Source organism: Armatimonas sp., from assembly GCF_043757465.1.
Classification (GTDB): Bacteria; Armatimonadota; Armatimonadia; order Armatimonadales; family Armatimonadaceae; genus Armatimonas.
Map to the genome: position 1 here is coordinate 1 of NZ_JAYVPL010000128.1, position 47,907 is coordinate 47,907.

General features: G+C 59.0%; 49 protein-coding genes and 2 pseudogenes. 41 read left to right on the forward strand and 10 right to left on the reverse strand.

Features of this window, described 5'->3' with window-relative positions; translation table 11 throughout:
* Positions 1 to 100: 100 nt before the first annotated feature.
* The 15 genes and pseudogenes from ACH2ED_RS17640 to hemL all read left to right on the forward strand — a co-directional run bounded on the left by ACH2ED_RS17640 (position 101) and on the right by hemL (position 15,674).
* Positions 101 to 559, forward strand: coding sequence for a VOC family protein (locus tag ACH2ED_RS17640; RefSeq protein WP_395093949.1), 459 nt, complete (start codon positions 101 to 103; stop codon positions 557 to 559).
* Positions 560 to 568: 9 nt separating this feature from the next.
* A pseudogene (locus tag ACH2ED_RS17645) lies at positions 569 to 637 on the forward strand (hypothetical protein); the annotation flags it as partial.
* A gap of 283 nt (positions 638 to 920) precedes the next feature.
* Complete coding sequence (locus ACH2ED_RS17650; RefSeq protein WP_395093951.1) at positions 921 to 2,324, forward strand: alginate export family protein; 1,404 nt, start codon at positions 921 to 923, stop codon at positions 2,322 to 2,324.
* A 170-nt stretch (positions 2,325 to 2,494) separates the two neighbouring features.
* Positions 2,495 to 3,724 (forward strand): nitrate/nitrite transporter, encoded by a 1,230-nt coding sequence (locus ACH2ED_RS17655; RefSeq protein WP_395093953.1) that lies wholly within the window; start codon positions 2,495 to 2,497, stop codon positions 3,722 to 3,724.
* Complete coding sequence (nirB, locus tag ACH2ED_RS17660) at positions 3,721 to 6,171, forward strand: nitrite reductase large subunit NirB (protein WP_395093954.1); 2,451 nt, start codon at positions 3,721 to 3,723, stop codon at positions 6,169 to 6,171. The genes ACH2ED_RS17655 and nirB overlap by 4 nt, the downstream gene beginning before the upstream one ends.
* Positions 6,168 to 6,476 carry a Rieske (2Fe-2S) protein gene (locus ACH2ED_RS17665; RefSeq protein ID WP_395093956.1) on the forward strand — a complete coding sequence of 103 codons (309 nt, stop codon included), beginning with the start codon at positions 6,168 to 6,170 and terminating at the stop codon, positions 6,474 to 6,476. The genes nirB and ACH2ED_RS17665 overlap by 4 nt, the downstream gene beginning before the upstream one ends.
* Before the next feature lie 49 nt (positions 6,477 to 6,525).
* Entirely contained in the window at positions 6,526 to 7,242 is a 717-nt protein-coding gene (locus ACH2ED_RS17670; RefSeq protein ID WP_395093958.1) for a bifunctional precorrin-2 dehydrogenase/sirohydrochlorin ferrochelatase, read from the forward strand.
* The gene (gene cobA, locus ACH2ED_RS17675) at positions 7,196 to 7,927 is read left to right on the forward strand and encodes a uroporphyrinogen-III C-methyltransferase (protein ID WP_395093960.1); all 732 of its coding nucleotides are present in this window, start codon (positions 7,196 to 7,198) and stop codon (positions 7,925 to 7,927) included. The genes ACH2ED_RS17670 and cobA overlap by 47 nt, the downstream gene beginning before the upstream one ends.
* 113 nt (positions 7,928 to 8,040) lie before the next feature.
* Entirely contained in the window at positions 8,041 to 9,327 is a 1,287-nt protein-coding gene (hemA, locus tag ACH2ED_RS17680; protein ID WP_395093962.1) for a glutamyl-tRNA reductase, read from the forward strand.
* Between the two features lie 3 nt (positions 9,328 to 9,330).
* Positions 9,331 to 10,221: a hydroxymethylbilane synthase gene (gene hemC, locus ACH2ED_RS17685; RefSeq protein WP_395093964.1), complete on the forward strand. Its 891-nt coding sequence runs from the start codon at positions 9,331 to 9,333 to the stop codon at positions 10,219 to 10,221.
* On the forward strand, positions 10,218 to 10,961 hold the full coding sequence (locus ACH2ED_RS17690; protein ID WP_395093965.1) for a uroporphyrinogen-III synthase: 744 nt from the start codon (positions 10,218 to 10,220) through the stop codon (positions 10,959 to 10,961). Before hemC ends, ACH2ED_RS17690 begins: the two co-directional genes overlap by 4 nt.
* Entirely contained in the window at positions 10,958 to 11,938 is a 981-nt protein-coding gene (hemB, locus tag ACH2ED_RS17695; RefSeq protein WP_395093966.1) for a porphobilinogen synthase, read from the forward strand. The genes ACH2ED_RS17690 and hemB overlap by 4 nt, the downstream gene beginning before the upstream one ends.
* A 12-nt stretch (positions 11,939 to 11,950) precedes the next feature.
* Positions 11,951 to 12,991: a uroporphyrinogen decarboxylase gene (hemE, locus tag ACH2ED_RS17700; protein WP_395093968.1), complete on the forward strand. Its 1,041-nt coding sequence runs from the start codon at positions 11,951 to 11,953 to the stop codon at positions 12,989 to 12,991.
* Positions 12,988 to 14,373, forward strand: a complete 1,386-nt coding sequence (hemG, locus tag ACH2ED_RS17705) for a protoporphyrinogen oxidase (RefSeq protein WP_395093970.1) — start codon at positions 12,988 to 12,990, stop codon at positions 14,371 to 14,373. Before hemE ends, hemG begins: the two co-directional genes overlap by 4 nt.
* Positions 14,374 to 14,378: 5 nt before the next feature.
* Positions 14,379 to 15,674, forward strand: a complete 1,296-nt coding sequence (gene hemL, locus ACH2ED_RS17710) for a glutamate-1-semialdehyde 2,1-aminomutase (RefSeq protein ID WP_395093972.1) — start codon at positions 14,379 to 14,381, stop codon at positions 15,672 to 15,674.
* Between the two features lie 14 nt (positions 15,675 to 15,688).
* Here hemL and ACH2ED_RS17715 read toward each other — a convergent pair whose 3' ends face one another.
* Positions 15,689 to 16,192 carry a Uma2 family endonuclease gene (locus tag ACH2ED_RS17715; protein ID WP_395093974.1) on the reverse strand — a complete coding sequence of 168 codons (504 nt, stop codon included), beginning with the start codon at positions 16,190 to 16,192 and terminating at the stop codon, positions 15,689 to 15,691.
* Positions 16,193 to 16,240: 48 nt separating this feature from the next.
* Between ACH2ED_RS17715 and ACH2ED_RS17720 the strand changes: the two genes are divergently transcribed.
* The 6 genes from ACH2ED_RS17720 (at position 16,241) to ACH2ED_RS17745 (ending at position 20,993) form a co-directional block, all read left to right on the forward strand.
* Positions 16,241 to 17,044 carry a PGN_0703 family putative restriction endonuclease gene (locus ACH2ED_RS17720; protein ID WP_395093976.1) on the forward strand — a complete coding sequence of 268 codons (804 nt, stop codon included), beginning with the start codon at positions 16,241 to 16,243 and terminating at the stop codon, positions 17,042 to 17,044.
* A 258-nt stretch (positions 17,045 to 17,302) separates the two neighbouring features.
* Positions 17,303 to 17,617: a hypothetical protein gene (locus ACH2ED_RS17725; protein ID WP_395093977.1), complete on the forward strand. Its 315-nt coding sequence runs from the start codon at positions 17,303 to 17,305 to the stop codon at positions 17,615 to 17,617.
* Positions 17,607 to 18,050: a type II toxin-antitoxin system VapC family toxin gene (locus tag ACH2ED_RS17730; protein ID WP_395093979.1), complete on the forward strand. Its 444-nt coding sequence runs from the start codon at positions 17,607 to 17,609 to the stop codon at positions 18,048 to 18,050. Before ACH2ED_RS17725 ends, ACH2ED_RS17730 begins: the two co-directional genes overlap by 11 nt.
* A 26-nt stretch (positions 18,051 to 18,076) precedes the next feature.
* On the forward strand, positions 18,077 to 19,195 hold the full coding sequence (locus ACH2ED_RS17735; RefSeq protein WP_395093981.1) for a chlorite dismutase family protein: 1,119 nt from the start codon (positions 18,077 to 18,079) through the stop codon (positions 19,193 to 19,195).
* Positions 19,196 to 19,205: 10 nt separating this feature from the next.
* Positions 19,206 to 20,261 (forward strand): ferrochelatase, encoded by a 1,056-nt coding sequence (locus ACH2ED_RS17740; protein ID WP_395093983.1) that lies wholly within the window; start codon positions 19,206 to 19,208, stop codon positions 20,259 to 20,261.
* Between the two features lie 12 nt (positions 20,262 to 20,273).
* On the forward strand, positions 20,274 to 20,993 hold the full coding sequence (locus tag ACH2ED_RS17745) for a DUF1080 domain-containing protein (RefSeq protein WP_395093984.1): 720 nt from the start codon (positions 20,274 to 20,276) through the stop codon (positions 20,991 to 20,993).
* A 24-nt stretch (positions 20,994 to 21,017) separates the two neighbouring features.
* Here ACH2ED_RS17745 and ACH2ED_RS17750 read toward each other — a convergent pair whose 3' ends face one another.
* Positions 21,018 to 22,787 (reverse strand): polysaccharide deacetylase family protein, encoded by a 1,770-nt coding sequence (locus ACH2ED_RS17750; protein ID WP_395093986.1) that lies wholly within the window; start codon positions 22,785 to 22,787, stop codon positions 21,018 to 21,020.
* Between the two features lie 24 nt (positions 22,788 to 22,811).
* A complete protein-coding gene (gene nrdR / locus ACH2ED_RS17755) occupies positions 22,812 to 23,264 on the reverse strand; it encodes a transcriptional regulator NrdR (protein WP_395093987.1) in 453 nt (150 codons plus the stop codon).
* A gap of 163 nt (positions 23,265 to 23,427) precedes the next feature.
* On the opposite strand from nrdR, the gene ACH2ED_RS17760 reads away from it, so the two are divergent.
* From ACH2ED_RS17760 to ACH2ED_RS17770, 3 genes are all read left to right on the forward strand, one after another.
* Positions 23,428 to 24,717, forward strand: coding sequence for a PASTA domain-containing protein (locus ACH2ED_RS17760; RefSeq protein ID WP_395093989.1), 1,290 nt, complete (start codon positions 23,428 to 23,430; stop codon positions 24,715 to 24,717).
* Positions 24,718 to 24,723: 6 nt separating this feature from the next.
* On the forward strand, positions 24,724 to 25,404 hold the full coding sequence (locus ACH2ED_RS17765) for a Crp/Fnr family transcriptional regulator (protein WP_395093991.1): 681 nt from the start codon (positions 24,724 to 24,726) through the stop codon (positions 25,402 to 25,404).
* A gap of 83 nt (positions 25,405 to 25,487) precedes the next feature.
* The gene (locus tag ACH2ED_RS17770) at positions 25,488 to 26,942 is read left to right on the forward strand and encodes a DUF4153 domain-containing protein (protein ID WP_395093993.1); all 1,455 of its coding nucleotides are present in this window, start codon (positions 25,488 to 25,490) and stop codon (positions 26,940 to 26,942) included.
* On the opposite strand, the gene ACH2ED_RS17775 is transcribed toward ACH2ED_RS17770, so the two are convergent.
* Genes ACH2ED_RS17775 through ACH2ED_RS17785 form a run of 3 tightly spaced genes read right to left on the reverse strand, consistent with a single transcriptional unit; the run spans position 26,926 to position 30,671 of the window.
* Positions 26,926 to 27,675 (reverse strand): SDR family oxidoreductase, encoded by a 750-nt coding sequence (locus ACH2ED_RS17775; RefSeq protein WP_395093995.1) that lies wholly within the window; start codon positions 27,673 to 27,675, stop codon positions 26,926 to 26,928. The genes ACH2ED_RS17770 and ACH2ED_RS17775 overlap by 17 nt on opposite strands.
* Positions 27,676 to 27,711: 36 nt before the next feature.
* Positions 27,712 to 28,632: a carbohydrate kinase family protein gene (locus ACH2ED_RS17780; RefSeq protein WP_395093997.1), complete on the reverse strand. Its 921-nt coding sequence runs from the start codon at positions 28,630 to 28,632 to the stop codon at positions 27,712 to 27,714.
* A complete protein-coding gene (locus tag ACH2ED_RS17785) occupies positions 28,629 to 30,671 on the reverse strand; it encodes a glycoside hydrolase family 127 protein (RefSeq protein WP_395093999.1) in 2,043 nt (680 codons plus the stop codon). Before ACH2ED_RS17785 ends, ACH2ED_RS17780 begins: the two co-directional genes overlap by 4 nt.
* A 38-nt stretch (positions 30,672 to 30,709) precedes the next feature.
* Between ACH2ED_RS17785 and pyrE the strand changes: the two genes are divergently transcribed.
* The gene (gene pyrE / locus ACH2ED_RS17790) at positions 30,710 to 31,288 is read left to right on the forward strand and encodes an orotate phosphoribosyltransferase (RefSeq protein ID WP_395094001.1); all 579 of its coding nucleotides are present in this window, start codon (positions 30,710 to 30,712) and stop codon (positions 31,286 to 31,288) included.
* On the opposite strand, the gene ACH2ED_RS17795 is transcribed toward pyrE, so the two are convergent.
* Entirely contained in the window at positions 31,257 to 32,270 is a 1,014-nt protein-coding gene (locus ACH2ED_RS17795) for a Gfo/Idh/MocA family protein (protein ID WP_395094003.1), read from the reverse strand. The two genes, pyrE and ACH2ED_RS17795, sit on opposite strands and share 32 nt — an antisense overlap.
* An 87-nt stretch (positions 32,271 to 32,357) precedes the next feature.
* Between ACH2ED_RS17795 and ACH2ED_RS17800 the strand changes: the two genes are divergently transcribed.
* The gene (locus ACH2ED_RS17800; protein ID WP_395094004.1) at positions 32,358 to 32,900 is read left to right on the forward strand and encodes a YceI family protein; all 543 of its coding nucleotides are present in this window, start codon (positions 32,358 to 32,360) and stop codon (positions 32,898 to 32,900) included.
* A 46-nt stretch (positions 32,901 to 32,946) separates the two neighbouring features.
* On the opposite strand, the gene ACH2ED_RS17805 is transcribed toward ACH2ED_RS17800, so the two are convergent.
* The gene (locus ACH2ED_RS17805) at positions 32,947 to 33,324 is read right to left on the reverse strand and encodes a hypothetical protein (protein ID WP_395094005.1); all 378 of its coding nucleotides are present in this window, start codon (positions 33,322 to 33,324) and stop codon (positions 32,947 to 32,949) included.
* A gap of 134 nt (positions 33,325 to 33,458) precedes the next feature.
* On the opposite strand from ACH2ED_RS17805, the gene ACH2ED_RS17810 reads away from it, so the two are divergent.
* From ACH2ED_RS17810 to ACH2ED_RS17845, 8 genes and pseudogenes are all read left to right on the forward strand, one after another.
* Complete coding sequence (locus ACH2ED_RS17810) at positions 33,459 to 33,779, forward strand: element excision factor XisH family protein (RefSeq protein WP_395094007.1); 321 nt, start codon at positions 33,459 to 33,461, stop codon at positions 33,777 to 33,779.
* The gene (locus ACH2ED_RS17815; protein ID WP_395094008.1) at positions 33,767 to 34,102 is read left to right on the forward strand and encodes a XisI protein; all 336 of its coding nucleotides are present in this window, start codon (positions 33,767 to 33,769) and stop codon (positions 34,100 to 34,102) included. The genes ACH2ED_RS17810 and ACH2ED_RS17815 overlap by 13 nt, the downstream gene beginning before the upstream one ends.
* Positions 34,099 to 34,491: a response regulator gene (locus ACH2ED_RS17820; protein WP_395094009.1), complete on the forward strand. Its 393-nt coding sequence runs from the start codon at positions 34,099 to 34,101 to the stop codon at positions 34,489 to 34,491. Before ACH2ED_RS17815 ends, ACH2ED_RS17820 begins: the two co-directional genes overlap by 4 nt.
* 6 nt (positions 34,492 to 34,497) lie before the next feature.
* Positions 34,498 to 36,309 (forward strand): annotated as a pseudogene (gene lepA, locus ACH2ED_RS17825) (translation elongation factor 4).
* Positions 36,310 to 36,390: 81 nt separating this feature from the next.
* Positions 36,391 to 36,744, forward strand: coding sequence for a hypothetical protein (locus ACH2ED_RS17830; protein WP_395094011.1), 354 nt, complete (start codon positions 36,391 to 36,393; stop codon positions 36,742 to 36,744).
* Complete coding sequence (locus ACH2ED_RS17835) at positions 36,745 to 36,927, forward strand: hypothetical protein (protein WP_395094013.1); 183 nt, start codon at positions 36,745 to 36,747, stop codon at positions 36,925 to 36,927.
* A complete protein-coding gene (locus ACH2ED_RS17840) occupies positions 36,928 to 37,326 on the forward strand; it encodes an HAD family hydrolase (protein ID WP_395094014.1) in 399 nt (132 codons plus the stop codon).
* A 23-nt stretch (positions 37,327 to 37,349) separates the two neighbouring features.
* Positions 37,350 to 37,931 carry a Uma2 family endonuclease gene (locus ACH2ED_RS17845; RefSeq protein ID WP_395094016.1) on the forward strand — a complete coding sequence of 194 codons (582 nt, stop codon included), beginning with the start codon at positions 37,350 to 37,352 and terminating at the stop codon, positions 37,929 to 37,931.
* Between the two features lie 9 nt (positions 37,932 to 37,940).
* Here ACH2ED_RS17845 and ACH2ED_RS17850 read toward each other — a convergent pair whose 3' ends face one another.
* Entirely contained in the window at positions 37,941 to 38,597 is a 657-nt protein-coding gene (locus tag ACH2ED_RS17850) for a peroxiredoxin (RefSeq protein WP_395094017.1), read from the reverse strand.
* Between the two features lie 123 nt (positions 38,598 to 38,720).
* Here ACH2ED_RS17850 and ACH2ED_RS17855 point away from each other — a divergent pair, with 123 nt between their 5' ends.
* A complete protein-coding gene (locus tag ACH2ED_RS17855; protein WP_395094019.1) occupies positions 38,721 to 39,605 on the forward strand; it encodes an ankyrin repeat domain-containing protein in 885 nt (294 codons plus the stop codon).
* Positions 39,606 to 39,614: 9 nt separating this feature from the next.
* Here ACH2ED_RS17855 and ACH2ED_RS17860 read toward each other — a convergent pair whose 3' ends face one another.
* Positions 39,615 to 40,463 carry a helix-turn-helix domain-containing protein gene (locus ACH2ED_RS17860; protein WP_395094021.1) on the reverse strand — a complete coding sequence of 283 codons (849 nt, stop codon included), beginning with the start codon at positions 40,461 to 40,463 and terminating at the stop codon, positions 39,615 to 39,617.
* 68 nt (positions 40,464 to 40,531) lie between these two features.
* Between ACH2ED_RS17860 and ACH2ED_RS17865 the strand changes: the two genes are divergently transcribed.
* From ACH2ED_RS17865 to ACH2ED_RS17890, 6 genes are all read left to right on the forward strand, one after another.
* Positions 40,532 to 41,608, forward strand: a complete 1,077-nt coding sequence (locus ACH2ED_RS17865; protein ID WP_395094022.1) for a Gfo/Idh/MocA family protein — start codon at positions 40,532 to 40,534, stop codon at positions 41,606 to 41,608.
* Between the two features lie 58 nt (positions 41,609 to 41,666).
* The gene (locus ACH2ED_RS17870; protein ID WP_395094023.1) at positions 41,667 to 43,046 is read left to right on the forward strand and encodes a sulfatase; all 1,380 of its coding nucleotides are present in this window, start codon (positions 41,667 to 41,669) and stop codon (positions 43,044 to 43,046) included.
* A gap of 2 nt (positions 43,047 to 43,048) precedes the next feature.
* Positions 43,049 to 44,059, forward strand: coding sequence for a Gfo/Idh/MocA family protein (locus ACH2ED_RS17875; protein ID WP_395094024.1), 1,011 nt, complete (start codon positions 43,049 to 43,051; stop codon positions 44,057 to 44,059).
* Positions 44,060 to 44,209: 150 nt separating this feature from the next.
* A complete protein-coding gene (locus ACH2ED_RS17880; RefSeq protein WP_395094026.1) occupies positions 44,210 to 45,199 on the forward strand; it encodes a Gfo/Idh/MocA family protein in 990 nt (329 codons plus the stop codon).
* 94 nt (positions 45,200 to 45,293) lie between these two features.
* On the forward strand, positions 45,294 to 46,091 hold the full coding sequence (locus ACH2ED_RS17885; protein ID WP_395094027.1) for a sugar phosphate isomerase/epimerase family protein: 798 nt from the start codon (positions 45,294 to 45,296) through the stop codon (positions 46,089 to 46,091).
* A 211-nt stretch (positions 46,092 to 46,302) separates the two neighbouring features.
* The gene (locus ACH2ED_RS17890; RefSeq protein ID WP_395094029.1) at positions 46,303 to 47,754 is read left to right on the forward strand and encodes a sulfatase; all 1,452 of its coding nucleotides are present in this window, start codon (positions 46,303 to 46,305) and stop codon (positions 47,752 to 47,754) included.
* The last annotated feature ends 153 nt before the right edge of the window (positions 47,755 to 47,907 follow it).

Consider the following 47,907-nt stretch of genomic DNA (forward strand, 5'->3'; position numbering starts at 1 on the left):
GCGATCATAATGCCTCTCTAAACATTCTCAGACTGGGATTAGAGTCTGTTGGTATCCAATCCATAGAAGCCGCCGGGTTTACCCGTGCGGAGTAGTCACCATGATACAAGGCGCACGCTATGTCCACACGAACCTCATCGCCCGCGATTGGCGCAGGCTCGCCGAGTTTTACCAGTCACTCTTCGCTTGTGTCCCCGTCCCCCCCGAGCGCAACTACTCAGGTGTCACTCTTGAAGCGGGAACGGGTGTGCCAAGGGCAACCTTGCGCGGTGTTCACCTGCGTCTGCCCGGCTACGACGGCAGCTCTGGGCCAACTTTAGAGATCTACAGCTACACGCCGGACGAAGACGGTCCCGCTCCAAAAGTGAACCGTCCCGGCTTTGGGCACATCGCTTTTGAAGTTGACTCTGTAACCAATGCCCAGCGCGACGTGCTCACGGCAGGCGGCTCTGCAGTCGGGGAGATCGTGACACTGACAACGGCTACGGGAGCGCGTGTCACCTGGTGCTATGTCACCGACCCGGAGGGAAATATCATCGAGCTCCAGTCCTGGGGGTAAACTGAGGGCATGTCTTTTGATGTCACGGTAATTGGGGCGGGGATGGCGGGGAGCGAGGCGGCGGGGCAGGCAGCGCAGCGGGAAGTGCTCGCCGGAGGAGACACTCCCGTCGGGGATACCGTCACACTGACCAACCCCGCTCTCGATCCCATCTCAAAAATGCCCGAATTTAAAGTCTGCGCCGCACGCATCAAGCCCGTTTTTCAGTTAAATGTAACCCATCCGACACAATCACGAAATATTCACGAAATATTTCTCCTGTAACCTATTTATTATCGGGCAAACAAAGCTGTAGTCCTGATAATCGTTCGTTTATTTTCGGCGAAGATGCCCCTGACATTCGTGTTTGGAGGGGTTTCGTATGAGGTTTTCACCTTACTTGGGTGCACTAGTCTTATTATTACTCCCTGGAGTTGTCCAGGCGCAGACAAAAACGACCTACTCAGGCTCGCTTCGCCTTCGGCAAGAGGCGTGGGACTGGTTCAAGCCCGGCACAGGCAGCTACCAGAATGCCTACACGTTCACGGGGTTTCAATTCCGCTACGGTGTCACACAGACCACCAAGACAGGCGAGAGCAAGCTAGAGCTGCAATCCACGCAGCTTCTCGGACTCCCAACCCGCGCTGCCTCCCCGGCTCCCCTAGGTGCACTGGGCCTAGGCGCGACCTATAAAGCGGCCAATGGTAACCAAACGGGCAGCTTATTTATCAAGCAAGCCTACTTTCTGGACAAGAAGCAAGGCATTCGCGCCGGGCGCTTTGAGTTTGCGGAGGGCAATGAGAGCATTCCAGAAACCCCCAGCTTGGCCTGGGTAAAAAAGCAGCGCGTCTCCGAGCGGCTGATCGCGGGCTTTGGCTGGACTCATGTCGGGCGCGCCTTCGACGGTATCCAGTACAGCAAGACCAGCAAGACCAGAACGAATTTAACGGGCCTGCTCGCCTACCCTACCGCAGGTGTCTTTGATTTAGACGGAGCAAAGACGCTCACCGATGTTCGGGTGGCCTATCTGAGCACAACCAAAGCAACCAAGACCGAGGACAAGCGCCTCTTTGCGATTGCCTACGAAGACGTCCGCAAGGGAATCACTAAGTCTGAGAACTCAACGACAGCGGAGATGGGCGCACTCAAGCTCTACACGCTCGGCGGCCACTATCTTGCCACCAAGCCAACTAAGAGCGGAGCCTGGGACTTTATGGGCTGGGCCGCGCTCCAGGGCGGCGACTGGGGCACGAAGACACAAAACGCGAGCGCCTACTCGCTCGAAGTGGGCTACAAGCCCAAGAAAGCCATGTGGGGCGCGTGGTACCGGCTCGGCTACGATGTTACCAGCGGCGACGGCAACCCCGCCGACAAGACGCACGGGACGTTCTACGCGATGCTCAACACGCCGCGCATCTACGCACGAACCCCGTTCTACACCGAGGCCAACGCCAAGGATATCTTCTTTCAGGTGATGGCAAAGCCGAGTCCCAAGCTCGCGCTCCGTGCCGACTACCACTCGGTCTCACTCGCCAGCGGAAAAGACCTCTGGTATGTCGCCGGGGGGCCGTTCCAGAGCAAGCCCGCCTTCGGGCTGGTCGGACGAAAGACCAACGGGAGTAGTGCGCTCGGGGATTTACTGGATATCTCGGCGGACTACACGCTGAGCAAGTCCGCCACGGCCACACTCTATCTGGGGCAGATGCTGGGCAAGTCCGTGATTCAGGGAATCTACGGCGACAAAAACGGCCTGCTGGGCTACGGCGAGCTGACGTATAAGTTCTGACGAAATACTCTCGAAACAATCTGGTCATGTGAACGAAACAAAGCGCACGTAGACTAAATTTAGTAGCGAAAGAGTACTCCACGCAGAGCGTTCTCTCGAATCTCGACACTCTCGGCACCGCCGCCACCGACTGGGCAGAACGCCCACGCACACTGGAAAGGCGAACGACTGTGACACTCAGCGATCTAAAAAAAGGGGGACATACCCCCTCGCTCCTGGCAGCATTTCTCTACTTTGATATCTCATTCATGGTGTGGGTGATTTTAGGGGCACTCATGCCCTTCATCTCCAAAGACCTCCACCTGTCGGACGCGACCAAGCTCACGCTGGTGGGCATCCCCCTTCTCTCCGCTGGGGCCTGGCGCATCCTACTAGGCGTCCTGGCGGATCGCTTCGGCTCGCGAATCGTCGGAATAGCAGCGCTCTTTGCGACCCTGGTGCCACTGGTGCTCGGCTGGCAGCTCGGGCACTCGTACGGCGGGCTGGTCTGTGTGGGGATCCTGCTGGGAGTCGCTGGGGCCTCGTTTGCCGTCGCGCTCCCCCTAGCGTCGCGCTGGTACCCGCCACACCTCCAGGGAATCGTGATGGGAATCGCGGGTGCGGGTAACTCAGGAACGGTACTGGCGACTCTGCTGGCTCCGCTCTTTGCACGCTCCTTTGGATGGCAAGCGGTCTTCGGGGTAATGATGGTGCCCGTTATCTTAGTGCTGGCGCTCTTTGCCCTTCTTGCCAAAGACCCCCCTCGTGCCGCCAAACCCGCCCCCCTCGCACACTATCTCGCGGCGGCGAAGGAGCCCGATGCATGGTGGTTCTGCCTGCTGTATTTCGTCACGTTCGGTGGATTTGTCGGACTCTCGAGCTTTATCAATACGTTCTTTGTGGATCAGTTTCACTTCCAGAAAGCAACGGTAGGGCTGGCTACCTGGCCCTTTATTGTCGCGGGTTCGTTCCTACGGCCCGTCGGCGGGGCTCTCGCAGACAAGCTGGGGGGCGTAAAAATGCTGACGGTGGTCTACGCAACCGTTGTCGGAGCCGCACTCCTGGTCGCCTTTTCGTCACAGAGCTTTCTTCCGACGGCCTTCGCGCTCTTTCTGCTCATGGGAACTCTGGGAATGGGTAATGGCTCGGTGTTCCAACTGGTGCCGCAGCGCTTTGCGGATCGGATCGGAGCAATGACGGGGCTGGTCGGTGCAGCGGGAGGTGTCGGTGGCTACTACCTTAATTTTGCTCTGGGACACCTCAAGGAGGCGACCGGAACCTACGCGAGCGGCTTTATCGCCTTTGCCCTGATCGCGGGCGCCGCCCTCGCTGTCCTGCGCGGCATCTCCCCTCGCTGGGTTCGGGAGTGGCTGGGCACAAATGGTGTGGTTCGCAGCACGAAAGGCACCGTGAAAGCATGAAAGAAAAACTGGTGGTGATTGGCAACGGGATGGCGGGTGCCCGCACTGTCGAGGAGATTCTGGCACGCGGCGGTGGTGAGCGCTTCGAGATCACGATGATCGGCGACGAGCCCTACGGCAACTACAACCGTATCTTGCTCTCCAATGTGCTCAATGGTGCCCAAGAGGCCAACGAGATATTTCTGAACCCGCTGGCCTGGTACACAGATAATGGAGTTGAGCTGATCGCCGGGGTTCGCGCGGCAGCAATTGACCGAGAGAGCCGCTCGGTGGCGCTGGCGGATGGCCAGAGCATTGCGTATGACCAGCTGATTATCGCCACCGGGAGCCGCCCGTTTGTGCCCCGCATGGAAGGGCTCTACACCGAAGAGGCGGATAGCGTGATGCGCTCTGGGGTCTTTGTCTTTCGCACGATTGACGACTGCTCCAAGATCGCGGGAACGGCGGCGAAGGCACGAAAAGCGGCGGTGATCGGGGGCGGACTGCTCGGGCTGGAGGCGGCGCGAGGGCTGCTGCGCTTTGGCTGTGAAGTCCACGTGATCCATCTCTCGACCAGCCTCATGGAAAACCAGCTCGACGCAACAGCGGGGCGGATCTTAAAAGCCACGATGCAGAAGATGGGTGTCCATGTGCACCTAGAAAAAGCCACGACAAGCATTCTGGGCGACTCCGAGGTGACGGGTCTTGCCTTCAAAGATGGCACGACGCTCGACTGCGATATGGTGGTGATCTCGTGCGGCATCACGCCCAACACGGAGATCGCTAAAGCGTGCGGTTTGAGTGTCGAGCGTGGCATTGTAGTCACCGACGCGATGCAGTCCGTTGACGATGAAAAAATATGGGTGGTGGGCGAGTGCGCCCAGCACCGCGGGCGTGTCTATGGCCTCGTCGCGCCGCTCTGGGATCAGGGCGTGGTCCTCGCGGACCGCTTAACGGCAAGGAAGCCCGAGGCAGTTTATGGAGGCTCGAAGCTGGCGACCAAGCTCAAGGTCATGGGTGTGGAGCTTGCGTCTATGGGCGTGACGGGCGCACAAGAGGACGACGATGAGGAAATTGTCTACTCCGAGCCAAAGACGGGCATCTACAAGAAGCTCATTATCCGCAACGGTCAGCTTATTGGTGCAATCCTGCTGGGCGATGCCGATCGAGCGGGCTATCTCATCCAAAACTTTGATCGTGGCAACGCCCTCCCCGACGAGCGTGCCCTCATGCTCTTCGATATTGGTGAGGCTCCCGCGCTGGGCGCGACCATGATCGAGATGCCCGAGGCGGCGCAGGTGTGCAACTGCAACGGCGTGACCAAGGGCGCCATTGTTAAGTGTGTGGGGAACGGCGCACGAAGCCTGAAGATGGTGATGGAACAGACCCGGGCGGGCACGGGCTGCGGAAGCTGCAAGAAACTGGTCGGGGAGATTGTGGACTGGGCCTGCGATGGTCAGACCGAGGAAGATCCCAGTGTGCACTACTACGTCCCTGGCGTGCCGCTCAAGAAAACCGAGCTGGTCGAGGCGATTAAAGCCCAAAGTCTCAAGTCCGTTAGCGCCGTCTTCAACGCGCTAGCTGAGGGGCGAGAAGATGCCGGGAGCAAGATGGGCCTGGCCTCACTGCTGCGCAGCCTCTGGGGAGCGCAGTACGAGGACGAGCGCGATGCGCGCTACATCAATGACCGCGTCCATGCCAATATCCAGAAAGACCGGACCTTTAGTGTCATTCCCCGAATCTACGGTGGGATTACGACCGCCGACGACTTGATTAAGATCGGACAAGTTGCCAAGAAATACGATGTCCCGATGGTAAAGTTCACCGGCGGCCAGCGCATTGACTTGCTCGGCATTAAGAAAGAAGACCTGCCGGGGGTTTGGCAGGATCTCGGGATGCCGTCGGGCCATGCCTACGCAAAAGCCTTTCGCACCGTCAAAACCTGCGTCGGCACCGACTTCTGCCGTTACGGCTTAGGAGACTCCACCACGCTCGGGATCACTTTAGAAAAACGCTACCAGGGCTTAGAGACGCCCGGAAAAGTCAAGATGGCAACGGCGGGTTGCCCGAGAAACTGCTCTGAAGCCTATGTCAAAGATGTCGGTTACGTGGCAATAGGCGATGGCAAGTGGGAGATCTATATCGGCGGGGCCGCCGGTGCCCATATCCGCAAAGGCGACTTGCTGGCCGTGGTAGGGTCTCATGAAGCGGCCATCACGCTCACGGATCGTTTTTTACAGTACTACATCGAGAACGCCCGCTACCTGGAGCGCACCTACGGCTTTGTCGAGCGCCTCGGAATCGCCCCCCTTCGCGCCCTTCTCGTAGATGACAGCGAGGGGCTGGCTTTACAGCTGGAGGCGGCACTGAAAATCCAGCTTGATGCCTACGTGGATCCGTGGGAAGAGGCGCTGGTCAATAAAAACCCCAACCAGTTCCGCTCCGAGCTGAGGGTAGTAAACGCATGAGCGATTATAAACTGGGCAGTATTGACCAAATCCCCCCTGGTGAGGGCCGCGAGTTTCTGGTCAGGAACATCAAGCTCGCCGTCTTTCACCTGCGAGACGGCAGTGTCTACGCCACACAGGCCGAGTGTCCACACCGGCAAGGCCCGCTTGCCGATGGGCTGACGGGCAATGGGATTGTGGTGTGTCCGTTCCACGCCTGGAAATTCGCACTCGCCACTGGGCTACCTGTCTTTGGCGAGTGCTCGATCCAGACCTATCCGGCACGCCTCGAGGGTACAGAGCTTCTGGTCAGCATTTCCGAGTAATTTAATTATCCCTATCGAAATAGTAATATTTATGATACAGTAATTTTCTATGGCGAGTTCGTCTCACTACCAGCCTGTCTACCTCGACCTGCACGGCAAGCAAGTGGTTGTGATTGGCGGCGGCTATGTCGCGGGCGAGAAGCTCTCGGTGCTGTTTGAGAGCGGTGCAAGAATCCGTGTTGTCTCTCCCGAGCTCTCCGAAGAATTGCAGCACTGGCACCAGGAGAAACGCTTTGAGTGGCGGCAGAAGCGCTGGGAGCCGAGCGATCAGACCGATGCTTTTGTAGCCATTGGAGCCACCAACAATAAAACCGTCAATCGTGCGGTTTTTGCGGAGGCCGACCAAAACGGCAAGCTGGGCAACTCCGTGGACGACCCGACGTTCTGTAATTTTATCCTCTCCGCGGTTGCACGCTCTGGCCCGATGCAGGTCGCGATCTCTTCGGCGGGTTGCAGCCCGGCGCTAGCACAAAGAGTCCGAAAGCGCATCCTGGAGGAGATTCTCACGCCGGAGCTGGGCGAGCTGGCAGCGTTTCTGGGGAGCTGGCGGCCCCGCGTAAAAACGGCACTCCCGACCTTTGAGACCAAGCGGAAGTTCTGGGAGGCCGTGCTAGACTCCGAGATTCCTGAGCTTCTGGCGGCGGGAGATATGGCAGAAGCCAGAGCACGGATGGAGCTGCGCGTCTGCTGCCCCCTGCAACAAGAGAGAGGAGCGTGTGATGAGCGGTTTTGTCTATCTAGTGGGTGCCGGGCCGGGCGATCCTGAGCTCATCACGCTCAAGGGGCTCAAGGCGCTCCAGAGCGCCGATGTCGTGCTCTACGACCGACTGGCGGCTCCTGAGCTACTCGAACACGCCCCGAGTCAAGCCGAGCGCATCTACGCGGGGAAAGATCTGGGGACGCCGTCGCAGCCACGCCAGGATGCGATCCACGAGGCGCTCGTGCACCATGCGAAGCTCGGAAAAACCGTCGTGCGGCTTAAAGGCGGCGATCCGTTTGTCTTTGGACGTGGCAGTGAAGAAGCGGCCTACCTCACCGAGCATGGCATCTCCTACGCGGTGATTCCGGGGATTTCGTCGGCGATTGCGGGGCCTGGCGCGGCGGGGATTCCGGTCACGCACCGGGGAGTCTCAGCGGGTTTTTGCGTGTTTGCGGGGCAAGAGGGCGAGGCGAATCACCTCCCCGAAACCCACTGGCAGGCTGCGGCACTCATCGGGACAGCCGTCTTTCTAATGGGGGTCTCGCGGCTTTCCAAAATTCTGGAGAAGCAACGCCAGTACGGCAGACCGGAAAATACTCCCGTCGCTCTTATTGCCTCCGCCACCTACCCGGGGCAGAAAGTTGTCACCGGCACGCTCGCCACTATTGAGAGCCTTGTCACAGAAATCCTCCCCCCGGCGATTATTGTCATTGGAGAGGTTGTGGATGTCCGTGGGCAACTTGGGTGGTAAAAACTCACACCCTAAACCTTCACGTCTTCTTCACGTCAAAAAGCTACGATAAAAATCAGGCGTCGGGAACGGATGCCAAACCGGGCGGTATACTAGCCAGGAGAACTTAGAACGTGTCTGTTGTTTTGCTAGGAGTTAATCACCACACTGCCTCGGTCGCACTGCGCGAGCGCCTCTCTCTCTCAGGTTGCGCACTACGCACGGCACTCGAAGAGCTACGAGCTACAGAGGTAGTCTCTGAGGTAGCGTTGCTCTCGACGTGTAACCGTCTGGAGCTCTATGCCACGCTAAATCCAAAGGCCAACACGGACTGCCTGATTGCGGCGCTCAGCGCTCTCTACTTACTCCCTGAGGATGAGCTGCGCCCCCATCTCGACGTCAAGACTGGCGATGAAGTCACGCAGCACTTACTGCGAGTCGCCTGTGGGCTGGAGTCCATGATTCTGGGGGAAGATCAGATTCTCGGCCAGGTCGGGCTAGCGTTTCAAGAGGCGCAGAACGCCGGTAGCAGCGGGCCGATTCTCTCCCGGCTCTTCGCGCAGGCCACGCAAGCCGGTAAGCGTGCCCGCACCGAGACCGAGATCAGCCGCTACACCACCTCGGTGAGCCATGCGGGAGCGCAGCTTGTGCTCCAGACTCGCCAACCAGGTCAGAGCCGTGTGCTGATTGTCGGTGTTGGCGAGATGGCGACACTGGCGGCGCAAGCACTGCGTAGCAGCTCCGAGCTGGAGCTTGCGATCATCAATCGGACACTGATCCATGCCGAAGACCTCGCGCAAAAACTCAATGCCCGTGCGCTCAGTTGGTGCCAGCTCGATGAGGCGCTTGCTTGGGCGGATGCGGTGATCTGCGCGACGGGCGCTCCCCATACCGTGATCTACTACAGCGAGGTCGCGGCTGTGCAAAAAGCACGCGAAGGCCGCCCTCTCACGCTTGTTGACCTTGCCGTACCCCGCGATATCGAAGAGACGGTCGCCACACTGGAGTCCGTCGCCTACCACGACATTGACGCGCTCCAGCAAGTGATAGATGCCAACTTCGAGCTGCGCCGCGCCGCCATTCCCGCCGTAGAAAATATCATCACGCAAGAGACCGCACGCTTCACCGAGTGGCTCCAGACCCGTGCAGTGACCCCGGTAATAAAAGACCTGCGCGACTGGGCCCAGGGGCTGGCGCAGAGCGAAGTGGAGAAAGCTCTCAGCCGCTTGCCAGGCGCCGATGAAGCCACGCAACGTGCGATTGAGATCCTGGCACACAGCCTGGTCAATCGCCTGATGCACGAGCCCACTCTACGTCTGCGTAGCAATGCCATCGAGGGCAATGGGATTAACTACGCCGACACGGTACGCGATATCTTTGGGCTGGAAGCGGCCCGCTGCCCCTTCGCCGAGAAGCAATAAGTCATGCTGCACTTTGGCACACGTGGCTCCAAGCTCGCCCGCTGGCAGACCGAACATGTCCTACTGATGCTTTCTCTAGGCGGCGGGATGGTCGTGATCCAGACCAAGGGCGACCAAGTACTAGACACGCCCCTGCCGCTTATTGGTGGCAAGGGCCTCTTCACTGCCGAGCTAGAAACTGCACTCCATGCCAATACGATCCAGTGCGCCGTCCATAGCCTCAAGGATCTCCCCACCGAGCAGCCCGACGGCCTGGTTCTGGGCGCGATTTTAGCCCGCGCCCCCGTCGGTGATGCCCTGATCAGCCGCAGCGGAAAGACACTTGCAGAGCTTCCTCAAAACGCCACTGTCGGCACCAGTAGCCGCCGCCGCGCCGCCCAGCTCTTGCGCGCGCGCCCGGACTTGCAGCTTCTGGATATCCGTGGCAACGTGGACACGCGCATTCAAAAAGCGCTCGCGCCCGACGGCCCCTACGACGCCATTCTGCTCGCGCACGCCGGGCTAGAGCGCTTGGGCTACGATAACGTCATCACGGAAGTGCTCCCCTTCGAGATCATGCTCCCCGCCCCCGGCCAGGGAGCGATTGCCGTGCAGTGCCGCGACGAAGCCTGGATTAGAGAAAAACTCTCTCTGATTCACCATGAGCCCACCGCGCAAGCCGTCACCGCCGAGCGTGCCTTCCTCGCCGCTCTGGGCAGTGGCTGCTCGCTCCCGCTGGCCGCCTACGCCAGCATCGAGAACAGTACGCTGACTCTCACGGCACGCATCCTCTCAACAGATGGCACGCGCTGCATCGAAGTGACTGGCACCGCCTCTCCCACCGATGCTGACTCCCTCGGTTCCCAGCTCGCCGACGAGGCAAAAGCCCAGGGAGCCACGGAGCTCCTGGGGTGACGGGCAAGCGCATCGTCAATACCCGCGCCACGCACCAGAACTCCCGCTTCACTTCTCTACTTCGGAGCCAAGGCGCGGAGGTGATCGAGTACCCCTGCATCGCCATCGTCCCGCCCGAGGATGACCGTCCGCTACGCGAGGCACTGGCAAATCTAGCGTACTTTGACTGGCTCCTGCTCACCAGCGCGAACACCGTTCTCGCTCTGGCTGAGTCCCCCCCCCTCCCCCCCGCCCGGCGGGGGAACGCAGCGATTGGCCCAGCGACTGCCAGAGCCGCGCAAGCCTATCTAGGTCTAGAAGCGGTGCTCCTGCCCGAGACATTCACCGCCGAGGCACTGGGCGAAGCGCTACAGATCCAGCCTGGAGAGCGCGTCTTAATCCCGGCGTCGGCAATTGCGCGGACGACACTGGCAGATGTTCTGAGGGCACAGGGGGCGGAAGTGACGGTGGTTGAGGCATACCGAACCGTACCCGGCACGGGCGGCGCGAATGTCCCGGTGCTACTGGCTCAAAAGCAGGTGGATGCGGTAACCTTTACCAGTGCCTCGACTGTGGAGAATTTTATGGATCGCCTAAGCGCCGAGGGCGGCAATCGCACCGACTTAGCATCGGTCTGCGTTGCCTGCATCGGGCCACAAACGGCGGCGATGGCGGAGGCACACGGGCTGCAAGTAGATGTGATATCCACCACGCACACCCTCGACGGACTTATAGAAGCACTGGCAGAATACTTCCTATGAATGAATTGATCTTTCGTCCGCGCCGTTTGCGACGCACGCCGCTCTTGCGCCAGCTAGTGCAGGAGACTAAGCTCGATGCGGCGGACTTTATCTACCCGCTTTTTGTGCGCCACGGCAGCGGCCTGCAAATCCCCATCCGCTCGATGCCCGGGCAGTTTCAGTGGTCGCCGGACACGCTGGTGGAGGAGACGAGCCGCGCTTTTGATGAGGGAATTCCCGCAGTGATTCTCTTTGGCATCCCGGAGATCAAAGATGCCTGTGGGAGTGAGAACGGGAACCCAAATGGAATTGTTCCCAGCACGATCCGCGCCCTCAAAAAAGCCCGCCCGGAGCTGCTAGTGATCTCCGACATGTGCTTTTGCGAGTACACGGATCACGGGCACTGCGGGGTTTTAGACGAGAGCGGCTACCTGCTCAACGATGCCACTCTGGAGCTTTTAGGAAAAGCGTCGGTGGTGCATGCCGAGGCGGGTGCGGATATGATCGCACCGTCGGGGATGATGGACGGGATGATCGGCGCGATCCGCGAGGCGCTGGACGCGAGCGGCCTTGTGAACACTATCACCATGAGCTACGCCGCGAAATACGCCAGCGGCTTCTACGGACCGTTTCGCGATGCCGCCGAGAGCCCACCCCAGTTCGGGGATCGGGGACAGTACCAGATGGACCCGGCAAATCGAAGAGAGGCGCTCCGCGAAGTAGCGCTGGATGTGGAGCAGGGCGCGGATATTCTCATGGTCAAGCCCGCAGGGGCGTACTTAGACATTATCCGAGAAGTGCGCGACACCTACGACTTGCCACTGGCCGCCTACCAGGTGAGCGGCGAGTACGCCATGCTCCACGCCGCCGCGCAGAACGGCTGGATTGATTTGCGGCGCTGCGCCCTGGAGAGCCTGGTGAGCATCAAGCGCGCCGGTGCGGACATGATCCTCACCTACTTCGCCCGCGATGCCGTTCAGTGGCTCGCGGCAGGGTAAACTGGAACGAACATGCAAAATAGCCGATTTTTACGCGCTTGCCGCCGCGAGCCTGTTGATGCCACACCCGTCTGGCTGATGCGCCAGGCGGGACGCTACATGTCCGAGTACCGCGAGCTCCGCACAAGGTACAGTATCCTGGAGCTCATCAAGAGCCCAGAGCTGGCCTGCGAAGTGACAATGCAGCCGATCCATGCTTTTGACCTCGACGCCGCGATTATCTTCGCCGATATTCTTCCGCCGCTAGAGGGCATGGGCCTGGAGCTGGAGTTTCTGAAGGGCGAGGGGCCGATTATACACAACCCGGTGCGCACGGCAAAGCAGATCGGGCTCCTGAAAGTCCCCGAGCCGCGCAAGGCCCTGAGCTTCACCCTGGAGGCGATCCGGCTGGTACGAAAAGAGCTGGAGCCGCGCGGTATCCCGTTGATCGGGTTTAGCGGTGCCCCGTTCACCCTCGCCAGCTACGCCGTGGAGGGTGGGGCGAGCAAGAACCGTATCGAGGTGAAGAAGCTGATGTGGAACGAACCGGTAGCCTGGCATGTTCTCATGAACAAGCTGGCGACCCTTGCTGGGGAGTATCTGCTGGCGCAGGCCGAGGCGGGTGCACAGGCGCTCCAGCTCTTCGATAGCTGGGTAGGTGAGCTAAGCCCGGCGGACTACAAGCAGTTTGTGCTACCCTACAGCCGCAAGGCGCTCCAGATTGCGAGCAAGGCGGGGGTGCCGCTGATCCACTTTGGCACCGGCACCAGTGGGATGCTCCCGCTGATCCACGAGGCGGGCGGGGATGTGATCGGGGTGGACTGGCGCACGGATCTGGCGACGGCATGGGACCAGCTCGGCGAGGGCGTGGCTGTGCAGGGAAACCTCGACCCGGTCGCCCTCTTTGCGGACTGGGATGCATTGGAGCCACGAGTAAAGGCGATCCTGGAGAGCGTGAAGGGCCGCCCCGGCCATATCTTCAACTTAGGACATGGGATCTTGCCCGAGACCCCCGTGGAGACCGTCCGCAAGCTCGTGGATTTTGTCCACGAGTACACCCAGACCCGCGCATGATCGCAATTATCGGGGGAGGCATCTCCGGGCTGAGCGCGGCGTGGTTTGCCCAGAAGCGCGGGCTAGAGTACGCGCTTTTCGAGGCGTCGGGGCGCTGGGGTGGAAAACTACAGACCGAGACCCTCGTGCTCGAAAACGGTGAGAAATTTACTGTCGAGGGCGGCGCGGACTCGTTTCTGGCGACAAAACCGTGGGCGGCGCAGCTTGCGAGAGAGCTAGGCCTGGGGGAGCGGCTGATGGGCACCAATGATCAGCTCCGCACGATCTATGTGCTGCACAAAGGCAAGCCCGTCGCGCTCCCCGAGGGCTTTCAGCTCATTGTCCCCACCAAGCTCTGGCCGTTTCTCAAGACCCCCCTGCTCTCACTTCCAGGCAAGCTGCGCATGGGCCTAGACTGGCTGATTCCTCCGCGCACCGGTCCCACAAATGCAGATGAGACCGTGGGCAGCTTCGTCCGGCGGCGATTCGGGCAAGAAGCGCTCACACAGCTCGGGGAGCCTCTGCTCTCGGGCATCTACAGCGGAGAGTCGGAGCGCCAGAGCCTGCTCAGCACATTCCCGCGCTACCGCCAGCTAGAGACCGAGTTTGGGAGCATTATTCGTGGGACGCTGGCCCAAAAAGCCAAGCAGGCGCAGGAAAATAAAAATGGCAAGCGCCCCCCGATGTTCCAGTCATTTCCCGGCGGCACACAGGAGCTCGTGGACGCTCTGGTGGTAAAGCTAACGGGGGGGCTACGGCTGAATACATCCGTCACAAGGCTCATTTCCCTGCCTGACGGCAGCTACCAACTGGCGCTGAGCGATGGCACGCTCCTGACTGCCACGCAGGTGATTCTCACCACGCCCGCCTCGGTGGCGGCCAGGCTCATTCAGCCCTTCGCCCCGCGCGTCGCGGAACAGTTAGACCTCATCCGAACTGTGAGCACGGGGACACTCTCCCTGGGCTTTCGCACTGAAGACATCAAGCGCCCCTTAAATGGCTTCGGCATGGTGATCCCGCGCCAGGAGAAGCGCCCGATCAACGCCCTGACGATCTCCTCCATCAAGTTCCCTTCGCGCGCGCCCGACGGCCACGCGCTCGTCCGGGTCTTCTTTGGTGGCTCGCGCTCTCCGGAGACGCTGGAGAAATCCGACCCAGAGATTCTGGCGATGGCCAAGGCGCAGCTCTTGGATATTCTCGGAATCACCGCCGCGCCACTCTTTCACCGCATCTTCCGCTGGCAAAACGCCAACCCGCAGTACGATGTCGGGCATCTCGACCGGATAGATATCCTCGAAAAATCCCTCCCACCCGGCCTGCACCTCACCGGCTGTGCGTATCGCGGTGTCGGCATCCCCGATTGTATCCACCAAGCAGAGGAAGCAGTCAAGCGGGTATCTTAATACCGATGAACACACAAGAATCAGAGCGACTCTTTGCCCGTGCGCAGGAGCTTATTCCCGGCGGCGTCAATAGCCCCGTCCGTGCCTTTCGCGGGGTCGGCGGCACGCCCCGGTTTATCGAGCGCGGCCAAGGCGCATTTATCTGGGATGCCGATGGCAACCGCTACACCGATTATGTTCTGTCTTGGGGACCGCTGGTTCTGGGCCATGCGCCCGAAGTGGTTCTGCAAGCCATCACCGAGACTGCCGCCAAGGGTACGAGCTACGGTGCACCTACTGCCTTAGAGAACCAGCTTGCTGAAAAAGTAATCGAGATCGTGCCGAGTATCGAGCAGATTCGCTTTGTTAACAGCGGTACCGAGGCGTGCATGAGTGCCCTGCGCCTCGCTCGCGCGGTGACCGGGCGCGAGAAGATCGTCAAGTTCTCCGGCTGCTACCACGGCCACGCCGATATGCTCTTAGTGCAGGCGGGCAGTGGCGTGGCGACCCTAGGTCTGCCGGACTCGCCGGGCGTCCCCAAGGCCACGGCGGCGAGCACGCTGACACTTTCCTACAACGACTTAGACGGTGCAAAGGCACTTTTCTCTCAGCTTGGCTCGGAGATCGCGGCGGTGATTGTGGAGCCGATTGCGGCCAATATGGGCTTTGTCACGCCCACAGAGGGCTACTTACTGGGGCTCCAAGTGCTCTGCCGCGAGTACGGGGCGCTGTTTATTCTGGACGAAGTCATGACGGGCTTTCGCGTCTCTCCAGGCGGGGCGCAGGCGCTCTGGGGCCTCGATCCCGATATCACCTGCCTCGGAAAAGTGATCGGTGGGGGCCTGCCGGTGGGGGCGTATGCGGGTAAGAAAGCCATTATGCAGCACGTCGCGCCTGCCGGGACGATGTACCAGGCGGGGACACTCTCGGGCAACCCACTGGCAATGGCGGCGGGGCTGGCGACTCTGACCGAAATTCAGAAGTCCCGCGTCTTTGAGGGAGTTGTCGCAGCAACTAAGCAGCTCACCGAGGGGATTGTCTCCGCTGCCGCGCAGGCAAATCTCCCGATCCAGGTAGGTTGTGTGGGCACGATGTTCGGATTTTATTTGCTCAAAGAACCCGGCGTGCAGATCACGGACTACGCCACCGCGAAGCAATTCGTCCACACCGAGCGCTACGCCCTCCTCTTTCACAAGCTCCTGGAGCGCGGCGTGTATCTGGCTCCCAGTGCGTTTGAGGCAGGCTTTGTCAGCGCCGCGCACACGCCGGAGGTTATCCAGAGCACTCTGGACGCGATTCAAGAAAGCATGAGCGAGCTCTAAGCGTTCCCTGCTCCCTAGATTGTTGCCTCGCAGCCGCACGCGAAGGCGAGCGTCACGGGGGAAGCGTGGACTTGCTCAGGCTGGCCGGGACGAAAGTGCGTGACGGTGCCCGTCGCCATGTCCAGCGTCACGACATCAGCAATTCCCTGGCTCAGATAAAACGGCACGCCCACCTTGAGGTCTTTATCCTCGTAGTGCTTGCTGATGATCTCGATAATCGCCTCAGGAAGTAATGTCACCGCGCCGTCTTGCTCGTCTTCGTCGGGTTCGCGGCAGAAAATCGCAATATCGGGCCGCTTGATCGAGCCATCGGGGAACTTGACATAGGCATCGGAGACATGGGAACAGGCGCAGTCGTAGATCGCATCGGCGCGACGGCGGATAGCCTGCTGGATTTTGTAGATGCGATCCTGGTGTTTGTAGGAAGGAAACGCCTCCCAGGTGGTCATGCCACCTGCCCTTTCTAGCTTGACCCCGGAAAGCTCCTCCACCTGCTGGGCGAGTTCGAAGAAATCCATGCCGCTATTTTATCGTGAGCCTGAGTTGCCTATGATACAGTGGCATCCATGTCCTATCAAGATGATTTAAAGCTCCATCTGAGTTACTATAAAAAATTAGTTTTGCGAGTCTCAGCTCCAGGTTTCTTTCGGAGCAAACCATATAGTCATATTCTCGCCAAGGCAGATGCAGATTTAAACCTATTACCACTTGCTTTACCCCTGGAGAAAGCTGTAGGCTTATCTCGACATGTGTACTTCCATCATCTGAATTCATCGCAGGCATTTGCGTTCAATCTTTTTCTTCCTTTCTTCAGTGCGGGTGGAGCCGAGGCAGAGGTACTTTTAGCGGCTCTTGGACAGACAGCTAAACTTAAGACATCGAAGCTTGAGGCGGTGCCGTGCAAGGAGGAGGGAACCAATCTGGATGCGCTCTGGATTACAGACGATGAGGTTACGACGCTGTGTGAGATCAAGCTCTCTGAGGCCGATTTTGGAAAAGCCAAAGACGATGCCAAACATAGGGACAAACTAACGCATATTTATCTTCCCACCCTGACGGGGTATGTGGATAGCACCCTGCTGAAAGCTCCTGAGTTTTTTGGGGCGTATCAGATTCTTCGGAACGTATGGCATCTGTGTCGCCTTCACCAGGATGAGAAAAAAGGTCGTCTGGTGTTCCTACTGCCTCGGGCAAATAAGCCCCTGTGGAGCGAGCTGACAGGTTTGCTGGCGAAGGTTGATCCCGCAATCCGTGCCTGCATTTTCCCGATTGCAATGGAAGATGTTATTGATAGTCTGATCACAAACCCGAACTGCCCCCCGGACTTACTGGCTCATGCGAAAGAGCTGAAGGTCAAGTACGTTATTTAGACGAGGGGCAAGGTTTAGCGTCTGACGGCTCTGGGGAGCACTCTGAGCAGTTTGGAGAGTTCTCTCCGCCCCCTGGAGATTTCTCGACGAAGGCGGGAGAGTGCTCTATAATGAGGGGTGAAGGCTCGGCAGATACCGGCGAGCCTTCACCAGAATTTTGCGAAAACTCGACCAAGGGAGGAGAGCACTCGACAGATGCTGTCGGGAGTCCGCGCCTATGGGGAGAGGGGGTCGCACACCCTTGGAGAAAACAAAACGATGGTAACTTTAGAAGAGCGTGTACAGGCGCTGGAGTCCGAAGTGACACGCATTAAACAACAGCTTGTTCTCCCCGCACACCCCACTCCCCTCGATATTGCTGAGGCTCCTCTTCTCACCTCGGAGGCACTTCTCACCGAGATCGAGCGCATACGCCACGAAGCCCCCGTCCCCCCCCGCCCGAAGCCCACGGCAGGGGACTTCCTGGAGCGTACCACGGGCATCTTCGCCAACGATCCCACCTTTGAGAGCGTCGTGCACTACAGTGAGCAGAAACGAGAGCAGGAACGCCAGGAAGCAAGCCGTGGCCGATAATCCAGAGACACTATTGCTGCTTGACACCGACCACCTAAGCCTCCTACAGCGAGGCGGCTCAGAAAGTGAGACTCTACGCGAGCGTCTGAAATTAGTGGCCCCCGACGACTACGGAGTCACCATTATCACGTACATGGAGCAGGTTGAGGGCCGTCTTGCGGAGATTAACAAAGCCCAAACTCCTGCCGCTCAGACGGCTGCTTTTCTTGGACTACATGAGACACTGACTCTCTATCAGACCATTGCCGTTTGGGACTTCACACCACAAGCAGCGGCGCTCTTCTTCCTGCTTCGCTCTCAAAAAATTCGTGTCGGAACACAAGACCTTCGTATCGCCTGTATTGCGCTCGCCAACAATGCCACGCTCCTGACTCGCAATCAGCGTGACTTTGAGCGTATACCGGGTCTCACCTTCGAGGACTGGACTCGCTAGCGGTCGGGCAGGGTATCATCTAGGGCATGAGACCACGCACCACCGACTCCCCCGCACCGCCTCCCGCCGGACGGCAGCTCAGCCGCCGTCAGTATGTCCGCTTTGCCTTCTACAAGCTCGACCCGCTCTGGCGGCGTTTGAGTGACGATGAGCAAGCGGCGCAGAAGCGTGAGCTGTCGGAGACCATCCGCACTTTTAACCGACGCATGCTGCTTCGTCCCTACAGCACGGTCGGCACCCGCGCCGATGCGGAGCTGCTCCTCTGGCAGATCGCCGAGAGCCCGCTGGTCTTTCAGGAGCTGGCCACCGCGATTCTGCGCACTAAGATGGGCAGCTACTTAAACATCGCCTACAGCTATTTTTCTCAAACCAAGCGCTCAGTCTACGAGATTCGAGTGGGCGGCGACAGTGGCGATACCGAAGAAGAACGCCTCGTGATTGACCCGTCGGAGGCGAAGTATGTCTTTGTCTATCCGTTTATCAAGACCCGTGAGTGGTACCATCTCTCCCAGCACGCACGTCAGGGCGTGATGGATGAGCACATCGAGGTGGGCAAGAAGTACCCCTCGATTCGGCTCAACACCACCTACAGCTTCGGCATAGACGACTATGAGTTTATCTTAGCCTTCGAGACCGACGAGCCCGCCGACTTCTTGGATTTAGTGCAGGAGCTGCGCGAGACCGAGTCCAGTCGCTACACGATCCAGGACACCCCCATCTTCACCTGCGTCAACGTGCGCCTCGATGAGGCCCTCGACACGCTCGGCGGCCTGCCCATTGATGAGCCCCTCGCGCTCGGGGAAGCCCGCGAGAGCTGGGTGGAGGTCTGTGCGCTGAGCGAGCTAGAGCCCGGTCAGACTCGCACGGTGTTTCTGGAAGGCAAGATGGTCGGGGTCTTTAATATCAAGGGGGAGATCTACGCCATCAACAACCGGTGCAGCCACGCACGCGGCCCGCTCTGCGAGGGAACGATTAATAGCGACGAGTGTTCTGTGGTGTGTCCCTGGCACTACGGCAAGTTCGATCTCAAGACCGGCGCGGCGATTGACGGCGTGGTGAAAAAGCCCGTCGAGACATTCCAGACCAAGCTTGAAAACGGAATGGTGTGGGTAGGGACTAAGCTTCCCCCGCCGGGCGGGGGTTAGGGGGTTGGTGATGAACTACGACGCACTCTTAGTCCTTTCTTTTGGCGGCCCGGAAGGCCCCGCGGATGTCATTCCGTTTCTGCAAAATGTGACAGCGGGCCGTAATATTCCCGTAGAGCGCCTCGCGGAAGTGGCGGAGCACTACCAGCATTTTGGCGGCGTGAGTCCGATCAACGGCCAGAACCGGGCACTGATTACGGCGCTTGAGGCGAGTGATTTCCCCCTGCCGATCTACTTTGGAAACCGCAATTGGCATCCGTTTGTTACTGACACCGTGGCGCAGATGAAAGCCGACGGCATCAAAAACGCGCTGGTCTTTGTAACATCGGCGTTCAGTTCCTACTCGGGCTGCCGCCAGTACCGAGAAGACATCGCCAAAGCACGCGAGGCCGTCGGTGAGGACGCGCCAGAGTTTGGTAAGATCCGCGTCTTCTACAACCACCCGCTCTTTATCGAAGTGATGACCGAGCGCGTCAAAGACGCCCTCGCACAGCTCCCCGACGGCTCCCGCGTGGTCTTCACGGCCCACAGCATCCCAATCGGCATGGCCCGTGGCTGCGACTACGAAGCGCAGCTTAAAGAAGCCGCCACGCTCATCGCACAGGCGTGTGGCCTGCTGGAATCCCAGTTCGATATTGCCTACCAGAGCCGCAGCGGGCCGCCGCAGGTGCCCTGGCTGGAGCCGGATATTCTGGACTATCTGCACAACTTGCCCCCTAGCCCCCGCCGGGCGGGGGAATTTTCTCCCCCGCCCGGCGGGGGCTGGGGGGGAGGAGTCGCCGTCGTCCCGCTGGGCTTTGTCTCGGATCACATGGAAGTGCTCTACGATCTAGACTACGAGGCCAAGCAGCTTGCCGACGAGCGGGGGATCGCGTTTATTCGTGCGGGAACGGCGGGAACGCATCCGAAACTCATTCAGATGATCCACGACTTAGTTGCCGAGCGCAACACCGACTCTCTCACCCGCCTGACCATCGGCACACGCGGCCCCAACCCGGATGTCTGCCTCCAAAACTGCTGCCTGCGTGGCGAAGGCCGTCCCGCGATGGCAGGAAATACCGGGTAAAATAAAGCCACGATGAATGTACTCTCTCTTCTCGCACTGGCGGCTCTTCAGCAGTCGCCCTATCTCCCGCCTGATCCGAAGGCAAAGCAGCCCAAGCCCGTTCCTCCGCCCCCCGGAGCCATCGTGCTTTTCTCAGGGAAGACCGAGGAAATGTCAGCCAACTGGCGCAAGTTTGGCTCCACCACCGACGCGGACTGGGGCGTGGTCAAGGGCGCGATGGTCTCCCAGAAGGGTAATATCGTCAGCAAGCAGGAGTTCACGGACTTCCTACTGCACGTCGAGTTCAAAGTCCCCTATGTCCCCGAAGGCAAGGGCCAGGGCCGGGGCAACTCTGGCGTGGGCTTACAGAGCTGGTACGAAATTCAAGTGCTGGACTCGTCGGGACTGAAGATTCCGGGCACCGGCGACTGCGGCGCGGTCTACAACCAAGCGGCCCCTCTGGTCAATGCCTGCAAGCCCCCACTCTCCTGGCAGACGTACGATATTATCTTCCGTGCCCCTCGCTTTGTGGACGGTAAGCTCACGGAAAAAGCCCGCGTGACGGTGCTACAAAACGGAATTCTGGTGCAGAACAATACCGAGATTCAGGGGGCAACTGGAATTCGCGGCGACCGCCCCATTGACAAACCTGGCCCCATCTACCTCCAGGACCACCATAACCCCACGGAGTTCCGCCAGATCTGGATCGTGCCGCTTCCCACCGAGAGTTCCAAGAGCTACGATCCGAAGTAAGCGCTACCATTTATTCGCCCCGAATTACCGTCGCCGCTTCTTTCGCTCAGGCTTATCACCCGCTGCCCGCGCCCCTAGGGGGGCATCAGCCTGCGCCTTATTGGCAGGTACCAGGCCGACGGCGGCTTCGGCGCTCTGGAGTATCTTGAGTGTCGCGGGATCCGTGGGTGCCTGGAGGATGCCACTCACGAGAATTGCATGGGGTACGGAGCGTGAGGGCAGGTCTTTGGCGGTGTGGCCCGTGGCGATAATCTTGCCGTCGTAGACAATGCTCGTCGAGAACCCCGAGTCCATCAAGACCGCCTCATGCACCCCGGCGGCGGCGGCACCGCGTGCCATCATCTCCGTGGTCACGACCTCCAGAGTCGCTCCCAGAACCGGCTCGCCCTTGTCCGTCACCCCAAAAAAAGCACGCTTACGAGGGTCGTTGAAGTCGCGGGCAGCATAGACAATCTCTTTTTTCGTACGCGCGACCCCGTCATGAACAATCCACGCCCCCCCTAGAAAGACATCCGTCGCATCCCCCATCAGGGAGATCACGCTCACCTCATCGTTGTTGGCATAGGGATTGAAGGGGACAATGGCGATCTTCTTGGGCCCCCAGACCACCAGTGGGCGGTTCCAGATACGCGGCAGACGCTGCTTATCCTCATCTGCAAAGAACAGACTCTCGATCTGGGTGCGACAGGGCCCGATCAGAGCGTTGTCCACGGAGCGCAGGTCCGCATTCACAAAAAATGTCCCGTTCATCCCCGCCACGGTAGAGGGAGTGTCGCGGATAAACTCCCCCACGGACTTGCGCCCCGTGTCGGTGGCACGCACGGTGAGTGGCTTGCCACCCTTAACCAGGACAAGCCCCACCCCGTCGAATTTCCCCGTTTCCAGAGTGACCGGCGACTCAATCAAATTCCGCTCAAAGAGCGCGGCAGGTGCCTCGACCGTAGCCTTCTGGCACTCCTCCCAGACTTTCTCCAGGCGTGTGTGGATGGTGCGATTGACAGCTAAGATGCTTGGAGACTGCTCGGCAGGGCCATTTTCCACCGTGAAGCCCAGGGTATAGCCGATTTGCTGCGCCAGCGAGAATGTCTCCCCATCAGCGCGCCCTTCTGGGTAGGCGATAGAGGAAACGGGGTGCCCTAGCTCCGCCTCCAGTGTCTTTTTAGACTCGTAGAGCTCGGTCTGCTGGACATCGAGCGGCTGTTTCTCAAACTCCGCTGGGTGATTAACAGTGTGCGAGCCGATTGTCACGAGTTTTTCGGCATCCAGAAGTTTAAGTGTCTCCCAGTCCATTTTGGGATGCGGTCCGTCTTTTTTGCCCACAAACGCCGTGTGTACAAACATCACTGAGGGGATCTTTTTCTCTTTTAGGATCGGATAGGCATGATCGTAGAAGCCCTGGTAGTTGTCATCAAAAGTCAGGAGCACGGACTTTTCGGGCACATCATCGCCACGGACTAAGTGGCGCTGGAGCTGCTCCATACTGATAAAGTTCGCGCCCTGAGCCTCCAGATAGGCAATCTGCTCCTGAAACTCATCGGCAGTGCAATCAAAGAAGACCGTCTTTTGCTTCTTGGTGGCCACAATATCGTGGTACATGATCACCGGTATGCGGCGGTTCTGAGCACGCGGCGAGAGCGGCGCAAAGAGTGCGGTATCGAACGGCGCGGGAGTGGCCGAGCGGGGGGAGGCGGCGGGCACCTCAGGGGAGGGAGGGGGGGTGTTCTTCTTGAAGGGACAGGAAGCACCGCTGAGCGCGAGCGCCGCCACGGTCAAAAGACACAGAGACTTCTTCATGCGTCTTTCAGTATACCGTGTAACTTATTTGGGCAAGCGCTCGACGAGCTCACGGAACTCGCGGACATCTTCGAACTGGCGGTAGACGGAGGCGAAGCGGACATAGGCAACGGTATCCAGAGCGCGGAGTTTTTCCATTAAGAGCTCACCAATTACCTGGGAAGGCACTTCCCGCTCGGCGCGGGTGTAGAGCAGGCGCTCCAGCTCTTCAACGAGATGAGAGATGGCATCATCCGAAACGGGACGCTTCTTACAAGCCAGCTCAATGGCCCGTCGGAGCTTACTACGCTCAAATGGCTCCCGTGTCCCGTTGCTCTTAAGCACCGTCAGACGCAGCTCCTCGACTTCCTCAAAAGTAGTAAAACGCCCTAGACAGGACTCACACTCACGCCGTCGCCGAATAGCGGCCCCGTCCCGTATCGGGCGGGAGTCGAGGACATGATCTTTATCAAGTGCAGCACAGTAAGGACATCGCATAACCCCCACTATTCTACCTGAACTCTCCGCCCACCGGTACGTCTAGCAGGTATATTGGCAAGCAGTAACTACCGATAACAGAGAGAAACCTGTGAATCAGGCAATTGATTTATGGTATAACCCATTATCCTTACCAGGGTAACTCTGAGGGATCAACACAATTATGAGTCTGGAAAATGCACCACAAGATGCCCCGCTGACCGATGTCGTCGAGCGGACACCATCGCTCCGACGAGCCTATGTCTTATTTATGGATATCGTTGGCTTCAGCCGTTTCAAGACGGCGCAGCAAGTCGCAGCTCAGAAAGAGCTCTCTCGTATGGTGCAGGAGATGCCCGAAGTCATCGCAGCACGCGCCGATACAGATAGCTTTATTGCACGGCCAACCGGCGATGGTATGGCCCTGCTCTTCTTCAAAGACCTTCTCTCACCGCTACGCTGCGCACTGCAGGTTCATCAGCATCTTAAATACAACGCTGCGGAGATGAAGCAGACTATCGGGACAGAGATAAAGATGCGTATGGGTGTCCATGCCGGGGAAGTGACCCTCGTGGAGGACATGAACCATAATACGGATGCAGCAGGTGAGGGCATCATCATGGCGCAGCGAGTGATGGACTTGGGCGATGAAGACCATATCCTACTTTCCTCCGAAGTTGCCAAGGTGCTCAAGGGAATCGAACCCTGGGCCAACTACCTCACGGATTTTGGTGAAGTGCGGGTCAAGCATAAAGTGGTCGTGCATGTCTATAATCTCTACGGGCGACTTGATGGGCCATTTTGTGGAAACCCCTCCCGCCCCCGCAGTATCTCTGAGGACTCCCGCAACCGCGCCAGAGAAGCCCGTGCCCAGCGCCCCAGCCTCTCGGACATGCTGCTGCCCTATAAGAAGCCCATCACGACGGTATTAGTGCTGGGAAGCCTGGGCTACGGTGGCTACGCCTACAATAAGAGTACCAACAAACTGACGGAGCTGTTTGAGTCCGCCAAAGTGGCTCTAGCTTCCAAGTCGAGCGCAGACCCAAAGAAAAACGGTAAGTCGGGTGGCAAGTCTGGCTCAGGTAAATCTAGCAATGGGAGATCCTCAGGCGGTGGTGGCACAAACGCCTCCAGTGGTGGCGGTATAAGTAACAAGATCCTGATTCCCAAAGTAATTGGTGATGATATCTCTTCCGCAGAACAGACCCTCATTGACGCAGGCTTTCATGTGGTCAAGAGTGAGGTTTCGAGTAAAGCTCCGGCAGATCAGGTGGTCAAACAGTCCCCAGGTTCGGGGAGTAAGCTTCTTCCTGGCTCCACCGTGAAAATCTGGTTCTCCAAAGGTGCGGGGTCGGAAGACACCACGGAGCCCGGTGCGTCCACGGGTGACTCAGGTGGCGGGGAAACCAAACCGGATACGGGGGGCGAGAAAGAGGGCGGTGCCTCGTCAAACGGCGACGGTGGCGAAGAGTAGCTCTGGATGTCTGGTGTTATCGAGGGGATGTTGCGGCGCATTCCTCTTTTCTCTGGTCTAGCGGATACCGAGCTCGCCCCCCTGGCTCTGCGCTGCCGACGGCGGCTCTTTCCGTCACGGGAGGCTCTGTTCCACGAGGGAGATGCGGGGCAGACGCTCTATCTGATTCTCTCTGGCCACGTCAATATCCAGCGTGAGACACCCGACGGGAGCATCGTCCATGTCGCACGCCGTGGCCCCGGCGACCACTTTGGCGAGCTCTCGCTATTTGATGACTTGCCCCGCTCCGCAGATGCCCTCACGGACACAGCGTGCGATCTCTTGATGCTGGACCGTCGTGAGCTACTCTTCTTTTTAGAAACCCACCCGCAAGTCTCTTGGGCAATCATTCGCACACTCTCGTCACGCCTGCGAGAAGCGTCGGATCGCATGGTGTCCAGCGAGACACGCGATGTCCTAGCGCGTCTGGCGGCTTGCCTCCTAGAGAGTGCCGAAGCGGGGACACCCGACACACGAGGCCACATCCGCCTCGACGGCCTCTCCGATGGTCGCCTTGCCCAGCGCATCGGTGCCACACGGGAAACCGTCAACCGGCGGCTCTCCCGCCTCAAGCAAATGGGAGTTCTCCGCCGCGATGGCACCACACTGATCGTGCAGAACACCGAGCGCCTGCGCACACTCTGTTAACCATTTTTCCATCTAGGGGAACATCAGTCCGTTTCTTTACGTAAATACTTTGCTTAACAAAGTTCTTTATTAAGGATAAAAAAATGAATGACGAGAAAAACCTGCCGCGCACGGGCTCGCTTTTGGTGATGGGGTTGGGACTGGGTGCCCTGGCGGACTGGCTCCTCTACGGACAGCCTCTAGGGCTGGGCTGGACACTGTTTTTAGGGGCGCTCCCGCTGGCGCTTCTCATTCTCCTGCGGCACAACGGCATCCGCCCCGCCTGGGCGAGCCTCGGACCGCTTCTGGGAGGGTATACCTTCTTCGCAGTGATGCTCAGTGTGCGCAGCAGCGAGTTTGTCACAGGACTCAATGCAACTGCCTGCGTGTTTTTGCTGGCGCTGATGGCCCGCTTTGCACTTCCCGGCCAGCTTCGCGAGCTCCGGCTAGGGGAGTTATTGGGAGCTCCTTTTTCGTTACTGGGAGCGACTCTACACCGTGCTGCACCTAGCGTCGCCGAGGTAGCCAAAACACTCCAGAGCGCCGAGAAGCGCCGCAGTGCTGGGCCGCTGGTGCGAGGCTTGCTGCTCTCGCTCCCCGTTTTGCTCATCCTGGTTCCCCTCCTCGCCTCCGCCGATGCGCTCTTCGCGACGTACGTAACAGAGCTGACGCACTGGCTACAACCGGAGCGCTGGCAGGAGCAAGCAGGCCGCATGTTTTGTGTGTTACTGATCACGTGGCTCACCGTTGGGGGCCTGATCATGGCACTCACGTCCCGTCGGCTGAGCGCTTCTCCCAGGGCTACTGAGGAGCTGCCCCTGGGCTTTGTCGAAGCAATGACGGTACTCTCCAGCGTGGCGCTGGTCTTTGGGGCGTTTCTTTCAATCCAGTTAACCTACCTATTTGGCGGCGCGGCGCGGGTGCTCTCCGTGCCGGGGCTGACCTACGCGGAGTACGCCCGGCGCGGCTTTGCGGAGCTGGTGACGGTTGCAGTGCTCACTCTAGCGCTGATTCTTGGCCTGCAAGCACTCACTCGGCGCACGGGTAAACAAGGTACAGGTTTCTCGGGACTTTCCACCGTGATCGTCCTAGAAACGCTGGTTTTACTCAGCTCCGCCTGGAACCGGATGGCGGCCTATGAAGCAGCCTACGGCGCTACCCAGACCCGGCTGCATGTGGACGTGTTTATTCTTTGGCTGGGCGTGGCACTGCTCTGGCTGATCGTCACGCTCTGGTCACGTCCGTGGTCGCCCCGGTTCGCCATCGGGGGCCTCGTCTGCGCCCTAGGCTTCGCAGCGAGCCTGGATCTCCTCAACCCCGATGCCTACGTGGCGCGGCGCAACGCCCAGCGCTGGGAGAAAACCGGCAAGCTAGATACCGACGCGCTCTGTGATCTCTCAGAAGATGCCAATGCCGAGCTGCACCGACTCAGCCAGAAGCTCCCTGAAGGCGAGCAACGCCGAAAACTACAAGGCTGGATCGGACCGCACCAGCGCCCCATTGGCACCTGGCAGAGCTGGCACGCCGCTCGATCCGCCGATTTTAATCGGCGGATTTAGGCGGGTTGCGTCCGATCAGCGGGTACTGCTCGAAGTCCCAAACCTGACCATTGACGCGGGGGGCCTCGTCGGAGAGAAGCCAGGCGACCATGGCGGCGACGTCCTCGGGTGTTTGCAGGCCACCGGAGGGCGCGACGGACTTCGGGAGCCGCTCGGGCCAGTCGGGCGGCAGGCCCTCCGCGATTTTCAGTGCGTACTCGCTGTCGGAGAGAGTCCAGCCCAGATTCAGTTGGTTCACTCGCACACCCTCGGCCCCGTGCGTGTCACCTAAGTTTCGGGTCAGCACCATCAGCCCAGCTTTTGTGAGGGAGTACGCCAGCAGGTTGCGCTCGCCACAGTAGGCGTTCGACGAGCCAATATTCACCACTTTGCCGCTGCCCTGCGCCCGGAAGTGGGGAAGTGCCGCCTGGATCAGCAGCAGCGGAGCGCGTAAATTGACCGCCATCAGCCGATCAAAGAGCGCGGCATCGGTCGTCTCCAAGTTCGAGCGCGTCGTCAGTGCGGCGTTATTGACCAGCGCATCCAGCCGCCCGTACTTTGAAATTACCGTGTGGATGATCTCTTTGGGAACGCTTGCCTCGGCGAGATCACCTGCGATCCCCACCAACCCCTCCAGCTCTGCCGCCGTCTGCGCGTGCCGGATTACCGTCCAGCCCTTCGCCTCCAGCCGCTCGGCGATCACGCGCCCGATCCCCCGGACACTGCCCGTGACAAAAACTATTTTTGATTTCATTGATAAATCCTTTCTGATGTACGGCAAGTGGGGAAGCTAGCGGGCTAACAAGGCTTCCAGGCGCGGGATTCCGGTTGTCGCGCCCAGTGCCTGCACACACGCCGCGCCGACCCTGTTGGCGAGTGCGGCGGCCTCAAGGGGAGCCAGCCCACGTGAGAGCCCAGCCAAAAAACCGGCGCACCAGGCATCGCCCGCCCCCAGCGTGTCTACGACCGTGATCCCTGGCTCGGCGAGAACCTGCACGAGGTCTTTCCCAGCCTCCGCAACCCAGCAGCCCTCACCGCCCACTTTGACAACCATGTTCAGCGCTGGATTCACCGCGCGGCACGCGGCAACTTGCTCTATAACTGTCGCTTTCCCGCAGAGCTGCCGGATCTCGTCAATTGAGGGAACGAACCAATCGAGGTGGGGTAGTGCCGGAGCTAGGCCGTTCCAGCCTGCGGAGCGTGGGTTCATCACGGTATCGAGTAGGGTCACCATGCCGCGCTTTTGCGCCTCGGCGAGCACCACCCCCACTCCCTCACCCTCTAGCCCGGTGAGAAGCTGCAAACCCGCAACATGGAAAAAACGGGCTCCCTCAAGCGACTCCCAGTCTACATCCCCGGATTTGAGAGTAGCATTTGCCCCCGCCACATGCAAAAATGAGCGCTCGGCATCGGAGTGAACCATCACCAACGAGACGGCGGTCGGGGCGTGTGGGGCCGTAGCGACAGCGCGTGTGTCCACGCCCAGTTTTGCCAGCCCCTCCACCAGAAACGCCCCAAAGCTATCGTCGCCCACTTTCCCGACGAGCTTCACGGGCAACCCCAGCTTTGCCAGCACGGCGGCGGAGTTGGCGGCGTTGCCTCCAATGTGCAGCTCCATCCGCTCGATCAGCTCCAGCGTCCCCCGTCTTGGCAGTGCGTCCACCGGCTTTGCCACCACGTCGGCCACCAGCACCCCCAAACAAACGATCATTCCGCGCTCAGCTCGCCACAGGAGCTGAACGCCTGCTGTGGACCGTCCCCGCTCGCGGGCTTGCCGAGCACGCGCACCCCGAAAAGTAAAGTGGGCGCAGAGAGCGTGAGCGAGAATGCCTGGCCCTCGCGCAGGCCTTGAGAGTTCGTTGAGGTCGTCGCCGGGTAGCTCGTCAGCTCCCCGATCTTCTCCCAGGGGCCGTCTTTGGTGCGCTGCATCTCCAGCCACGGCTTTTTCTCCGACGCGTCGAACCAGCCGCCGTCGTGGTAGCTGCGCCCGTGGCAGAACGTGAGCTTGGTTGCCGTTTTGGGCTTGGCAAAGCTCAGGCTGAACCAGTCCAGCTTCGGTTTAGAGCCGTCGAAAGTCACCACAATGCTCTTCGGGTCGCCGTCACAGATCGAGCCATCGGCGTTTCCGAGGCGGCTCCGGTCTTCCTCTGTCTCGCTTTTTGGGCCACCCGTCCACACCTGATATTTTTCGCCTTTCGCGCCCGCCTCCGCAAACAGCACCTCTTGGCCACTCTGCGCTGCAAGCACAAACGGCCCGAGAGTTTTAGCGGTGCGGCCCGCGTTGGTAAAAGTGCCCTCGATGGTGCGTGGCTGAAAATCCAGTGTCCAGTCTAATTTATCCCCGCTCTTCCAGGTTCGTGAGCGGACGGAAAGTGCAGCAAACTGTCGCCCTTGCAGGAGCCGCGCCCCTGTCGCCTTGGAGCTCCCCCACGACGGAACGCGAATGGCGATTGCAAAGGCCACCGGGCGCTCGGGTTCCAGGGTCAGGCTTATCTTACCCGGCTTGGGAAAGGGACTCCGCTGAACCACACGCACGCGCACCCCATTGAGCACGAGAGTCGCCTCGAAGCTATCCACGGTGGTGATGATCAGCTCCTTCGTATCCTGACAGGTAAAACAGACGGTTTGTGGGGCCAGGACCATGCCACGTGGGCCGGAGCTGACGCAGCAGTTGATGCCGGGGCCGTAGGGTTTGGTGCCCTCCAGAGCGGTGTAGTAGCACCACTGGGCACCGTCGGGGCGCTGGGCGGCGGCGAGATGGTTGTACTGCGAGCGCTCGATCTGCTCGGCGTACTTGCCATTTCCCGTGAGCCGCAAGAGCTGCCAGTTGAGCTGGAGCCAAGTCACCGTCACACACGTCTCCCCGATACTGCTCTTTGGAGTATTAGGCAGAGAATGGTCGTCGTGGAAGTGCTCCCCGTAGCTCATCGAGCCCGTGAGGTAGAGCTGGTTCGTCACAATATCCTCCCACGCACGCTCCGGCCCCACTAAGTAGCGCTTCTCACCCGTCTCGCGGTAGAGCTCGCACAGCCCCACGAGATTGGAGAGCATCTCATAGGCTTTCCCATTGGCGGTCTTATTGACTTTCCCAAGGCTCATGAGTGTCGAGAGCACTTTAGGGCCACGCGGCTCCTCCCACGCCACCTCCACAATGTAGCGGCAGAAATCCAGATACTTTGTACTCTTGCTGGCGCGGGCAAGAAGCACCATCGGCTCTAAAATGCTGGTCGCGGCCATGCCCATGTGGGTTCCGGCGCTGAGAATACTCTTCTGGCCCGGCTGTGTCCCAAATGTGGCGCAGAGCAAGTCCCCCATGCGCTGGCAGCAGGCGAGCGCGGCGGCGTCTTTGGTGTAGTGCCAATACGTCAAGAGGCCCAGCAGGCAGTACTTATGGCTCCAGACATCCCAGTCCGCGCCAGGAAAGAGCCCGAAACGCTTCTCTTTGACATAGGTTCCCAGATAGCCATCGGGCTCCTGACAGGCGATCAGCTCTTTGACGGCATCAGCAATCTTGATTTTTAGCTTTGTATTGCCGGTGTTCTGCCACGCCAGTGTGGAGGCATGCAGCCACTTGCCGATATGCTCCCCAATCCAGGGGTGGCTGCCGGGGCGCTGTTTATAACCCGCCAGGAGCGGCACCAGATCGACATTGAGAAGCCGAGTGGCTTCATTAACAGCAACCCGCTTGCCCAGCCAGCCGGTGAGCTTCACCTGCGAAGGCTCCAGTGGTTCAAAGACATCCTTGATCATACCGAAAAGTATACCGCCCAGCAGGTATACTCCCGGGCATGACCGATGCCGATGTTCTCGAGATTTTCACAGAGAGTGGTGCGCTGCTCAAAGGGCACTTTGTGCTCACCAGCGGTCGGCACTCCGACACGTACTTTGAGAAATTCCATGTCCTGCGCTACCCCCCGCATGTCGCAGCACTCTGCAAAGTGCTCGCCGAGCGCTGCGCCGCCACCAAGCCCGATGTGGTGCTCGGCCCGACCACGCTGGGAATTCTTCTGGCGTATGAAGTGGCAAAGCAGCTGGGGGTTCCGGCGGCCTACGGTGAGAAAGGCACCGATGGCAAGCGCATGCTGCGCCGCTCGGAACACTTAACCGCCGGGCAGCGAGTTTTAGTCGTGGACGATGTGCTGACCACGGGTGGCTCGATCCGTGAGTGTATAGAGCTGGTGGAAAGCAGCGGCGCAACTCTCTGCGGCGTCGGTGTGGTGGTGGATCGCAGCGGCGGGAAACTAGACTTTGGCGCTCCGCTGGCCGCAACGCTCTCCATGAACGTGGTGAGCTACGCCGAAAACGAAATCCCGGATTGGCTCGCCGCCACACCCATCACCCGCCCCGGCTCGACGGGTAAGAAGTAAGCTCCAGCTCCTCCTGCACCTTCACGGGCCGTTTTTGCGTAATCGAGCGGCGCAGAGCGGCCTCGAATTGCAGCTCCTCCAGCCCGGCCAGCCCTGGCACAGGGGGAGGAATGCTCTGGCGGATTGAATCTAAGTAGGCCACCAGCGACTTCTCAAACGAGGCGCGGTACTGATCCCAGCGCGAGTGGTTCCCGATCAGTCCGTGCGATTCCTTGTAGCGTGTGGCATGGTCGAAAATCTCTAGCGGCCCGTCGAGATCGCTAAAGTGCAGGCTTCCGCGCTCGAAGTGAAAGTGTAGCTCGTAGAGGGAGTGATCGAACTTGATGCCGCTGGTGCCCAGAATCGTGCCCGTTGCACCGTTTTCCAGCCGAAACGCCGCACTCACATCCACCGCGCCTTGATAAGATGTCTGTCCCGCTAGAGCCGAAATCTCCTCAGCTCGCCCCCCGAAGAGGTTCAGCAGATCAATGCAGTGGCTCCAGCAGGCATAGTTCACCAGAAGCGATGCTTGCGTCAGCTTGCCAAACTCCCGCTCAGCGATTACTTTCTGTGCCCGCTGCCTCTGCTCAAAGAAGCGGTAGTTAAAGACCATTGCCGTCTCCGTACCAAGTGCTTCGGCTCTTTGGAGCAGCGTTCGGGCTTTCCTAAAGTCTTCTTCGCTCACATGGGCCTGGCCGTTTTGCGCAACCAGCGGCTTCTCGAAAAACAGCCGCCGGGGCGTAAATTTACTCTCTAGCAGCGCCTCCGTAGCGTCGAAGCGCTGCGTCTCATGGGTGAGCACTAGCACTGCATCGGGCGCGTCGGCGAGAAGCGCCTCGACGGAGTCAACGGCGCGGCCCCCAAACTCTAGGGCGCAGGCTTCGGCTTTGGAGAGCGTCCGCGAGAAGTAGCTCAGCGAGACATCAGCTTGCTTAGACAGATAGGGCAAGTAGTTACTACGGGCGACCTTCCCCGTACCCACGATGGCAATCTTGAGAGGCATGGTGTGACTTTACCATAAAAAATATTAATCACAGTTGGAACTAAATTCTTTGCACACTGTCGAAGTGTGCGGAGGTAGATTTTTCCAATGCCATTTTTTCAGCTAGACCCCGCCGGCACGTGGGCCGTGGACAACGTCCACAGTGAGATTGGGTTTTCCGTGCGCCACTTAGGGGCGGGCAAGACGCGAGGTAAGTTCACGGACTTCACCGGAACCGTCATCGCCGACCCGAAGAACATTGCCAAGTCGTCGGTTAGTTTCACGGTTCAGGCCAAGAGTATTGACACCGCCAATACGGCCCGCGACAACCACCTGCGCAGTGCGGATTTCTTCGATGTTGCGACGTTCCCCACCCTGAGCTTTGTGAGCACGAAGGTCGAGAAGGCGGGCAAGGGTTACCGCGCGACGGGCAAGCTCACGATCCACGGGGTCACGAAGATCATTAGTTTCCCGTTTGCGATCAGCGGCCCCACCAAGGGCATGCAAAAAGAGACGCGTGCGGGAGTCGAGGCACGTTTTAGTGTCAACCGCAAAGACTTTGGCCTCGTCTGGAACGGTCTCGTCGAAGGAACACAAGTCGTCGGCGAGCAAGTGGAGATCAGCCTTGATCTGGAAGGCATCAAGAAGTAGAGCCTGTGGCAGGCGGGGGTAGAAAATCCCCCGCCCGACCTGTCTGTTAATCCACTCGTTTGAATCGGTAGTACTTATGCCCCTTGGATGTCACCAAGCGGCGCTCGTAACGGTGGCCATCGCGGTAGAAGTACGTTTTTGAAAACAGGCTCGCCCGGGTGCGGGCCGCTTTATCCTGGCTCTTGCGGTCTTTCTCGTAGCGATCCACTGAGTAGAGTGCCCCCGCCGCTCCCACAAATGAGAGCGTAGGATCGTGCTTGATGAGGCCAAACGCCGTCAGTCCCCCCGCCAAAGCGGCAAGATTGCGCCAGTCGTTCTTCGTCTGCTGTCGTTTGTCCTGGGCAAGTGTCGCGCCGGGAAACGCTCCGAGGAGCGTGATCGCGGCCAGTGCGCCGCCCAGTAGTCGTACTATCTTTGTTTGCATACAACCCGTATGCTGGGAATCCCTCCCGGTTCCAACTTTCGTCCGATTTCAATCAGCGGCGATTCAGTACAGGCGACACGATACAATAGCGATCATGGCGAGAGACCTCTATACATGCACTGATCCGGCAGGCTTTGGAAGCCGACGGCTGGCTCATTACGCACGATCCATTGACTCTCAAATACGGTGAGCACACCAACCTCTATGTGGATTTAGGAGCCGAAACACCGCTCGCCGCCGAGAAAGAGGAACGCAAAATTGCGGTTGAGATCAAGAGCTTTCTGAGTCCGTCGCCCCTTTCTGAAATGGAGAAAGCGCTCGGTCAGTTTGGACTTTATCGTTTTCTTCTCGCCCGTCAGTTTCCGGGCCGCATTCTGTATCTTGCCCTGCCCGAATCACGCTATGAGGCGCTTTTCGACACCGAAACTGAAAGGATCGTCCGATGGATCGAGTAGAAATACTACGGCAAATCGTCAAGTCGGTGGTTCGCAAGTGGGCCGCATTTACTCCCAACTACGGCGAGATTGAAGTGGAAACGGTTTTCGATGATGAGGGGGGGCACTATCAGCTCTGGAATATCGGCTGGCAAAACAAGCGCCGTATTCATGGCTGTGTTCTACACTTGATGCTCAAAGACAACAAAATCTGGATTCAGCATGATGGCATCGAAGATGGTGTTACGAATGATTTGCTGGAAGCGGGCGTCAAGCAGGAAGAAATTGTTTTAGCATTCTTCACTCCCGCCGAGCGCAAGCACCTGCCTTTTGCTCTCGCATGAAAACCATCCTCGTTGCCGACGACGAACCCAATATCCGCCGCTTGATTCAGGTCAATCTAGAACGAGCGGGATATTGCGTCGAGACGGCTGAAAATGGAAAACAAGCCTGGGAGCGGCTCCAGCAAGGCGGGATTGATCTACTCGTCGCAGACCAATGGATGCCAGAGAGGGGAGGTTTTAAGCTTGCGGACACGATCCAGGCAAGCGATTTACCCTTGGCTTCTCTGCCCATTATTCTCTTGTTGATCTTGGTAAACTTTGCTCCTGACCCGCGATTCCAGGTGAAGCCTGAATGGAAAAGTGAATATATTTGTAAGCCGTTTGATCCCCAAGAGCTGATTCGGATGATAAATCGGCGTTTGGGGAGCATGAGCGACGCGATACAATAGAGGTCTATGTCTGTTCCTCAGGATCGCATCCGCAATTTTTGTATCATTGCCCACGTGGACCATGGTAAGTCCACGCTCGCCGACCGCTTGTTAGAGTTCACGGGCACCGTGGACAAGCGCGACATGCAGGCGCAGGTTCTCGACCAGATGGATATCGAGCGCGAGCGGGGCATTACGATCAAGATGGCTGCTGTGCGCATGGCCTACACCGCCAAAGACGGGCTGGAGTACGAGCTGAATCTGATTGACACCCCCGGCCACGTGGACTTCACTTACGAAGTGTCACGGTCTCTCAATGCCTGTGAAGGAGCGATCTTAGTCGTAGATGCCGCGCAGGGCGTGGAGGCCCAGACCCTGGCCAATGCGAACCTGGCGATGAACGCAAAACTGGAAATCATCCCGGTCATCAACAAGATTGACCTACCCGCCGCCGACCCGGATCGCGTCGCTGAGGAGATCGAGAGCGTGCTGGCCATTGATGCCACGGAGGCGATTCCGTGCAGCGCCAAGGAGGGAATCGGGATCGAGGAGATCTTAGAGGCCGTGGTGCGGAAAGTCCCGCCGCCACAGGGTGATCCGACCAAGCCGCTACGTGCACTGGTCTTTGATAGCCACTACGACGGCTACCTCGGAGTCGTGGCGTATGTCCGGATCGTGGATGGGACGCTTAAAGCCGGGGATAAAGTGCACTTTATCGCCACGGGCAAAGAGTTCCCGGTGAGCGAGGTCGGAACCTTTGCGCCGCGTATGAAGCCCGCCGAGGAGCTGCGCGCGGGAGGCACGGGTTACTTCCACGCCGCCATCAAGTCCGTCACCGATGCCCGTGTCGGCGATACGATCACGGTGGCAGGGCGCGAGGGCAAGGGAATCGCAGCGCTGCCGGGCTACCGTCCCGCCAAGCCGATGGTCTTCTGTGGCCTCTATCCCCACGACTCCAACGACTTCCCCAACCTGCGGGAAGCCCTCTCCAAGATGCAGCTCAACGATGCGGCTCTCAGCTTCGAGGCGGAGAGTAGCGCCGCGATGGGCTTTGGGTTCCGCTGCGGGTTTCTTGGGCTGCTCCACATGGAGATTGTGCAGGAGCGGCTGGAGCGTGAGTTTAATTTGGCCCTCCTCGCCACGGCCCCAAGTGTCATCTACCATGTCTACAAGACCGACGGCACCATGGAGGTCGTGGACAACCCCGCCAACTGGCCCGATACCACGACCATCGAGCGCATGGAGGAGCCGTACGTCGACGCCACGATTATCGTCCCGACAGCCTACGTGGGTGCCGTGATGGAGATGGGCCGCGAGCGTCGGGGCATTCAGGACCGGATGGAGTACCCTGCGCCGGGCCGCGTCATGCTCCACTACAAGCTGCCGCTCGGAGAGATCATCATGGACTTCTTCGATCAGCTCAAGAGCCGCACCAAGGGCTACGCCAGCTTCGACTACTAGCTCTCCGAATACCGGCCCAGCCCACTGGTAAAAGTGGATGTGCAAGTAAACTCCGACCCCGTGGACGCGCTGAGCTTTGTGGTGCACCGCGACAAAGCCTTCCCACGCGGCAAGCTCCTGGTCGAGAAACTCAAAGAAATTCTTCCCCGCCAGATGTTTGAGATCAAGCTCCAGGCCGCGATTGGTGGAAAGATCATCGCCGCCGAGCGCGTCTCCGCCATGCGTAAAAACGTCATCGCCAAGTGCTACGGCGGCGATATCTCCCGAAAGCGCAAGCTGCTCGAAAAGCAAAAAGAGGGCAAGAAGCGCATGAAGCAGTTCGGCAATGTTGAAATCCCCCAAGAAGCGTTTATGAGCGTGCTAAAGCTGGGGAACTAGTCCCGCCGGTTACAGTTACAGCGGCGGGACTGGAGAGCCTGCGGCTGTGAAGGCCGCTTCGGGCCATGGAGAGGAGTTACCATGCTCAAAAAAGTGGTTTTATTTTTTGCAACCGCGAGCGTGATTCAGCCCTTGGTGGCTGCACTCGTGTTCCCGCCACAGCGCTGGGAAAAGGTCACAGTAAATGCAAACTATCGAAACACGGAAACCTATCAGCGCCGGTGGGAACTGTTGCATTTTTCGGAGTGGGGAGTTACCCCGATTTGGATTCGTGGTTGTGGCCCAAACGGTGGAATCACGATTCGCTCCTGGCGTTTTGGCTTCTTCGCGCTTTCTGATAAACATGGATCATGGAACACTACAACGCAAGATCGGGAGCGGATGAAGCAATACTTAGAGAAAGAACAAAAGCAGCGACTTACGGCGGGCCACTAAATGGCCCGCCTTTTTGTGCTGTGCGTGATTGTGGGTGGTTTTCTGGTGTGGCTGGGTGCGCGTCGCTTGAAGAAAGCACGCCAGCAGGGACTCACTCTGATCTTGCTCGGGGTGCTACTCAATGCCTGGTGGGTTGTGTTTCTGGTGCTGGATAGTTTGAAAACAGGCGCTCGGTGGCGCTAAATGCGAATCTCGTTTGATCTCGACGACACGCTGATCTGCTACCAGGAGGGTGTCCCGCAGGAGAAAAGTCTGCTTTCCTGGCTCACGCGAGAGCCGCTTCGGCTCGGGGAGCGGGCGCTGATTCGTGAGTTCCAGAAGAGTGGGCACTCGGTGGGAATCTACACGACATCGTACCGTGAGCCGGGGATGATCCGCCGCTGGCTCTTCTGCTACGGCCTACGCCCCAACTTTATTCTCACCCAGCGCGACAACGACGCACGCAAAGTCCTGAGCAAAGACCCGCGTGGCTTTGGGATTGATTGGCACATAGACAATGAGGATCATGTCGCCGATATTCTTGTTTTACCGGAGGATAGCGACTGGACAAAAAAAGTGCGTACCCGGCTTTCCGGTTGGTAGAATGCAATAGGAGTGAGCTTTGTATGGCCGTCGCGTTTCAACATTCTGATACCCCTGACCTTCGCCGCAGCTACACGGCGGAGGAGCTTTTTGCGTTTCCGGGCGACTGGCACTACGAGCTTGTCCAAGGCAAGCTCAGGAGCTTAGAGATGCCCACCGGAGGAATACATGGAGCGAAAACCAATCGCTTCACGACACCAATCAGTAGTTTTGTCTATGAGCATGACTTGGGAGAGTGTTTTGCGGCAGAGACGGGTTTTCTGATTGCGCAGAACCCGGACACGATGCTCGCGCCGGACTTTGCCTTTGTGCGAAAAGAAAACCTACCGGGTGAGCTTCCCGGCGGCTATGTCCGCGCCATTCCTGATCTCGTGCTTGAAACCCGCTCCCCGAGTGACCGACCTCGGGAAATCTCTGAGAAAGTACGTGAGTGGCTTGGTGTTGGGGTGCAGCTGGTGCTGGAGCTCGATCCCGCCAAGCACGTGCTCACGGTTTATCATCCAGGAGCCGATCCAGAAATTCTCACTAGGGAGGCGATTTTTGAGGGGGGCGCAGTGCTTCCTGGCTTTGCGCTCCCCCTCACACGGCTCTTTCCTACAGAGTAATTCGCCGCGCTACTTGGGCTGCGCAACAATCCGCAGGTAGGGCTTGGGAGATTTCCAGCCGTTGGGGTACTTGATTTTGGCTTCGTCGTTGGAGACCGAGCCCGCAATGATCACATCCTCACCGGGCTTCCAGTTCACAGGAGTCGCCACTTTATGCTTTGCCGTGAGCTGGATCGAGTCTAAAACGCGCAGCACTTCATCGAAGTTTCGGCCCGTGGTCATGGGGTAGGTGAGAATTAGCTTTATTTTTTTATCCGGCCCGATCAGAAACACCGAGCGAATGGTGGCGTTATCGGCGGCGGTGCGCTTGGCATCCCCACTCGCGTTGGGGTGGATCATGTCGTAGAGCTTGGCGATATTCAAGTCCGTATCCCCGATCATCGGGTAGGTTGGGGCCTGGCCTTGTGTCTCCTCAATGTCCTTAGCCCAGACAACATGATCCTCGACGGGATCGGTGCTCAAACCAATAATCTTGCAGTTGCGCTTATCGAACTCGGGCTTGAGCTTGGCCATGTAGCCCAGCTCAGTGGTGCAGACGGGCGTGAAGTCCTTGGGGTGGGAGAAGAGAATCGCCCAGCCGTCCCCAATCCAGTCATGAAAGTGGAGCTCCCCCTCCGTGGTGGCCGCGGTAAAATCCGGTGCCTCGTCGCCAATTCGTAATGACATGTCTATGCCTCCTGAACCTTCGTTCGTGAGTAGAAGACCAAAGTCCTTCCTATAAATCCAGGTACCCCTCTCGCAAGTGAAGTATATTTCTTTGACCCTACTCTCATGAGGCAAGAGAAAGAAATGCGAGACGAAAAAACCGAAAAATCCCCTCTGATCGAGGCGATCAAGAAGCGCGACATAGTGGCAGTGACCCGGCTCTTGGCGGCGGGCGCAGATCCCAATGGCGGTACAGACCGTACGCCCTTACAAGCCGCTGTGGAATGCGGCGACTTGGGGAATGCTCAAGCGCTGCTACGAAACGGTGCCAAGGTCAACTTCCAGCGCCCCGGATTTGGAACCCCGCTCTACTATGCCCGAGACAATATCGAGATGGCAGCGCTTCTTCGTAAAGCAGGCGGGAAGCTGCGGTCCCCCGTAGCAGTGAAGTCCAGAGACACAAAACCACTTCCCCCCACTTCTCCACCAGCCAAAGTACAGATCACGCCACGAGATCAGAAGCTAACCATTGAAGATACCCAGGTACTGGAGCGAGTGCTCCTGGACTTTCTGGCATATCGAGGCAAGGATCTATATTTTCTTAATGACAAGACTACCTCCTTAATGGTGATTAACACGACCAGAGTATTTTCTGTCGGCAGTGAAACACAACTCGATATGGATCTGGAGAATCAACAGGCGCTGACCGTTACTCTGGCGATGCGGGAGAGTCTTGTTGCGCGAAACGCTACCTCGATCTCGCTGGCAAGCTGGAAACCGATCTCCTCTACCCTTCAGTTGCGCGATCAGAAGGCAGTTACGGAAACCTTTGGCCGGTTTGGGGAGAAAGAGACAACAGCGCGAGCTGCCATCCTCCTGTCTTTGCCCGGTTACTCACCACAGCGAGAGACCGCCGTTTTGCGTTTTTCCTTTAGTCCCACGCCGCACGGGGCATCCGGGACGTACTTTTTGAAAAAGCTGGCCGATAAATGGGAGATTGCCTGGCGGCACTTTGCCTACTACGCTTGAGCGCCTTTTTTACCGGGTGTAGGCGAGTCCGGCGCTGATGGCCTGTGCCTGACCCAGGCGTACCCGATACGCGCGGGGGCTGCATCCGAAGTGGGCGCGGAAGCGGCGGGCGAAGTAGCTTAAATCGCTCCAACCGACGCGCTCGCCGATTTCTTGCACGGAGAGTGTGGTCTGCAAAAGCAGCGTCGCGGCGCGCTCGGCGCGGAGGCGAGCGAGCCAGACCATCGGCGGCAGACCGGTGTCGGCACGGAAGCGACGGACGAAATACGTGGGCTCCAGGCAGGCGATGGCGGCAAGCTCCGTCAGTGTCCACGGGTGTTCCAGCGCTTCTTCCATCTGAGATTTGGTGGCCACCGTGCCCGAGTGCGGCTGGATTACTGCGGGCGTACTAGGGACGCGCTGGGCAAGACGTGCGAGAAAGACAAGAAGATAGCCCAGCTTCTCCAGCGCACTGCGCGACACTTCTATTGCTTCTAATACGCCTCGGCAAATGTCAAGATCGTCTGGCTCCAAAGTCACCTCCCCCGTGCGTGCCAGAAGCGGCTCGTCGAGGATGCCCCGGAGCTCGCTGCGCAGAAGCTCCGTGCCGAAGCAGCAGTTGATGTAGTCGAGCGCCTCACAGTCGAGATAGGCGTGCCACGTCCCAGGCCGCAGAAAGAGTACCTGGCCAGGTTTGAGCGCCGTGTCCCCCTGCACTGTCCGATGGATTCCTGTGCCCCTCAAGATCAGAACGGCTTCCAAAAAGTCATGATCGTGCGGAGCCAGTGTCCCGGTGAAGTTGTGCCGATGGACATAGAGCGGAAGCGGCTCATCGCCAAAAATCTGCCGCCCATGGATTCGTCGTGGAGAATTAGTCAAGATAGTGCTATATTTTCGACAGCAAGAGCCTAACGTCCTGCCTGAAATTCCGGGTACAACTCTCTCAAATGTCTACGAAGACCCTACGACTCGGTGTGTTGAGTTTTGCCCACGGGCATATCCATGCCTATTGCAACAAGATCAAGACCTTCGACGATGCCACTCTGGTGGCGTGCTGGGACGACAACGAGGCCCGTGGCAGAGAAGCCGCCGAGCGCTACGGGATGGAGTTTGTCGAGAGCTATGAGGCGCTGATAAGCCGCGCGGACATTGACGCTGTGATTATTACTAGCGAGACCAACAAGCACGCGGACTTAGCGGTTGCGGCGTGCGGCGCGGGCAAGCACATTCTGTGTCAGAAACCCCTTGCCACCACACTGGCAGACTGCGACAAGATCATCGCCGCCGTGGAGAAATCCGGTGTGCACTTTCAGATGGCCTTTCAGATGCGCTGTGATCCGCTGAACCAGCAGATTAAGAAGTGGCTCGACGAGGGCGCAGTCGGGCGAATCGGCTCACTGCGGCGGCGGCACTGCATTAACTTTCTCTTCAACCCCACCATTGCGACAGGGCCAAGCGCCTGGCACATTGACCCCATCGCCAATGTCGGAATGTTCTTCGACGATGCCGTCCATGCCGCTGATTTTCTCTACTGGATTATGGGCAAGCCAGTGAGCGTCATGGCCGAGATTGATAATATTCTCACCACGGTCGCCCCCGACGACACTGGGATCGCGCTCTACCGCTGGGAAAGCGGCACCATGGGGGTACTCTTTAACTCATCCGTGACTCTGGCGGGCGAGAACACCTGCGAGATCTACGGCGACGAGGGCGTGATACTCCAGAACTACGATGATGGGGTTTCCGTGGGCCACGCGCCTGCGGGAGCCGTCGCGCTCAAGCTCTTCCGCAAGAGCACGGGCACGTGGGAGCACTTCGAGTATCCCCTCCCCGCCAACCACGGCGAGCGCCTCGCCGCGATCCCGCGCCCCTTTTTGGACAACCTCAAGGCAGGCAACCCACCTACCATTACCGCACACGACGGTAAGATCAGCGCCGAGATGTGCCTCGCCGCCTACGAAAGCGCCCGAGAGGGCAAGAGAATTAACTTACCCCCTAACCCCCGCCCGGCGGGGGGACAATGAGGAAAATACCTCTTATCTCCCCCGTCGGACGGGGGCCGGGGGGCTGGCTGGAGAAATTATGAAAAGACACCCTAATATTGTCTTGCTCGCGGTGGACTCGCTGCGGGCAGATCACATGAGTTGCTACGGCTACGGCAAAAACACGACGCCGCATCTGGATCGGTTCGCGGCGCAGGGGACGCTCTTTGAGAACAATATTAGCGCCCATATTCCGACGACTAGCGCCTACGGCTCGATGCTAACCGGGCAGGATGTCTTCACCACACAGGTCGTGGCGCTTCGGCACAAAGGCCCGCTGCGTGAGGAAGTCCCGACACTTGCCGAAATTCTCAAAGAGGCAGGCTACACGACGACCTGTGTCGGGTTCAGTGGCAATGCAAGCGCACGTGGCTTCGATAAATATCTGAACTTCGCAGGCTGGGGAAGCTGGAACGAGGGCCGCAGCCCCAAGGCGGAGAACCTCAACCAAGTGGCGATTCCCGAGCTGGACGAACTCGTGAAAGGCGACGCCCCGTTCTTTCTCTTCCTGCGCCACATGGACCCGCACGCGCCGTATCTGCCGCCTGCGCCTTACGAGCGGATGTTCTACCACGGCAACGAGACCGACCCCGCCAATAAATCTATGGAGCCCGTGATGTTCTTCAAGCCCTTCTGTGATTTCTTCGCCTCGTGGATGCCGCCGGGAATCTCGGACAAGGACTATGTCATCGCCCAGTACGACGGCGCGGTTGCCTACATGGACGCGTGCATCCAGACGATCTTCACAGCGCTCGAAGCACACGGCATCTACGACGAGACTTTAGTGATTCTCAACGGCGATCATGGCGAGACGCTCTACGACCACGAGTGCTGGTTCGATCACCACGGCATCTACGACACGACGCTCCATGTGCCGCTGATCATTCGCTACCCGGGCCGCGTCCCGGCGGGCCAGCGGGTCTCGGGCTACACGCAGCACAAAGACTTGGTGCCCACGATTCTGGAGCTGGCCGGGATCGAGACCGAGCGCAGCTTCGATGGCAACAGCGCTCTGCCACTGATCTCGGGCGAGCAAATCTCCCACGACAGCGAGATCTACATCACCGAGTGCACCTGGATGCGCAAGCATGGCTGGCGCACCCCCGAGTGGAAGCTGATTATCGCGCTGGAGCCTGACTTCCACTTCAAGCCCGAGATCGAGCTCTATAACTTAGTGCAAGACCCGGACGAGAATACGAATCTTGCGGAGAGCGAACCGGGAGTTGTGGCACTCTTAAAATCTCGCATGGACGCCTGGATCGCCAAGCGAGAATCAGAGACGGGCCTGACCAACCCCATTCACCACCAGGGTGACTGGCACGGACACACGGGAGTCGGGCCGTTCACGTCGAGCCAGCAGGCTTATGACACGATGCATATCGGCGATCCCAATCAAGCAGCAAAGCTGCAAGGAAAATAACCATGAGTTTAAAAGTGGCCGTTGTTGGCCTTGGTGGAATCGGCAACACCCACGCGGGTGTCTACATGAAGCGGGAAGACTGCGAGCTGGTCGCGGTCTGCGATATTGTGCAGGAGCGCACGGATAAAGCCGCTGAGAAGTACGGCTGTCCGGGCTTCTACACGATTGCGGAGATGCTGGCAAGTGGCATTCAGATAGACGCGGTGAGTGTCTGCTCCGCGGGCGTGGAGAACGGTGGGGATCACTATAAACCCACCATGGAGATTCTAGCGGCGGGGATTCCGGTGCTGGGCGAGAAGCCGATCTCCAATAATATTACGCACGCCGAAGAAATGGTCGCGCTGGCCAAAGAGAAGAACCTGCGCTACGGCATTAACTTGAACCATCGGTTTACGCCGGCGGCACTGCGCGGCAAAGAGTGGATCAATGAGGGGCGGCTGGGCGAGCTCAATATCATCAACATGACGATGTGGATCAACAACCCCAATGAGTCGTCGCCGTGGTTCCATGTGCGCGCCCTGCACCCGCACTCCCTCGATGTCATGCGCTACTTCGGCGGTGATGTGGACAAAGTGCAAGCATTCTTCAAGCGTGGCCCCAAAGCTGATGGTCCGGATGGCAAGCGTGACTGCTGGTCCAACATGCAGGTGAACTTGCTCTTCAAGAACGGGATTATCGGGCACCTCACGGGCAGCTACGATGCGGGCGGCAGCTACGGCCTGGAGACGCTGGAAGTGGTCGGCTCCGAGGGACGCTTTGTGCTGCTCGATGCTTGTGAGCACCTGACGTTCTACCCCCGCCGCTCCCGTCAGACCGAGACGTACGACTATCTGGGCGGCATGATGGGCTTTGGCGAGACTTTCCCAAGTCGCATCGGCAAGTGGGTGGAGCAGAATATCGCAGGCGACTCGCCCGACGAGATTGATGCCTCCGGCGCGGCGGCGCTCCATGTGCAGAAGATCATCGAGGCCATTATCACGTCCTGGGAAACCGGGACAGTGGTGACGGTGTAACCTCTCCTCCCCAACCCTCCTCTCCCGGACGCTCCTTCCGGGTGCCCTCTGGGCGTGGGAAAGGAGGGAGCCAGAGGGGACAGGTACTAGGAAGAAAGCCCCTTTCCCAGTGAGGCACGAACGCCCGGGAGAGGGGTTGGGGAGAGGTAAGTGCAAAGAGTCTGTGTGATTGGGATGGGGGTGATCGGAAACCGCCATGCCGATATGGTCAAGCTGAGTCCGCTCGCGGAGCTGGTCGGGGTCTGTGACCGCGATAAGGCGCGGGCGGAGGCGGGCGCGGCGCGTCTGGGCGTCCCGGCATTTTATGATGCCCCGCAGATGCTCGCCGCGCTTGCGCCCGATATCGTGAGTGTCGCAACCGGCGGCTACGAGTACGGCAGCGATCACTACGAGCCGACCATGCAGGCACTGACGGCGGGCTGTCATGTGCTGGGCGAGAAACCCATCTCCAACACGATCTCTGAGGCGGAGGAGATGGTGGCGCTCGCCAAAGAGAAGAAGCTCTGCTACGGCATCAACCTCAACCATCGGTTTACACCAGCGGCGCGGGTCGCAAAAAGATGGCAAGATGAGGGGAAGCTTGGGCACCTGCTCTTCGTGAACATGAGCATGTGGATCATGAACCCCACCGAGAGCTCGCCGTACTTTCAGATTAAGGCGCTGCATCCCCACACCGTGGATGTCATGCGGCACTTCTGCGGCGATATCGAGCGCGTCCAGTGCTTTGCGACAATCGCACCGGGTCGTAAGATCTGGACGACGGCGCACTTCGCGATGCAGTTCAAGAACGGTGTGGTCGGTGGGCTCACCGGCTCCTACGACATCGAGCGCGGCCACCCGATGGAGCGCTGCGAGGTGGCAGGAACCGGCGGACGCTTTGTGATTGATGACATGTATCGGGAAGCGACCCTCTATCAGGCGGGGAACTTAGAGAAAACGGTCTACACGAACCCACTCTTCGGCGGCTTTGAGCGCTTCGAGGACACGTTCAAGGATCGCATCCATACCTTTGTGCGGGAAGTAAGCGAGGGTATCTCCCCGGAAAATTTAGACGGCTCCGGGGCGGATGGCCTCGCGGCGCAGCGCGTCTTACAAGCGGCCATTGAGTCGCTCAACACAGGAACTGTGGTGACGGTTTAACCACCCACCCCCTAGCCCCCGTCGGACGGGGGGACAATAAGGAAAAATCCTCTTATCCCCCCCGCTGGGCGGGGGATGGGGGGTAGGATAAATTATGAAACTTGGCGCGAATTCGGTTTTGTTTGGCGGTTTCTCGATGCGCGAGGCGTTCGAGCAGATCGCACGGGCGGGCTACGATGGCATCGAGCTCTCCGCCATTGATGGCATGAGCCAGCACCTAGTGCTGGATCGCTGGGAGGAAGTGGCAGGCGAGATAAAGGCGCTCTCCACGGAGTTTGGGCTGGAGCTACTGGCCATGGAGCAGCCGTCGCAGGATGCCGCGAAGATGGAGAAGGCATTTCAAGCCGCCGTCGAAATTGGGATTCCGATCATCAACTGCGGCCCTGGCGGCAAGACGGGCGATGAGGAGAGCCTCCAGAAGTCCATTGACTCACTGGGCGCATTAGCCACGATGGCCGAGAAATACGGCGTGACACTCTGTGTGAAGGCCCATGTGGGGGCTGCGATCTGGAACACTCCCACGACACTCCAGCTGATGGAGGCGATCACGTCGCCTGCGTTTGGCATTGACATGGACCCGTCGCATATCCACCGTGGGCAAGAGAATCCCGTCGAGGCGATTGGGGCTGTGATCTCCCGCGTGAAGCATGTCCATATCCGCGACTGCAAAGGCCGCCAGCAGAACCCCGGCAAGCCAGAGATGCAGGCCAATGGGCGTGGCGACATTGATCTTCTCGGCTACATCCGGGTGCTCCATGAGAGCGGTTACACCGGGCCTGTGGATCTGGAAGTGATCGGAGCCAAGGAGTACTCGCTCGTGCAGTGTGCCATTGTCGCCGCCGAGGCCCGTGGGCATATGCAGGCGTGTCTACAAGCGTGTGGGGCGCGGTAGGGCACTCCCCCAGGGCACTCCCCCGGCTTCGTTCGTGCCTCACTTCGCCACCCCCTCTCCCTCTTTTTCCGACTTTGTCGGGAGCAGAGGGGGTAAGAATGGGAGGAGAGGGGTAAGAAATAGAAAGACCTCCTCAGGCTCCCCCTTCCTTCCCCGTATTTCCGACTTCGTCGGCGGGAAGGAAGGGGGCTGGGGGGATGGATGCAAACGTATGAACATTGTCTTTATTGCACTCGACACTCAGCGCGCCGATCATCTCGGCTGCTACGGCTACGAAAAAAACACGTCGCCGATTATTGATGCCCTTGCCGCCCAGGGCGTGGTCTTTGAGCGCTGCTACGCGCCCAATATCCCGACGCATCCGTCTTTTACCACGATGCTGACGGGCAAAGAGGCCATCACGCACAATATTGTGAATATTGGCGGGCGTGTGCCGATAGAGCCGGGTGTGAAGTTGTTGCCGGAAATACTCAAGGAGCATGGCTGGAACACGGCGGCGATTGACACGATGGGCCGACACTTCAACCGTGGTTTTGATACCTACATCTCGCCGCAGTGGGATCGCTCCGACCCGCTCACGCTGCGCCGGGCCGAGCACATCACCGATGCCGCGTTGCCCGTTTTAGAGCAGCTCAAGGCGGACAAAGAGACGCCGTTTTTCTTATTCCTCCACTACTGGGACCCACACACCCCCTATCTTCCCCCGGCGGACTTTAGGACGATGTTCTATCCCAAAGACGCCGATCCGTATGATGTGAACAATCACTCGATGGACAAGGCTTGGAACGACGAGATGTTCCAGTGGTACTTCCACGACTGGATGCCCGGCGTCACGGATAGTAGCTATGTCAATGCGCTCTTTGACGCGGAGACAGCCTACATGGACTGGCAGCTCCGGCGGCTCTTTGCGGCGCTGGAGCCGATCAAGGACGATACCCTGATCGTGATTACTGCCGATCATGGGGAGATTCTCGATGAGCAGCTCGGCTTCTACGATCACCATGGTTTGTATGAGGGCAATGTCCACATTCCCTTAATTTTGATCTGGCCCGGCAAGCTCCCGGCAGGCAAGCGTGTCTCGGGCTTTGTACAGAACTTAGATTACTTACCCACATTCTTTGAGCTGGCAGGCATCCCCGACACCGAGAAGCTTAATCTGGAGGGCAAGAGCCTGCTACCCTGCATCTTTGGGGAGCGCGACGGCAACTACGACGAGCTATTTCTGAGTGAGGCGACCTGGGAAGTGAAGCGGGCGTATCGCAATAACAAGTGGAAGTTCATCCACTCGTTCGAGCCTGACCCGCACAATCGCCCATTGCAGGAGCTCTTTGATCTGGTGGCCGACCCCACCGAACAGGTGAACCTCGCCGAGGAGCACCCCGAAATTGTTGCCGAGCTTAAGGGCCGACTGGATGCCTGGGTGACCAAGCGCCTGGCAGAGACAGGCCGCATCGAGGACCCGGTTCCGGCACAGGGACGCTGCGGGAGCAAGATTGGCACCCCCATCGAGGGAGAGACCCCCGGCGCGGGCGCGACTCCCTTGCATCTACGCAAGGCAAAAGAGGCCGCCAATATCCCCAAACCCGAGGAGCTGAACGCGGCGGTGGATCAGAAGTCAGGCAGGCCGCTCCATGGGTATGTGGAGAAGCCACCAACCCCCTAACCCCCGCTAGGCGGGGGGAATACGCGGAATTATTCCACTTTGTCCCCCCGCCTAGCGCTAATCTTGTCCCGTAACTTTTTTTGCCAATGGAACCAAAATTGCTATGGAGGGAGTTATGAAAACCCAAAACTCTCTCCCCGAAAAATCAGATGC

Bases quoted from the DNA above. Each gene is read 5' to 3' on its own strand.
- ACH2ED_RS17640 (WP_395093949.1), top strand. From the start codon at position 101: ATGATACAAGGCGCACGCTATGTCCACACGAACCTCATCGCCCGCGAT.
- ACH2ED_RS17650 (WP_395093951.1), top strand. From the start codon at position 921: ATGAGGTTTTCACCTTACTTGGGTGCACTAGTCTTATTATTACTCCCT.
- nirB (WP_395093954.1), top strand. From the start codon at position 3,721: ATGAAAGAAAAACTGGTGGTGATTGGCAACGGGATGGCGGGTGCCCGC.
- ACH2ED_RS17665 (WP_395093956.1), top strand. From the start codon at position 6,168: ATGAGCGATTATAAACTGGGCAGTATTGACCAAATCCCCCCTGGTGAG.
- ACH2ED_RS17670 (WP_395093958.1), top strand. From the start codon at position 6,526: ATGGCGAGTTCGTCTCACTACCAGCCTGTCTACCTCGACCTGCACGGC.
- cobA (WP_395093960.1), top strand. From the start codon at position 7,196: ATGAGCGGTTTTGTCTATCTAGTGGGTGCCGGGCCGGGCGATCCTGAG.
- hemC (WP_395093964.1), top strand. From the start codon at position 9,331: ATGCTGCACTTTGGCACACGTGGCTCCAAGCTCGCCCGCTGGCAGACC.
- hemB (WP_395093966.1), top strand. From the start codon at position 10,958: ATGAATGAATTGATCTTTCGTCCGCGCCGTTTGCGACGCACGCCGCTC.
- hemE (WP_395093968.1), top strand. From the start codon at position 11,951: ATGCAAAATAGCCGATTTTTACGCGCTTGCCGCCGCGAGCCTGTTGAT.
- hemG (WP_395093970.1), top strand. From the start codon at position 12,988: ATGATCGCAATTATCGGGGGAGGCATCTCCGGGCTGAGCGCGGCGTGG.
- hemL (WP_395093972.1), top strand. From the start codon at position 14,379: ATGAACACACAAGAATCAGAGCGACTCTTTGCCCGTGCGCAGGAGCTT.
- ACH2ED_RS17715 (WP_395093974.1), bottom strand. From the start codon at position 16,192: ATGGATTTCTTCGAACTCGCCCAGCAGGTGGAGGAGCTTTCCGGGGTC.
- ACH2ED_RS17720 (WP_395093976.1), top strand. From the start codon at position 16,241: ATGTCCTATCAAGATGATTTAAAGCTCCATCTGAGTTACTATAAAAAA.
- ACH2ED_RS17725 (WP_395093977.1), top strand. From the start codon at position 17,303: ATGGTAACTTTAGAAGAGCGTGTACAGGCGCTGGAGTCCGAAGTGACA.
- ACH2ED_RS17735 (WP_395093981.1), top strand. From the start codon at position 18,077: ATGAGACCACGCACCACCGACTCCCCCGCACCGCCTCCCGCCGGACGG.
- ACH2ED_RS17740 (WP_395093983.1), top strand. From the start codon at position 19,206: ATGAACTACGACGCACTCTTAGTCCTTTCTTTTGGCGGCCCGGAAGGC.
- ACH2ED_RS17745 (WP_395093984.1), top strand. From the start codon at position 20,274: ATGAATGTACTCTCTCTTCTCGCACTGGCGGCTCTTCAGCAGTCGCCC.
- ACH2ED_RS17750 (WP_395093986.1), bottom strand. From the start codon at position 22,787: ATGAAGAAGTCTCTGTGTCTTTTGACCGTGGCGGCGCTCGCGCTCAGC.
- nrdR (WP_395093987.1), bottom strand. From the start codon at position 23,264: ATGCGATGTCCTTACTGTGCTGCACTTGATAAAGATCATGTCCTCGAC.
- ACH2ED_RS17760 (WP_395093989.1), top strand. From the start codon at position 23,428: ATGAGTCTGGAAAATGCACCACAAGATGCCCCGCTGACCGATGTCGTC.
- ACH2ED_RS17765 (WP_395093991.1), top strand. From the start codon at position 24,724: ATGTCTGGTGTTATCGAGGGGATGTTGCGGCGCATTCCTCTTTTCTCT.
- ACH2ED_RS17770 (WP_395093993.1), top strand. From the start codon at position 25,488: ATGAATGACGAGAAAAACCTGCCGCGCACGGGCTCGCTTTTGGTGATG.
- ACH2ED_RS17775 (WP_395093995.1), bottom strand. From the start codon at position 27,675: ATGAAATCAAAAATAGTTTTTGTCACGGGCAGTGTCCGGGGGATCGGG.
- ACH2ED_RS17780 (WP_395093997.1), bottom strand. From the start codon at position 28,632: ATGATCGTTTGTTTGGGGGTGCTGGTGGCCGACGTGGTGGCAAAGCCG.
- ACH2ED_RS17785 (WP_395093999.1), bottom strand. From the start codon at position 30,671: ATGATCAAGGATGTCTTTGAACCACTGGAGCCTTCGCAGGTGAAGCTC.
- pyrE (WP_395094001.1), top strand. From the start codon at position 30,710: ATGACCGATGCCGATGTTCTCGAGATTTTCACAGAGAGTGGTGCGCTG.
- ACH2ED_RS17795 (WP_395094003.1), bottom strand. From the start codon at position 32,270: ATGCCTCTCAAGATTGCCATCGTGGGTACGGGGAAGGTCGCCCGTAGT.
- ACH2ED_RS17800 (WP_395094004.1), top strand. From the start codon at position 32,358: ATGCCATTTTTTCAGCTAGACCCCGCCGGCACGTGGGCCGTGGACAAC.
- ACH2ED_RS17805 (WP_395094005.1), bottom strand. From the start codon at position 33,324: ATGCAAACAAAGATAGTACGACTACTGGGCGGCGCACTGGCCGCGATC.
- ACH2ED_RS17815 (WP_395094008.1), top strand. From the start codon at position 33,767: ATGGATCGAGTAGAAATACTACGGCAAATCGTCAAGTCGGTGGTTCGC.
- ACH2ED_RS17820 (WP_395094009.1), top strand. From the start codon at position 34,099: ATGAAAACCATCCTCGTTGCCGACGACGAACCCAATATCCGCCGCTTG.
- ACH2ED_RS17830 (WP_395094011.1), top strand. From the start codon at position 36,391: ATGCTCAAAAAAGTGGTTTTATTTTTTGCAACCGCGAGCGTGATTCAG.
- ACH2ED_RS17835 (WP_395094013.1), top strand. From the start codon at position 36,745: ATGGCCCGCCTTTTTGTGCTGTGCGTGATTGTGGGTGGTTTTCTGGTG.
- ACH2ED_RS17840 (WP_395094014.1), top strand. From the start codon at position 36,928: ATGCGAATCTCGTTTGATCTCGACGACACGCTGATCTGCTACCAGGAG.
- ACH2ED_RS17845 (WP_395094016.1), top strand. From the start codon at position 37,350: ATGGCCGTCGCGTTTCAACATTCTGATACCCCTGACCTTCGCCGCAGC.
- ACH2ED_RS17850 (WP_395094017.1), bottom strand. From the start codon at position 38,597: ATGTCATTACGAATTGGCGACGAGGCACCGGATTTTACCGCGGCCACC.
- ACH2ED_RS17855 (WP_395094019.1), top strand. From the start codon at position 38,721: ATGCGAGACGAAAAAACCGAAAAATCCCCTCTGATCGAGGCGATCAAG.
- ACH2ED_RS17865 (WP_395094022.1), top strand. From the start codon at position 40,532: ATGTCTACGAAGACCCTACGACTCGGTGTGTTGAGTTTTGCCCACGGG.
- ACH2ED_RS17870 (WP_395094023.1), top strand. From the start codon at position 41,667: ATGAAAAGACACCCTAATATTGTCTTGCTCGCGGTGGACTCGCTGCGG.
- ACH2ED_RS17875 (WP_395094024.1), top strand. From the start codon at position 43,049: ATGAGTTTAAAAGTGGCCGTTGTTGGCCTTGGTGGAATCGGCAACACC.
- ACH2ED_RS17885 (WP_395094027.1), top strand. From the start codon at position 45,294: ATGAAACTTGGCGCGAATTCGGTTTTGTTTGGCGGTTTCTCGATGCGC.
- ACH2ED_RS17890 (WP_395094029.1), top strand. From the start codon at position 46,303: ATGAACATTGTCTTTATTGCACTCGACACTCAGCGCGCCGATCATCTC.